48 protein-coding genes and 2 tRNA genes (2 of these 50 only partly in view) are annotated in these 57,671 nt (G+C 59.5%); 33 read left to right on the forward strand and 17 right to left on the reverse strand.

All coding sequences use genetic code 11. The annotated features are described in order from the left end of the window. Positions 1–1,054: the 5' portion of an MFS transporter gene (locus VGL38_10475; protein ID HEY3295854.1), read on the reverse strand. 158 nt of this gene lie to the left of the window's left edge; the window shows 1,054 of its 1,212 coding nt (coding positions 1–1,054); the start codon lies at positions 1,052–1,054; its stop codon lies off the left edge, out of view. A 328-nt stretch (positions 1,055–1,382) separates the two neighbouring features. Here VGL38_10475 and VGL38_10480 point away from each other — a divergent pair. The 6 genes from VGL38_10480 (at position 1,383) to VGL38_10505 (ending at position 7,509) form a co-directional block, all read left to right on the forward strand. Next, positions 1,383–1,466 (forward strand) — tRNA-Leu (locus VGL38_10480). A gap of 23 nt (positions 1,467–1,489) precedes the next feature. Further along, positions 1,490–2,827 (forward strand): trigger factor, encoded by a 1,338-nt coding sequence (tig, locus tag VGL38_10485; GenBank protein HEY3295855.1) that lies wholly within the window; start codon positions 1,490–1,492, stop codon positions 2,825–2,827. A gap of 30 nt (positions 2,828–2,857) precedes the next feature. Then, positions 2,858–3,457, forward strand: a complete 600-nt coding sequence (clpP, locus tag VGL38_10490) for an ATP-dependent Clp endopeptidase proteolytic subunit ClpP (GenBank protein ID HEY3295856.1) — start codon at positions 2,858–2,860, stop codon at positions 3,455–3,457. 11 nt (positions 3,458–3,468) lie between these two features. Continuing rightward, the gene (clpX, locus tag VGL38_10495) at positions 3,469–4,707 is read left to right on the forward strand and encodes an ATP-dependent Clp protease ATP-binding subunit ClpX (GenBank protein ID HEY3295857.1); all 1,239 of its coding nucleotides are present in this window, start codon (positions 3,469–3,471) and stop codon (positions 4,705–4,707) included. A 64-nt stretch (positions 4,708–4,771) separates the two neighbouring features. Further along, entirely contained in the window at positions 4,772–6,778 is a 2,007-nt protein-coding gene (locus VGL38_10500) for a hypothetical protein (GenBank protein ID HEY3295858.1), read from the forward strand. Next, positions 6,772–7,509 (forward strand): RsmE family RNA methyltransferase, encoded by a 738-nt coding sequence (locus VGL38_10505; GenBank protein HEY3295859.1) that lies wholly within the window; start codon positions 6,772–6,774, stop codon positions 7,507–7,509. Before VGL38_10500 ends, VGL38_10505 begins: the two co-directional genes overlap by 7 nt. 78 nt (positions 7,510–7,587) lie before the next feature. Here the strand turns inward: VGL38_10505 and VGL38_10510 are convergent, their stop codons facing one another. From VGL38_10510 to VGL38_10585, 16 genes are all read right to left on the reverse strand, one after another. Continuing rightward, positions 7,588–7,779 (reverse strand): hypothetical protein, encoded by a 192-nt coding sequence (locus VGL38_10510; GenBank protein HEY3295860.1) that lies wholly within the window; start codon positions 7,777–7,779, stop codon positions 7,588–7,590. 86 nt (positions 7,780–7,865) lie between these two features. Beyond that, positions 7,866–8,876, reverse strand: a complete 1,011-nt coding sequence (locus tag VGL38_10515; GenBank protein ID HEY3295861.1) for an HD domain-containing phosphohydrolase — start codon at positions 8,874–8,876, stop codon at positions 7,866–7,868. A gap of 85 nt (positions 8,877–8,961) precedes the next feature. Beyond that, positions 8,962–9,034: transfer RNA gene (locus VGL38_10520), tRNA-Lys, on the reverse strand. A gap of 54 nt (positions 9,035–9,088) precedes the next feature. Beyond that, the gene (locus VGL38_10525) at positions 9,089–10,363 is read right to left on the reverse strand and encodes an adenylosuccinate synthase (protein HEY3295862.1); all 1,275 of its coding nucleotides are present in this window, start codon (positions 10,361–10,363) and stop codon (positions 9,089–9,091) included. A gap of 66 nt (positions 10,364–10,429) precedes the next feature. Continuing rightward, positions 10,430–11,338 (reverse strand): protein translocase subunit SecF, encoded by a 909-nt coding sequence (gene secF / locus VGL38_10530; GenBank protein ID HEY3295863.1) that lies wholly within the window; start codon positions 11,336–11,338, stop codon positions 10,430–10,432. Continuing rightward, positions 11,338–13,413 (reverse strand): protein translocase subunit SecD, encoded by a 2,076-nt coding sequence (gene secD / locus VGL38_10535; protein ID HEY3295864.1) that lies wholly within the window; start codon positions 13,411–13,413, stop codon positions 11,338–11,340. Before secD ends, secF begins: the two co-directional genes overlap by 1 nt. 62 nt (positions 13,414–13,475) lie before the next feature. Then, positions 13,476–14,480 (reverse strand): RluA family pseudouridine synthase, encoded by a 1,005-nt coding sequence (locus VGL38_10540; GenBank protein HEY3295865.1) that lies wholly within the window; start codon positions 14,478–14,480, stop codon positions 13,476–13,478. Further along, the gene (lspA, locus tag VGL38_10545) at positions 14,407–15,114 is read right to left on the reverse strand and encodes a signal peptidase II (GenBank protein HEY3295866.1); all 708 of its coding nucleotides are present in this window, start codon (positions 15,112–15,114) and stop codon (positions 14,407–14,409) included. Before lspA ends, VGL38_10540 begins: the two co-directional genes overlap by 74 nt. Beyond that, positions 15,111–15,593, reverse strand: a complete 483-nt coding sequence (locus VGL38_10550; protein ID HEY3295867.1) for a TraR/DksA family transcriptional regulator — start codon at positions 15,591–15,593, stop codon at positions 15,111–15,113. The genes lspA and VGL38_10550 overlap by 4 nt, the downstream gene beginning before the upstream one ends. A gap of 36 nt (positions 15,594–15,629) precedes the next feature. Beyond that, positions 15,630–18,920, reverse strand: a complete 3,291-nt coding sequence (locus VGL38_10555) for a class I tRNA ligase family protein (GenBank protein ID HEY3295868.1) — start codon at positions 18,918–18,920, stop codon at positions 15,630–15,632. 11 nt (positions 18,921–18,931) lie between these two features. Then, a complete protein-coding gene (locus VGL38_10560) occupies positions 18,932–20,134 on the reverse strand; it encodes an SAM-dependent methyltransferase (GenBank protein HEY3295869.1) in 1,203 nt (400 codons plus the stop codon). A 6-nt stretch (positions 20,135–20,140) separates the two neighbouring features. Further along, positions 20,141–20,794, reverse strand: a complete 654-nt coding sequence (locus VGL38_10565; GenBank protein HEY3295870.1) for a nucleotidyltransferase domain-containing protein — start codon at positions 20,792–20,794, stop codon at positions 20,141–20,143. Next, positions 20,749–21,525: a hypothetical protein gene (locus VGL38_10570; protein ID HEY3295871.1), complete on the reverse strand. Its 777-nt coding sequence runs from the start codon at positions 21,523–21,525 to the stop codon at positions 20,749–20,751. The genes VGL38_10565 and VGL38_10570 overlap by 46 nt, the downstream gene beginning before the upstream one ends. Before the next feature lie 57 nt (positions 21,526–21,582). Continuing rightward, positions 21,583–22,404, reverse strand: a complete 822-nt coding sequence (locus VGL38_10575; protein HEY3295872.1) for a purine-nucleoside phosphorylase — start codon at positions 22,402–22,404, stop codon at positions 21,583–21,585. Then, positions 22,376–22,867, reverse strand: coding sequence for a DivIVA domain-containing protein (locus VGL38_10580; protein ID HEY3295873.1), 492 nt, complete (start codon positions 22,865–22,867; stop codon positions 22,376–22,378). The genes VGL38_10575 and VGL38_10580 overlap by 29 nt, the downstream gene beginning before the upstream one ends. Then, positions 22,864–23,592: a YggS family pyridoxal phosphate-dependent enzyme gene (locus VGL38_10585; protein HEY3295874.1), complete on the reverse strand. Its 729-nt coding sequence runs from the start codon at positions 23,590–23,592 to the stop codon at positions 22,864–22,866. Before VGL38_10585 ends, VGL38_10580 begins: the two co-directional genes overlap by 4 nt. 386 nt (positions 23,593–23,978) lie before the next feature. Between VGL38_10585 and VGL38_10590 the strand changes: the two genes are divergently transcribed. The 27 genes from VGL38_10590 to VGL38_10720 all read left to right on the forward strand — a co-directional run. Further along, complete coding sequence (locus VGL38_10590; GenBank protein HEY3295875.1) at positions 23,979–25,958, forward strand: LysM peptidoglycan-binding domain-containing protein; 1,980 nt, start codon at positions 23,979–23,981, stop codon at positions 25,956–25,958. A 107-nt stretch (positions 25,959–26,065) separates the two neighbouring features. Beyond that, a complete protein-coding gene (locus VGL38_10595; protein HEY3295876.1) occupies positions 26,066–26,368 on the forward strand; it encodes an HU family DNA-binding protein in 303 nt (100 codons plus the stop codon). 350 nt (positions 26,369–26,718) lie between these two features. Next, positions 26,719–27,945, forward strand: a complete 1,227-nt coding sequence (gene xseA / locus VGL38_10600) for an exodeoxyribonuclease VII large subunit (GenBank protein HEY3295877.1) — start codon at positions 26,719–26,721, stop codon at positions 27,943–27,945. Next, positions 27,932–28,195, forward strand: coding sequence for an exodeoxyribonuclease VII small subunit (gene xseB, locus VGL38_10605; GenBank protein HEY3295878.1), 264 nt, complete (start codon positions 27,932–27,934; stop codon positions 28,193–28,195). Before xseA ends, xseB begins: the two co-directional genes overlap by 14 nt. Before the next feature lie 21 nt (positions 28,196–28,216). Further along, complete coding sequence (locus tag VGL38_10610) at positions 28,217–29,074, forward strand: NAD(+)/NADH kinase (GenBank protein HEY3295879.1); 858 nt, start codon at positions 28,217–28,219, stop codon at positions 29,072–29,074. A 115-nt stretch (positions 29,075–29,189) separates the two neighbouring features. Beyond that, complete coding sequence (ftsY, locus tag VGL38_10615) at positions 29,190–30,119, forward strand: signal recognition particle-docking protein FtsY (protein ID HEY3295880.1); 930 nt, start codon at positions 29,190–29,192, stop codon at positions 30,117–30,119. Further along, entirely contained in the window at positions 30,116–30,607 is a 492-nt protein-coding gene (gene ribH / locus VGL38_10620) for a 6,7-dimethyl-8-ribityllumazine synthase (GenBank protein ID HEY3295881.1), read from the forward strand. Before ftsY ends, ribH begins: the two co-directional genes overlap by 4 nt. Before the next feature lie 49 nt (positions 30,608–30,656). Then, entirely contained in the window at positions 30,657–33,080 is a 2,424-nt protein-coding gene (locus VGL38_10625) for a hypothetical protein (protein HEY3295882.1), read from the forward strand. Between the two features lie 4 nt (positions 33,081–33,084). After that, on the forward strand, positions 33,085–34,785 hold the full coding sequence (recN, locus tag VGL38_10630; protein HEY3295883.1) for a DNA repair protein RecN: 1,701 nt from the start codon (positions 33,085–33,087) through the stop codon (positions 34,783–34,785). Position 34,786: 1 nt separating this feature from the next. Next, positions 34,787–36,049 carry a UDP-N-acetylglucosamine 1-carboxyvinyltransferase gene (gene murA / locus VGL38_10635; protein ID HEY3295884.1) on the forward strand — a complete coding sequence of 421 codons (1,263 nt, stop codon included), beginning with the start codon at positions 34,787–34,789 and terminating at the stop codon, positions 36,047–36,049. Beyond that, positions 36,046–39,501 (forward strand): DNA polymerase III subunit alpha, encoded by a 3,456-nt coding sequence (locus VGL38_10640; protein ID HEY3295885.1) that lies wholly within the window; start codon positions 36,046–36,048, stop codon positions 39,499–39,501. The genes murA and VGL38_10640 overlap by 4 nt, the downstream gene beginning before the upstream one ends. After that, positions 39,498–40,889: a 30S ribosomal protein S12 methylthiotransferase RimO gene (rimO, locus tag VGL38_10645; protein HEY3295886.1), complete on the forward strand. Its 1,392-nt coding sequence runs from the start codon at positions 39,498–39,500 to the stop codon at positions 40,887–40,889. Before VGL38_10640 ends, rimO begins: the two co-directional genes overlap by 4 nt. Beyond that, positions 40,850–42,115 carry a GWxTD domain-containing protein gene (locus tag VGL38_10650; GenBank protein ID HEY3295887.1) on the forward strand — a complete coding sequence of 422 codons (1,266 nt, stop codon included), beginning with the start codon at positions 40,850–40,852 and terminating at the stop codon, positions 42,113–42,115. The genes rimO and VGL38_10650 overlap by 40 nt, the downstream gene beginning before the upstream one ends. 2 nt (positions 42,116–42,117) lie before the next feature. Beyond that, positions 42,118–43,053, forward strand: coding sequence for an LD-carboxypeptidase (locus tag VGL38_10655; protein HEY3295888.1), 936 nt, complete (start codon positions 42,118–42,120; stop codon positions 43,051–43,053). Continuing rightward, positions 43,050–43,688 (forward strand): phosphoribosylglycinamide formyltransferase, encoded by a 639-nt coding sequence (purN, locus tag VGL38_10660; protein ID HEY3295889.1) that lies wholly within the window; start codon positions 43,050–43,052, stop codon positions 43,686–43,688. The genes VGL38_10655 and purN overlap by 4 nt, the downstream gene beginning before the upstream one ends. Continuing rightward, positions 43,685–45,223, forward strand: coding sequence for a bifunctional phosphoribosylaminoimidazolecarboxamide formyltransferase/IMP cyclohydrolase (purH, locus tag VGL38_10665; GenBank protein ID HEY3295890.1), 1,539 nt, complete (start codon positions 43,685–43,687; stop codon positions 45,221–45,223). Before purN ends, purH begins: the two co-directional genes overlap by 4 nt. Before the next feature lie 18 nt (positions 45,224–45,241). Then, on the forward strand, positions 45,242–45,580 hold the full coding sequence (locus VGL38_10670; GenBank protein HEY3295891.1) for a hypothetical protein: 339 nt from the start codon (positions 45,242–45,244) through the stop codon (positions 45,578–45,580). A gap of 75 nt (positions 45,581–45,655) precedes the next feature. Further along, a complete protein-coding gene (locus tag VGL38_10675; protein HEY3295892.1) occupies positions 45,656–46,675 on the forward strand; it encodes a rod shape-determining protein in 1,020 nt (339 codons plus the stop codon). Position 46,676: 1 nt separating this feature from the next. After that, the gene (gene mreC, locus VGL38_10680) at positions 46,677–47,516 is read left to right on the forward strand and encodes a rod shape-determining protein MreC (protein ID HEY3295893.1); all 840 of its coding nucleotides are present in this window, start codon (positions 46,677–46,679) and stop codon (positions 47,514–47,516) included. Then, on the forward strand, positions 47,513–47,992 hold the full coding sequence (locus tag VGL38_10685; GenBank protein HEY3295894.1) for a hypothetical protein: 480 nt from the start codon (positions 47,513–47,515) through the stop codon (positions 47,990–47,992). Before mreC ends, VGL38_10685 begins: the two co-directional genes overlap by 4 nt. Next, positions 47,989–49,902 (forward strand): penicillin-binding protein 2, encoded by a 1,914-nt coding sequence (gene mrdA, locus VGL38_10690; GenBank protein HEY3295895.1) that lies wholly within the window; start codon positions 47,989–47,991, stop codon positions 49,900–49,902. The genes VGL38_10685 and mrdA overlap by 4 nt, the downstream gene beginning before the upstream one ends. Next, a complete protein-coding gene (gene rodA, locus VGL38_10695; GenBank protein ID HEY3295896.1) occupies positions 49,902–51,116 on the forward strand; it encodes a rod shape-determining protein RodA in 1,215 nt (404 codons plus the stop codon). The genes mrdA and rodA overlap by 1 nt, the downstream gene beginning before the upstream one ends. Further along, a complete protein-coding gene (locus VGL38_10700) occupies positions 51,059–52,702 on the forward strand; it encodes a M23 family metallopeptidase (protein ID HEY3295897.1) in 1,644 nt (547 codons plus the stop codon). Before rodA ends, VGL38_10700 begins: the two co-directional genes overlap by 58 nt. A gap of 13 nt (positions 52,703–52,715) precedes the next feature. Continuing rightward, entirely contained in the window at positions 52,716–53,402 is a 687-nt protein-coding gene (locus VGL38_10705; GenBank protein ID HEY3295898.1) for a rhomboid family intramembrane serine protease, read from the forward strand. An 18-nt stretch (positions 53,403–53,420) separates the two neighbouring features. Then, the gene (locus VGL38_10710) at positions 53,421–56,120 is read left to right on the forward strand and encodes a valine--tRNA ligase (GenBank protein ID HEY3295899.1); all 2,700 of its coding nucleotides are present in this window, start codon (positions 53,421–53,423) and stop codon (positions 56,118–56,120) included. A 2-nt stretch (positions 56,121–56,122) separates the two neighbouring features. Further along, the gene (locus tag VGL38_10715; protein HEY3295900.1) at positions 56,123–57,472 is read left to right on the forward strand and encodes a hypothetical protein; all 1,350 of its coding nucleotides are present in this window, start codon (positions 56,123–56,125) and stop codon (positions 57,470–57,472) included. A gap of 53 nt (positions 57,473–57,525) precedes the next feature. Further along, positions 57,526–57,671: the 5' end (the start) of a DUF4139 domain-containing protein gene (locus VGL38_10720; GenBank protein ID HEY3295901.1), read on the forward strand. The gene runs 1,219 nt beyond the window's last position; 146 of the gene's 1,365 nt are visible here — the first part of the coding sequence; the start codon lies at positions 57,526–57,528; its stop codon lies off the right edge, out of view.

Raw genomic sequence — 57,671 nt, forward strand, 5'->3', positions numbered from 1 at the left:
CCGGTCCGAGGACGCGGCCCAGTGCACCGATTCCCTGACCAACACCGAGCGTGTCCCCTTGCCGGTCTTCGGGAGCAGCGCGGGAAAGCAGGGAACTGATGGAGGGATTGAGCAGGGCAGAGCCGATGGCATAGAGCGGCAGGACCATCAGCATGGTGGCTACGGAATGTACGAGCACCGTGAGCAGAAAGCCGATGGCTTCGATGATCAGACCCCAGATGGTGAGGTTAATTTCTCCGAAACGTTTGGTGAGCTTGCCGATCATAAATCCCTGCACAATGACCGAGATGACTCCTACTTCCGCCAGCAGTCCTCCGACACCGAACGGGTGCAGGCCGATCTGGTGCTCACCGAAGAGGGCGAAGGTGGATTCCATATTGGAAAAGGCAAACACGCCGAAGAAAAAGATGATCAGCAGGAAGGCAATGCGGGGGTCACCGAAACTCTCCTTGAGATGTGTCGGCGACATGTAGGACGGCCGCACGCGTTCAGGACGATGGTGCAGGGACTCGGGAAGGGCAAACCACGCCCAGATCAGGTTACCTCCGGCGAGCACAGCGGCTACATAGGAGGGCGCGCTGTAGCCGTAGTGAGTCAGCAGGCCGCCCAGCGCCGGGCCGAAGATGAAACCCAGGCCGAAGGCGGCGCCGATGAGGCCCATGCCTTTGGCGCGATTTTCGGGGGTGGTACTGTCGGCAATAAATGCCTGAGCCGTGGGAAGAGAGGCACTGGAAAGCAGTCCGGCCAGCGAGCGGGCGACAAAAAGCAAGGCCAGGCTGCGGGCGAGGCCGAACAACAGAAAGGCGGCACAGGATCCGGCCAGACTGAGCAGAATAATGGGCCGGCGGCCCACCCGGTCGGAAAGCCGGCCCCACATCGGCGCAAAAATGAACTGCATCAGGCTGTAGGACATGGAAAGCAGGCCAACCGTCAGCGGGGTTGCACCGTAGCTTTCCGCATAGAAGGGCAGAGAAGGCAGGATCAGCCCGAACCCGAGCAGATCAATAAAAATGGTGATAAATATGATGCTTAAGGGCGAGCGAGGCTTAGACATAAGTAGAAATGGGTCTTGAATATGTCAGGTTTCACATCAGAATGGGAGTAAAATACGAAAGTTTGCCGACGTCCGCAACAAGGGCTGAGCCCTTGACCCGGGGCCGCCTTTGGCGGGGGGACAGCGCGGGAATACCGCGCGGTCCCTCTCTTGCCCGTGCTGCTCCCTCTCCAAGACTAGGCGCCACGCTCCGGCGTGGCGCGAACCGGGAACCAAGGAATCCGGCACGACGGAGCGTGTCGGCTAGTTTTCGTGGGAGGGGGACGGAGAAACGCGGGGCCTGACGTAGTTGAAAATTGTGTTATAGATACCTATATTAACAATTTCCGCGAGAGTGGCGGAACTGGCAGACGCGCCAGATTTAGGATCTGGTGCCCGAGAGGGCTTGGGGGTTCGAGTCCCCCCTTTCGCACCGGTCAAAAACATGGAGTTTCTTTGGAAGTACAGGTTCAGACTGAACAAAAGAGCCCCACGGAATACGAACTGAAAGTGACTATTCCGGCGGAGGTGATGGAGCAGAAGGTCAAAGCCGCCCTCGATGAGATGGCCGGCAAGATTGTATTGCCCGGCTTCCGGCAGGGGCATATCCCGCGCAAGGTGCTGGATCAGCGCTTTGGCACTGCCGTGGCTCAGGAAGCACTGCAGGAAGTCCTGCAGGAAGGCTATCGGGATGCTTTGACCGAATCCAAGCTGGAGCCGGTATCCCCCGGCGACATGAAGGATGTACAGTACACGCCGGGCGAGCCGCTGACGTTCACGGTGGACGTGGAAGTAGCCCCGGATTTTGAACTGCCCGTCCTCTCGGAGATCACGGTGGAAGCCCTCCAGCCGGTGGTCGAAGAGGAAGATGTGTTGAAGATGTTGGACGAGTTGCGCGAATCGCACGCGGTGGTTGCGCCGAGTGACGATCCGGTGGATCGTGACTCGATCATCACATTTGATTTGCAGGAACTCGACGAGACCGGACTGCCGATCCTGGGCCGGGAACAGAAGGACGCGGAACTTGATATGTCACGTTCACGTCTTGGCGAGGAATTTGCAATAAAAGTTATAGGCTTGATTCCCGGCGAAACGGCGGTGGTGGAATTCCCGGCGCACAGCCACGAGCACGAAGGGCAGACCCACGAGCACAAGGCGCAGCGCTACCAGATCACGATCCGCACGATCCGCCGCAAGGAATTGCCGGCGCTGGACGACGACATGGCCAAGCTGCTGAATCCGCAGATCGAGTCCCTGGATGCTCTGAAGGCCGATCTGAAGCGTTATCTGGAAGCCCGGGCCAATCATCAGGCCCACGAGCGGATGTTCCGCGCCGTGGCCGATGAGTTGTTGCGCAAGACGGACTTCACGGTGCCGCCGCGGATGCTCGACGATTATCTCGACCATATGGCCAAGGACGCCGTGAAGGGCCGCAAGGGCCGGGCGGTGGATCCCAAGGAAATCGAGCGCTTCAAAGACGAGTACCGGACGTCGGCAATCTGGAATCTGCGCTGGCACATGCTGCGCAAGAAGATCATCAGCGACCGGCAGATCGAGGTCACGGACGACGATTACAAGGGCGAAGTCGAGCGGCTGGCGAAGGTGGACGAGATGAAGAAGTCCGACTTCGAGAAGAAGCTGAACGACGAGCAGAAGGACCGGATCCGCGAAGATATCCTTGAGCGCAAGGTGCTGGCGGTGATCGAATCGGAAGTACAGACGGTGCCGCGACAGGTGACTCTGGCCGAATTCGAAGGCCGCGCGACGCCGGAGAGCGATATAGTTACGGCGTAATTGAAACCCAATAGAGGAGTATATTCGCACATGACACTGGTACCGATGGTCATTGAGACAACGGGCCGCGGCGAACGGGCGTACGACATTTATTCGCGTTTGCTCCGCGAGCGGATCGTGTTTATCGGGACTCCCATCGAAGATCACATGGCGAGCCTGATCATCGCCCAACTCATCTTCCTCGCCGCCGAAGATCCGGAGAAGGACATTTCCCTGTATATCAACAGCCCGGGCGGAGTCGTCTCCGCGGGACTGGCGATTTACGATACGATGCAGCACATCAAGCCGGACGTGGCCACGATCTGTATCGGCCAGGCGGCGTCGATGGGCGCGTTTCTGCTGGCGGCGGGAGCGGCGGGCAAGCGCAGTTCGCTTCCCAATGCACGGATTATGATCCACCAGCCGTCGGGCGGCGCGCAGGGCCAGGCATCGGACATCGATATTCAGGCCAAGGAGATCCTCAAGATCCGCAGCCGTTTGAACGACCTGCTGGCGATGCATACCGGCCAGCCGATCGAGCAGATCGAGAAGGACACGGACCGCAATAACTTCATGTCCGCGGAAGAGGCCAAAGCATTCGGCATCGTTGACGAGATCATCTACCCCCGTGACCGCAAGAAGAAAGCGTAGCGCCGGATCCTTTGACTGAAAACGAACACGTCGAACAGTTCTGTTCGTTCTGCGGACGCACGGAGCGCCAGGTCAACACGCTGATCAAGCACCACGACGGCATCGCTATCTGTGACGTGTGCGTCGAGCACGCGCACCAGATCGTGGCGCTGTCGCGGGGCAGCCGGCGGGTGCTGCCGCTGGAGAAATTTCCGATCCCGATCGAGATCAAGCGCAAGCTCGACGAGTATGTGATCGGGCAGGACGACGCCAAGCGCAAGATCGCGGTGGCCGTGCACAATCACTATAAGCGGATCAGCGCCGAGGATTTCGGCTCGGACGTCGAGCTGGAAAAGTCGAACATCATGCTGATCGGACCGACGGGCACGGGCAAGACGCTGCTGGCGCAGACGCTGGCGCGCTTCCTTCAAGTGCCGTTCGCCATTGCCGACGCGACCACGCTGACCGAAGCGGGGTACGTCGGCGAGGACGTGGAAAACGTGCTGGTGCGGCTGCTGCAGGCGGCGGACTATGATCTGGCGCGAGCCGAGATGGGCATCGTCTATATCGACGAGATCGACAAGATCGCGCGCAAGGAATCCAACGTCTCGATTACCCGCGACGTGTCGGGTGAAGGCGTGCAGCAGGCCCTGCTGAAGATTCTCGAAGGCAGCGTGGCGTCACTGCCGCCGCAGGGCGGACGCAAGCATCCCGAGCAGAAGCTGATCCAGATGAACACGAAGAATATTCTGTTCCTCTGCGGCGGCGCGTTCGAAGGTCTGGATAAAGTTGTGGCGCGGCGCGTGAACAAGCGACGCATGGGCTTCGGTGCGGACGTGCAGACAGGCGAGGCGGCGGACCAGGTGCTGCATCAGGTGAGTTTCGAAGACCTGCACCAGTTCGGTCTCATTCCCGAGTTGATCGGACGCCTGCCGGTGGTGTCGGTGCTGGATCCGCTGTCGGATGAAGCCTTGCTGCGAATCCTGACCGAGCCGAAGAATGCCCTGGTCAAGCAGTATGCGCGGCTGTTCGAAATGGAAGGCGTAAAGCTGACCTTCGACGATCCATCGCTGAAGGCGATTGTCGCCCGGGCACAACAGCGCAAGACCGGCGCACGTTCCCTGCGGTCGATCACGGAAGAAGCGTTGACGGACATTTTGTTCGAGATCCCCAGCGCCAAGGATATCGGCGAGGTGATTATTACCGCCGGAACCATTGAGCGCCGGGAACAGCCGAAGCTTATCCCGCTCAAGAAACGCAAGAGCGCCTGAGCAGGGCTAAGCCCTGCACCTATGTCGCCTGCTCGGCGGCAAAGGGGTTCTGCGTGGAGACTGCGTGGTTCCACGCGTGCGGAATCCGTTGTCTGTTTATGCCGCGATGACATTTCGGGTGACGGCTGCCACACAGCCGTCACTTTCTCTATTCAGCCCACTCTACTCCTCACACCGCGTGTTTCGAAGCATCCTCCAGATCATCCTGTTGCCGTATTGCGCCGTTATGCTTTGTCTGCCGGCGATGGCGGCGTTGACTCCGCCGCGGGCGATAGGCATGCCGGACAGCAGCGGAGTGCAGGTAGAAAAGGGGATTGAGTTTCTGCGGATCACGGAGCGGCTGAATTCACAGGTGAAACTACCGATGCGGTTTATGGTGGATGCCAACGCGCAGTGGAAGACGGAATGGCAGACGCCGGAAGGGCAGACGGACCGCGTGCGGCAGGATGGCCGGTGGTATGCGGGGATGAGCCAGCCTGTGGTAAGCTGGGCGAGCGCGTGGCTGGCGGCATCGGGAGAACACTTAGATGACCGGCCGTACAATTTGCCGGCGCGCATTCCGACCCGCGTCGATCTGTTTCCGAGAGCCCACGACTACGCGGAGGCCGCGGTGTTTGCTCCCACGCAAAGCGCGGCTGCGGTGCGGATTCTGCGGGGCGGAATGGGTCTGTCGGCCAATCCGTGGAAACCGTTGCGGGCGGATGCCGGCATCGGCCCTGTGCAGGACCGGCGCATCGGTCAGATGAGCAGCGGTGTGGGGGTGTGGACGCATCTGGGGCTGGATCACTGGAACCTTGCGGGCTACGACCAGTCATTGTCTCTGGACTATGACCGGGAGACGCCCCGGCACCACAACAGCGAGGATGTCAAGGGCCGCTACGAAGTTTACCGCGAGTTCTTCGAAGGCAACAGCAACCGCGCGGAGTTGTCGTTTACGTCTCTGAATCAGGACGTGTATCTGGATGCCAGCGGACGCACCGGGCGGCGGGTGGAAAAGGGCTATACTCTCAAAGACGTGCTGCGTTACAGCATCTCGCGCGGGATGAGAGTCGAAATGGGCGGGGATATCGTCCGCGAAAAGACGGACCAGAGCCAGCCCGACGCGGCAACCTCATCGCTGGAGGAGAATCAGGCGGGATTCACGTCGGCCTTGCAGGCGGAGAGCGGCATTGCATCGGGCGAATTGCAACTGGGAATGCGCACGATCACGCAGAACATCCGCGGCGACATCTTGCAGGGACACAAGAGCGATCTGGCGCTGCAGGGACAGCTTGCTCTGGCGGGACACACGACGCTGAACGCGAGAGCATCGGTATCGAAGTACTCCCTGGACACGCGCAGCACCTCCAACTACGATGACCGCGACGAGTTGCGATACAATTTGGAAGCAATGGTGTCCAGGCCGTTTCTGAAGACCTTCGTCTATGAACTGCACGGCCTGACGCAGCTCGATCATCTGGTGTACATTTTCCGGCAGAGCAGCGCCAACAATCGCTGGACGCGTCTGTTTCTGCTGGGCTCCTCCATCCGGCACAGGCCGACGCAGACGTTTGAGCAGACGGTGACGGCAAGCGTATCGGCGAACTACCAGGCCTATGACTATGATCTCGACCCGCGCACGTCGCGTTCCACGGTGCACCGCCGCGTGCTGCTGGGCGACAGCGTGGGGTTTGATCTGATGTCGCGGTTCGGTCTGAGCGGGAAGGTCCTGTGGCAGCAGGAGGAATTCGGCAGGCTCTTCTGGTCGTCCTTCACCGAAGAGCGCAGCGACCAGACACGCTCGGTGACCGCATCGCTGGAGATGATCATGAACGTCACGCGTTCGCTGCAGGCAGGCACGGGCGTGCTGTGGGACAGCCGGCGTGGCGAGCGGTTTCCGGGCACGTCTACGCGGACGGCGCAACTTGTCTTCCAGGACGTGCGAACCTATGGGCCAATGGTCACGCTGCGCAAGACCGGCTACCGGGGACTGTTTCTGGATATGAATGCCCGCGTGCTGCGCCAGTTTCAACTCGAACACAAGACCCGCTGGGTGACCCTCGGCGAAATGGTGGGAGGCTTTCGATGGTGACGATGGAATGGGGCGAGTTTGTGTATGCACCGCCGGCGGCCCGAGTGGATGATCTGATTGTGCCTCCGGAGGATGAAGCGCACCACCTGTTCCGCGTGCGCCGGATCGCCGCCGGGGACGAAGTCTATGTCACGGACGGCGAGGGCATGGTCTATGGCTGTCTGGTGTTGCCGGATCACAGTCTGAAGATCCTCCATGAGTTGCCGTTCTTCGGCGAGCCGGTGCGGCCCATCCTTCTGTGCGCCGCGGTATTGAAAGGCGACAGCAACCGCGAAATCATCGACGCCGCGACGCAACTGGGCGCGTCCACGATCATTCTGTTTCACGGGCAGCGCAGCGAAGGGCGGCTGCGGGAGGACAAACTGGTCAAGCTGCGGAGGATCACGGTTACCGCGATCAAGCAGTGCGGGCGGGCGCGCTTGCCGCAGATTGTGCTGAAAAACAGCCTTGAGGCGGCCTTGGCATCCATTCCGGCGGGCTGCATGAAATTTCTTGCGCATCCTTTCGAAGATATGCGGGAGATAGGAACGATGCCCGCTGCGACCGCCGCAGACAGCTCGATGGTGATCGTGGGGCCGGAAGGAGGCTTTACCGACGCCGAAGTGGACGTCGCGCTGAAGGCGGGGTGCCGGCCCTTGATTCTGGCACGGAGACGGCTGCGCGCCGAAACCGCCGTTGCCGCGGGATTGACGTTTCTGTTGACACGGCGCGGCGAGTTTCAGGCGCCGTAGCCCAACGTACTGTGGATTCCAAACAAAGCAAGCCACCGTTAACCGGTGGCTTGTTGTACTCAGGTGCGTGGGTATGCTTCAGGATTTGACGCGGCGGCTAAGTTGCTCCGCGACTTCCGTAAGAATATCCGGGCGATTGTAATACCCTTCCCGTATCCGCTTGCGGATTCCGGACATAAGTTCGATCTGCCGCATGACCTCACTGACATGCACCACGGTTCTCGCGGTGGTGGGTCCGGTGTCATAATGTAGATCGCGCTTGAGACTCATGGTTCGCCCGTTGTCCGTTCCACAGAAAATAATGTTCTCAGTTACATTATCGGCGGATACGGGGAACACTTAATGGGTTTCCGGATCTAAACGATGCGGGTTGCGTTTGGCCCGAGGCGATGGATCAAGAGATGCACAATCTCATCATCCAGCTCGTGCGCCATCTTGCCGAGGATTGTTTTCAGGGCCTCGTAGCCGCTCATGGCGGGTTTGTAGACGCGATGCGACGTAAAGGCGTCGAACACGTCGGCCACGCTGCAGATGCGTGATTCGAGGGGGATCGCATGGGAGGGCAGATGGCGCGGGTAGCCGCTGCCGTCGAGGCGCTCATGGTGGTTGCGGATAATCTCAATCACTTCCGGGCGCATATTGGGGTGGCCGGCCATCAGGCTTACACCCAGCTCCGGATGCTTCTCCATCTGGCGGATTTCCCATGGCGAGAGCATGCCGGGCTTGCGCAGAATGTCGGCGGAAACCTGGCATTTGCCGATGTCGTGAAGCAGAAACCCCATGGCGATGTCGCGGATCTCCGACTCCGTCCACGTGCCTGTTTCCAAAGCCAAACCTGTCCCCAGCACCGAAACGTGCACCGAATGGGAATAGAGGGAATAGTCGAAGGAAAAGAGCGACACCATCGTGCGCAGCATGGCGGGATCCGCCGTGATGGAGGCCACCGTATGGGCGACGACCTTCTTGTTGGCGGACATGATGAGCGGCGATTGCGGGCGCTCGAAGGTGGATTTGATCAGGGACTGCGACGTCTCGTAGAGCACCGCGGACTTTTCGGCGGGCGACATCTGATCGGAGGCCAGCACCTGGCCGACGGTGCGGTCTACATAGGTATAATAGTCGCTGGCGTCTTCATCCCGCACATAGAGAGTCTTAACGCCGTTCTCGATGAGTTCGCGCCGCTTTTTGTCGGTAAACTCGAACTCGGCGGCTTTGTAGAGGAGGTAACGGATCCCGCCGCGTCCCGGCATGCCGAGATAGAGTTCGAAACTCGCGCCCATTCCGGGGCGCAATGTCGCCAGCGGAGCCGGATGAAAAATATTCTTCCGGTTCTCAATGGCGGTGGTCAGTGGGAAGTTGGCATGCATCACCGGAGAAAACTGGCAAAGCGCGTGCCCGCTGATGTCGTAAAAAAGCGACCCGTGGTAAGGGGTACCACGGGTCGCTTGTGTGTGAGAGCGGCGGGGCTCGAACCCGCGACACCCGCCTTAAAAGGGCGATGCTCTACCTACTGAGCTACGCTCTCACGGAAAACAAAAAGCGAAAAACGAAAAGCGAAAAGCGAAAAAAAAGTCTGAGTTTACTTTGTAATGGTCTGGTTGCGGGACGGGCCGACGGAAATCATGGCGACGGGGACTTCGGTGAATTCCTGAATGAATTCGAGGTAGTCCTTGGCGGCCTTGGGGAGGTCGGCAAAGGTGTGAATATCGCCAAGTGGTTCATCCCAACCAGGTAGCTCTTCGTAAACGGGCTTGACTTTGGACAGGATGCGCGAATCGGACGGGAAGTGGCGATAGGTGCGGGTCTCTTCGGCGTAAGCCACACATACTTTGATGGGGTTGATACCCGTCAACACGTCGAGCTTGGTGATGGCCCACGAATCCACGCTGTTGACACGGGCGGAAAAACGGGCCACCACGCCGTCAAACCAGCCGCAGCGGCGGGGGCGTCCAGTGGTCGCGCCGTATTCATCACCGCGTTCGCGGAGATTGACGCCTTCCTCGTTGTCTGCCAACTCGGTGGGGAAGGGGCCTTCACCGACACGGGTCGTGTAGGCTTTGATGATGCCCATAACACGATCAATGTGGCGCGGACCGATTCCGAGCCCTGTGCACGCGCCTCCCGCCGTGGGATTGGACGATGTGACGAAGGGATAGGTTCCCATGTCGACGTCCAGCAACGTGCCCTGCGCGCCTTCAAGGATAATGCGCTTGCCGGCATGCCGGGCATCGGCGAGAAGGACGGACACATCCTTGACGAATGGATCGATCCGCTTGTCAAAGGCGAGGTATTCGTCGACAATGGCCTCGACATTCAGTTCCGGTTTGTCGAAGATCTTGGCCAGCAGGCGGTTCTTTTCCTGCACATTGGACTGGATCTTGTCGCGGAGGCACTGGGGATCGAGCAGATCGACGATGCGGATGCCGACGCGAGCGTGCTTGTCCACGTAAGCGGGGCCGATGCCGCGACCGGTGGTGCCGATCTTGGTGCGGCCATTCTCGGCTTCATAAAGCTGATCGAGCAGCTTGTGGTAAGGCATAATCAGGTGGGCCTGATGGCTGACGAACAGCCGACCTGCCAGCGAGATGCCTGCCGCTTCCACCTGCGCAATTTCCGTGAGCAGCGCGACGGGGTCCACAACCACGCCGGCACCGATCAGATTGACCGTATTGGGCCACAGTACTCCGGCGGGGAGCAGGTGCAGCACGATCTTCTTTCCTTCGTGAACGACCGTGTGGCCGGCATTCGCGCCACCTTGATAGCGGGCCACCACATCGGCGTCCGCACTGAGGTAGTCTACGATCTTGCCTTTGCCTTCATCTCCCCATTGAGCGCCGAGGGCTATGGTGACCATAGGTGAGAGTCCTTAGAACAAAACAGCCTCGCTCTCGCGAGGCTGCGAGGGGTTTTCAGAGCGAACTTACCGTTTTTTGCCTTTAATGGCGGTTTTCTCCGCCCATTCCAGCACGATAGGCGCCGATACATAGATCGAGGAATAGGTTCCCGTGATCACACCGATAAGCATGGTGAAGCTGAAGCCGCGCAGCACCGGGCCGCCCCAGATGAACAGCACCAGCACGGTGAGGAACACGGTAAAGGAGGTGATGACGGTACGGGACAGTGTTTCGTTGATGCTGAGATCCATAATGGAGGCAAGGTTCACGCTGCGAAGCTTCTTCAGGTTCTCACGAATACGGTCATAGACCACGATGGTGTCGTTGAGCGAGTAGCCGATGAGGGTGAGAATCGCCGCGAGTACAGAGAGCGAGAACTCATACCCGAAGAAAGAGAGGAAAGCCAAGGTCAGCATGGTGTCATGGAACAGACCCACGACGCCGCCAACGGCAAACTTGAACTCGAATCGCCACGAGATATAGACGAGCAGCAGAACCATGGCTACGATTGCAGAGAGGAGGGCCTGTCCGCGCAGTTCGCGTCCGACCTTGGGGCCGACAACCTGAACATTACGCACCTCGACCGGATTGCCGGGGAACGCCGCCTCGAGTTTCGAACGGATCTGCTGCACGACCTGATTGCTGTTCTCCGAGGATTTCATACGGATGGACATTTCCTCGCGCGCGCCCAGTCCGGAGATCGTCTTGACTTCGTCCACGCCCGCACCGGTCAGAGCGTCACGGACCTGACCATCGGACACGGGTTTGTCGAACCGTACTTGAACGTCCAGACCGCCCGTGAAGTCAATGGACCAGTTCATCCCGCGAATTGCCATGGAGACGATGCCTGCCACGATGATAATGATCGAGATCGTGATGCAGACCCAGCGGGCCTCGATGAACTTGATATTGGTTTTGGGAAACAGGTGAGGCATTAGATACTCAGGGTCTTGAGTTGACGTTTCTCGGTGTAGATGTCATACACCACGCGTGTGATCACGATGGCTGCGAACAGGTTGACCGTGATCCCGACGGTGAGGGTCAAGGCGAATCCCTTGATGGAACCGGATCCGTAAATCAGCAGGACGATGCCCGCGATAGCGGTCGACACGTGCGAGTCGATAATCGTCGTCCAGGCGCGGGCGAAACCGGTGTCAATCGCGGCGCGAATGGTCTTGCCCAGCCGCAACTCTTCCCGGATACGTTCGAAGATCAGTACGTTGGTATCTACGGCCATACCGATGGTCAAAATGATACCCGCAATACCCGGCATGGTGAGCGTGAACTGGAACATGGCGAGAATCGCAAGCTGCAGGAACACGTTGATCACCATCGCCAGGTCGGCAAGACCGCCGGACAGGCGATAGTACCAGCCCATAAACAGTGCGACGGAGATAAACGCGAGGAACAGACACAACTGGCCCGCCGCGATGGAGTCACGTCCGAGAGACGGACCCACCGTGCGTTCTTCGACGACGTGGACCGGGGCAGGCAGGGCGCCGGAACGCAGCACGATGCCGATTTCCTGCGCTTCCGACATGTCCGCCAGACCGGTAATAATGGCGCTACCGCCGGAGATCTTATCCTTGATATTGGGAGCCATGTAAACCTTGTCATCAAGGTCAATGGCCATGCGCTTGCCGACATTAGCGCCGGTGACGCGGGCGAAGATGCGGCCACCGTCACGGTTGAACTTCAGCGTGACGACGGGCTTGCCGGCCTGCTCGGGATCGTAGCCCGAACCGATGCTGGCCTGCGCGTCTTCCAGCGTCGAGCCGTTCATTTCGGCCTGCTTCTTCACCAGATACAGCACCCATTCTTCCTTACCGGACTGCCGTTCGGGCACGGCCTTGGCGGACCAGATGAACTGTACGTCGCTGGGAATCAGCTTCTGATATTCACGGCTACTGAGCAGACGCACGACGCGGCTCTTGTTTTCCGGGGGGACCACGATGTTGTTGGAGCCGCCGACGAACAGCGACAGCAGCGGATGTGCGCGGCTGGTCGTGTCGTTGGAAACTGCCGTATCGCCGGCCGTCTCACTGAAGAGCTTGCTGGCCTCGGTGGCGCCGGAATCCTTCTTGGCGGCATCGGAAGACGCAAGCTTGGATGTGTCGCCTGCGGTCTTAACGGCGGCCAGAGCGGAGGAATCTTTTTTCGCGGCAACGGTGTCCAGCGGAGCGCCGGCCTGACGGGCGGCGATCCCCTGATCAAGCTTGGTGAGGATGTCACGCGCGCGGTCGGGATCGAGAACAATCTTGAACTCCAACAATGCCGTTCGGCCGACGAGGTCGAGCGCGCGTTGCGGGTCTTTGACACCGGGGAGCTCAAGAATGATGCGGCGGTTGCCGGACTTGGCAATGGAGGGTTCGGAAACACCGAACTGGTCAATGCGATTGCGAAGGATCTGCAGCGAGCGGTCTACGGCATCTTCCGCGGCCTTGGACAAGGCGGTGATCACAGCCGCATCACTCTGACCGGGGTCGCCCCAATAGCGGTTCAGTGACGTGTGGTCGCGCGAGGCAATCTGCTTCAACACGTCGAACACGTCCACATCAGTGCCCTGGGTGCGGGACCGCAACTCCGTGAGGAGCCGGTCGTAGGCATCATCCTTACCCTTGGCGATATTGTCCAGCATCTTGACAATATCCACCTCAAGCACGAGATACATGCCGCCCTGAAGATCCAGACCGAGCTTAATGGCTCTGGGGCGGTAATCCTTGATATCCTGAGCGAATTCTCCGCGCATGAAGTCAAGCTTCTGCAGAGCCTCCGATTTCTGCTCCGGAGGAAGGCTCGAGGACTCGATCTGGGAGCGGTAGTCCACATCATCTCGATAAATGTTCGCCGCGAGGCTATCGAGAGGTATCCCAGAGAGGTTAGAAAGTTGGACTAAGGTCTTTTGTTCCTGTTGGGACAGTTGGTGGTATTTTACCGTCGGATAGAGGTAATAGACCCCAAGTCCAATCAGGATTAGAACAAGAATCAGGCGACCGCGAATAGATTTCATGGGAAACTTTTCGAAATATGGGCCTTACACCGCATCAAGAAACCGCTAATATAGTCCTTTTGTCAATCATTGTCAAGGTTTTTGTACGCATCTTCACGTAGTAAGTCCACGATCTTCGTGAGATTGGCGGGAGGCGGCACTGAGAATTCCAGATCCTCACCTGTAACCGGGTGAAGAAAGCCGAGGGTCTGGGCATGGAGTGCGGCTTCGTCGATATTCTCCAGCAATTCCGTGTAGAACTTCCGGCGTGCTCCGGCCATGGTGGTCAGCCGTTTATGCCGCCCGCCGTAGGTGACATCCCCGAACAGAGGATGGCCTTCGAACTCCATATGAGCACGGATTTGATGGGTACGTCCCGTTTTCAACCGGAGAGAAAGAAGCGTGGTGTCCCTGAATGTTTCGACAACGTGGAAGGTCGTGATGGCAGTCTTGCCTCCATGCCGGGCAACCGCGATGCGTTTACGGTCGCCGGGATGCCTCGCGAGCGGGGCATCGACAATGCCGTCGGAGACTTGAAACCGCCCCCATACGAGGGCCATGTACATTCTGCGCACCGTGCGTGCCGAAAACTGTTCGGTCAGTTTGCGATGTACATTGTCGTTCTTTGCCACAACGAGAAGGCCGGACGTGCCCTTGTCAAGACGATGGACGATTCCGGGGCGGATGGTGGGTCCGGCATCATCCATGCCGAGATGATGCATCAGGCCGTTGACTAAGGTCCCGCTGAAGTGGCCATGAGCGGGATGGGTGACCATTCCTTGCGGCTTATTCACCACCAGCAAATAGTCATCTTCGTACACAAATTCGAGCGGGAGGTCTTCAGGTCGGACGTCGGAGGGGGGCTGATCGCGGAAAAAAATCTCGATACGTTCGTCGGGGCCAACCTTATAGGACTTCTTGGGCACTTTGCCCTGCACGAACACAAGGCCGGCGTCAATCAGTTCATGGACCTTATGCCGGGAGATCGACGGGAGTGCCTGCTGAAGGAAGCGGTCAATCCGCACCCGTTGTTGTGCCGGGGCGGTCGTCAGAAGGAAGGGAGCCGGGTTGGCTGGAGGATTGGGCATTACGTTGGGAATTACTTGTAGATTCTCCGTTACTGGAGTTGTCTGCCCAGGATGATGGCTCTTCAGCGCCGGAAAGTCCGGCGGCAGGGGTGAGGGCTGGCCGTTCCTCAACTTTGCGCTGTCCGAAAAGGACAATAATGGCCAGAATGACAATGCCAACGGTGACGCAGGAATCGGCCACGTTAAACACGGCAAACCGTTCCATGATGAAATCCGGCATGTCGACGTCCACGAAGTCTGTGACCTGACTGAACAGAAGCCGGTCGATGGAGTTGCCAATGGCTCCGGCCAGAAACAGCATGACCGGCCAGCGCAAGGCATCTTTGTGACGCGCGAGCCGGTACAGATAGACGGTCAGGATCACCGCGGCCAGCCAGCCGAAAATCAGCAGCGAGCGAATGCCGAAGATCTCGAGACCAAAGGCTATTCCGGGGTTCAGGACATACGTGAGCCGGACGAGGCTCTCACCGATAAGTGGGACCGGGTGCCCAAGCTGCAGGTATTCCCGAACGAGAATCTTGGTTACCTGATCAAGGGTCACCAGAGCCACGACTCCGGCGAACCACGGCCAGACTTTGGCGCGTGCGGATGTTTCCCCGGGGGTTAACAACGAATCCGAAGAGGGAGTGATCATTCGGGCGGGGTATTGTCTTCTTCGTGCTTCTTCTTGGCCGCGATGGAGAGCCGGGCGTGGGGAATCGCCTCAAGGCGCTTGAATTCGATGGGGTCGCCGGTTTCCTGACAGTACCCGTAGGTTCCAGCCTCAATCCGTTCGATGGCCTGATCCAGAAGCCGCAGCATTTTGCCCTCACGGCTGGCGAACAGGAACGCTTTTTCCCGCTCCTGAGCGTCCGTCCCCTGGTCCGCCATGTGATAACTATAGGTGGAATTGTCGCCGGAATACTGATCAATAGTGGAGTCCATTGATGTTTCACGGAGATAATTCAGCTCGCGGAGAATATCCTTGCGCCTGCGCATGATAATATCGCGGAAGTACTCTTTCCATTCGGGAGAGTAGAACTGCGGCTTTTCTCCGGAGGGCCAGTTACCCTGCGGGGTCGGAGGCGGGCTGTTTTTTGCCGATTTGGCTTTGTTCGCGGGTTTTGCCGACATGGCGCTTCCGTTATGGTTCGGTACCGTTTTCTGTCTTTAACACTCTGAACTGCGATGGATGGAAACGGTCAAGGAATGTCCGTTCGAATCCAGTTTCACACCGTCTACAACATCTTTAAACTCAAACCGGCGGGCCAAAGTTTCGCGACACACGTAGTCGCGATAGGCCTTCAAGGCGTCATTCAGCCGCGGAGATTCGGTCGACAGTTCCACCGTGATGCGGTCGGTGATGTCGAAGCCCGACTGCTTGCGGAGGTTCTGAATGTGGTGAACCACTTCCCGAGCCAGGCCTTCGGCTTCCAGCTCCTCGGTGACTTCCGTGTCGAGCGCGACGGTCATGTAGCCATCGGATTTGAGGGCCAGACCGGGACGCTCGGTGCGGCGAATGAGCATGTCATCGCGCGTCAGGTCGAACTCTTCGAACTGGAACGTTCCACCCATTTCAATCGCCTGAATCTGTTCATCAGACAGGGCAGCAATTGCCTTTGCGACGTACTGCATACGACCTCCGACCCGTTTGCCGAGCACCTTGAAGTTGGCGGTGACGCTGCGAGTCACAAGGTCCCTGTCATCGTGCCGCAGTTTCACCGATTTTACATTTAATTCATCGGCGATAATCTGCAAGAACGGTGCCAGTTCTTCTTCGGTGGAGGCATCCGGGACCACCCAGACCATGCTGGCAAGTGGCTGTCGGACTTTGAGGTTACGCTCCTGGCGTAGGGCGCGGGCAAGGGTCAAGGCTTCCATCACGCGGTCCATCTGTGTTTCGAGCGTGGTGTCCCGTTTGGTGGTATCGGAGACCGGGAAGGATGCAAGATGCACGCTCTGAGGTGCAGCGGGGTTCAGGCCGCGCACGAGATTCTGATAGATGTGCTCGCTCAGGAAGGGCAGGAAGGGGGCCAGCACATGGGTCAGCCCGGACAGGATCTCGTAGAGCGTGGCGTAGGCCGTGGCCTTGTCGGTGTCACTTTCGGACTTCCAGAAGCGGCGGCGCGAGCGGCGGATGTACCAGTTGGTCAGCAAGTCGAGGAAATGCGAAATCGCCGTGGCCGCCGTGGCGACGTCGTAGATCTCCAGCGCCGCGGTGACATCGGCCACCATGCGGTGATATTCGGAGACGATCCAGCGGTCCATCAGCGTGGGCCTGGTGCTGCCCGTGGCTCCCGGCTGATAGTTGTCGATCAGCGCATAGGTCACGAAGAACGAATAGGAATTCCAGTAGGGCAGAATGACGGCGCGGATCGCGTCGCCGATCTCCTCCTCGCCGAAGCGCTTGGCGTTCCACGGATTGCTCGAATAGAAGATCCAGCGCACGGGATCGGCGCCGAATTTATCGAACAGACCCAAGGGATCCACGACATTGCCGACGGACTTGGACATCTTACGGCCTTCGTGGTCGAGCACCAGTTCGGTGCAGATCACGTTCTTGTAGGAGGACCAGTTGCGGGGATCGGACCAGTAGCGTTCATCGGCGGCATTGCCGGATCTCTTTGCCTTTTCGAGCTGCGCCTTGGATATCAGGCAGGACGTGGCGAGCAGGGTGTAGAACCAGCCACGGGTCTGGTCGAGGCCTTCACAGATGAAGTCCGCCGGATATTGCGCGCGGAACTGTTCACTGCTGCCGGGCTCGGCGGGAAAACCGAACTGTCCCCAGGGCATGAGGCCGGCATTGAACCAACTGTCGAGCACGAAGTTCTCGCGGAACATGTCGCGGCCAGCGGAACTTTTCAGCACGATCTGGTCAATCTGCGGCTTGTGGGCATCGAAGTCAGGGGGCAGCGTGCCGCCGGACTTCTTGACCAGAGCTTCAAGCTCGGCCATGCTCTCGATACAGACGGATTCGCTGCCATCCTCGGTCTGCCAGACGGGAAGCGGGCTTCCCCAGTAGCGCTCGCGGGTGACGTTCCAATCGGAAATATTTTCCAGCCAGTTGCCGAAGCGGCCATCGCGGATATGCTCCGGTTTCCAGCCGATGAGGCTGTTGGCTTCGAGCATCATGTCGCGCAGCGCGGTCATGCGGATGAACCAGGCGGGGCGGGGGAAATACATCAGCGGCATGCCCGTGCGGTAGTCGAACGGGTAGCTGTGAGTGTACTTCTCTTTGCCGATCAGCAGATTCTTTGCTTTGAGGGCCTTGAGGATGTCGACATCAAGACCTTCCTCGCGGAACCAGCGCCCGGCGAAGGGCGTCACGAAGTCGGCGACGCGGCCATCGCTGTTGACGGCCAGCACCAGCGGCACGCCGTTCTTGCGCAGGATGCGGAAGTCATCTTCGCCATAATAGGCCAGATGGACAAGTCCCGTACCGTCTTCGGTGGTCACATACTCATCGGCGATAACGCGCATGGCGGTTTCATGATCGGCGGGCAGCCACTCCCACATGGGCTCGTAGGGCATTCCCGCAAGCTCTCGGCCCAGATGATGTCCGACCAGATGGTGCTTGCCGAGCATCGGCGCGATGGCGTGATGCCTTGCCTGAGCGAGAATCAGTTTGTCGCCGGACCTGCCTGCTTCGCAATCTTCCAGCAGTTCTACCGTCACATACTCAATGTCGGGGCCGACGGCGACTGCGAGATTGGATAGCAGCGTCCACGGAGTCGTGGTCCATGCGGTGAGATAGGTATTGGCTTCGCCCTTGACGCGGAATTTCACATAGAGCGTGAGGTCGGTGACATCCTGATAGCCCTGCGCGACTTCGAAATTGGAAAGGGTTGTTCCTGTGCGCGGGGAGTAGGCCATCACGCGGTAATCGCGATACAGGTAACGAGGAGACTGCTCCAGTTTGAGGGCGCGCTCCCGGGCTTCGCCCTGCAGCTCGAGATCCCATGCCTGCTTGAGTGTCCACCAATCGGACTGAATGTAGTACGGCTGATAGGTGGCGTAGGCGTGCTCGAGATCCACGAAGCGGCCCAGTTTGCTGATGGCCGTTTCCCAGAGTTCCTTGTAGCGGAAGACGGTTTTGCGGCACTCGTCGATGAAGCGCTGCTCGCCGATCTTTTCCGCAATTTCAGCCTTGGAAGAAATGCCCAATGCCTTTTCGGCGGTCATCTCCACGGGCAGGCCGTGGGTATCCCACCCGGCTTTGCGCAGCACGCGGAAGCCCTGCATGGTCTTGAAGCGCGGCCACAGATCCTTGAGGGCTGACTGCATCATATGCCCGACGTGGGGCACGCCGTTGGTTCCGGGAGGGCCGTCGTAAAATACGAAATCTCCGAGGGGCGCGGGCTTGGCGACCGACTGCTCGAAAATGTGTTCCTGCTTCCAGAAGGCCAGCAGTTCACGGTCAATGGCCGGCAGATCTAATTTATTGGGAATCGGTTTCAGCATGTATCTTCGGATCAGGAAACGTTATGGGCGTGTTCGGCCACGACGAAATTCGTGTCCGGCAGCGTCGGTCCGGTGCTGCGGCCATCGGGAAGCAAGCTGTAGCGGCGCGCGATGTCATCGCCGGCGCTGTGCTCGAGAAGAGTGAAGCCGTGTTCACGCAGGAACGGCTCGACGCGGTCCTCGGCGAGAAAGAAGAGAAACGGTTCGCCGGTATAGTGGGTTTTACGTTCTTTGGACATATAGTCGAAGCAGAGCAGACTGCCGGACGCCGAATGAGTGCCCACGAAATCGAGCGTGGCGCGGGCGGTGGCTTCGGGGAGATAATAGGTGACGCCTTCCCAGATGAAGAGCGTGCGGGCGCGAGAGTTGAAGCCTGCGCGGCGCAGCACGTCATCGAGCGCGCCTTCTTTGAAATCGGTTTCGGCGAAGGTGACCCGCTCTGGCACCGGGATGCCGGCGAGTTCGAGTTGGCGGCGCTTGCGCTGTTGCGTGGCGGGCGCATCGAGTTCAAAGACCCGGGTTCCCCCAAGTCGGTCGCGGAAACGGTAGGCGCGGCTGTCGTAACCGGCGCCGAGGAAAACAATCTGTGAAAAGCCGTCGGTCAGTGCGCGGGTGAAGACTCCATCCAGCCACACGGTGCGGGCATGGAGAAAGTGGTAGAGCGGCGGCGTGACCATGGTTTTGATGTGCTCGCGCGAGGCGCGGTCGATCACCGCCTTGCGCGAGTCTTCATTCAGGAAGATCTCTGCAAGGGTGTCCGGACCCCTCACATCGTCGCCGTCCTCGTGCGCGGCCATGGCGCGGCAAATGGCAACATTAAACGCGCTCTCCGAAGGCTGATTCTGCACCGACAGCTTCTGCGCATCGGCCGGGCGGGACATGAGGCCCAGCACATTGCCGAAGGGGTCGGCGACCCGGGCATGCTGCACGTCGTTGCGGGTGATAATCTCCGCGCGTGTGGTCGCGCCGAGCGCAAGGAGTCGCTGATACGCTGCTTCAATATCGTCCACTTCCCAGGAGACCACGGCCCAATCATCCGGCTGCGGCGCGGGGCCGGCGGACGGTACAAGCATAAGCCCGCATTCGCCCACGGTAAAGATCACCGCAAACGGCGCATTGAACACCGGTTCTCTGCCGAGCACTTGGGTATACCACTCCCGGGCCTTATTCAGGTCGGTGACATGATAGGTGACGTGCTTGAGGGAGAGGAACATTTACGGTTAGTCTTCCGGTGGGACGAGCGGCTCGATGAGATGAATCAAATTTGGGACATCGGTGGTCGAGAACACCCATGCGAAGGGCTTGTCCAAATTGAAATGCTCATCCTGCATTCGCTCATGCAGCCCCGCAAGCTTTGTCCAGTCTATTCTTGGCTCACGCGATCGAGTTGCATCGGTCAGCGTGGCGGCCCGTCTGGAAATCTGTGACATACAGAAGGCGATGGCATCGGGCGATGGTGAATCTTCGGACTCAAAGGACTCAACGGTTGCACCCTCCGCGAATCTCCTGATGTCACGGGCGTAGAAAAGAATGTCGAGCAATCGCGCATCATCCTTCGTAAACCGCTTGTCACCTTCGAGGATAAGCTTCCGTCGGATGTAATTTGGGCTTTCTTCGACCGCCTTGCGCTCAACAATGTCTACTTTGCGACCGAATATGGCCGCAAGTTCCTCGTCCATCTGCATCAGATCGGAAAGCGTACGATGACTGTCCGGCGCATATGTCACCAGAATATCCACATCGCTGTCCGGTCGGAAGTCCTCGCGGATCACAGAGCCGAAGAACTCGTAGCTCGTGATCTTCCACTTGGCGAGGAAGGCAGAGAGGTCTATGGCGAGGACTGCGTTTGCTTGGCTTGCAACTGTGTTTGCCATAACTCGTTGAACTCTGGAATGAAGAACGGGCCGAGGGCAAAGTTGGTCAACGTACTGTGCTCAGTTCGATCGAAGTACGCCTTAAGATTCGCGAGTCCGCTGCGGCATAAACCTTGTACGAAGAGTTCCGGATATGAAAGCTCCCAAGGTCCATCCGAGCGGAGGTACCAATAGGCGGGCGAGTCGTCCTTCCAATCCACGCCCTGAAACTCGGGGCCGCGCGATCTCAGCTCATGGACTAGGTTGCAGCGCAACTCATATAGCAGGCTAACGTGCCGCATGTCGTCCAACGTTCTGCGATTGACGGTTTCTTGAAAACCGGAACAACTTATCGGCCACAATGGTGCAAGTTCGCTGCAAAGCGGATCGGCATCGAGATCCAGAGCACCTCCCGAAGGTAACCACTTTCCCAGACGTGATCTTACTTCGGAAAGCAATTTGTCAAAATTGGGAGACGGATTCGCCTCCAAGACCACCAAGAGGTGCGGCAGACTGACTCGTTCACAATCTCCCCACGCGCAATAGGTGGATACAAACCGCGTGAACCGTTTTCGGACCGACTTCTCACCAGAGAACGCAACAGCCGACAGCGTATCCAACATGCTCATCCAAATCAGCTTCTTTAGCACCGCATCGCGTCTTCCGAAGACACAATTCGGGTCACCAACATCGATGATAAGTCCATCGAAGATGTCAAAGAACCTACTGGCCGGTATAGTTGAATTCGTCATTTCGTTTGCTCAAAGCACCTGCGTCGCTTGAAGGCCGCTACTGATCTGGGTTCTTATCTACATCCTCTCTATCACACCCTTCATGATGGCGGTCATCTTGGGTTCGGCTTCGGCGGCGGTTTTCAGGATGTGGTCGATATTGGCGACCTTCAGGCAGTCGGCGAAGCCTTCATCGGTGACGATGGACATGCCGAAGACTTCCATGTCCGCATGGCGGGCGACGATGCACTCGGGGACGCTGGACATGCCCACCACGTCCGCGCCGAGTGCGCGAATCATGCGGTATTCCGCGCGGGTCTCCAGATTGGGGCCGCTGACGGCCAGATAGGTTCCGCGGCGCAGCCAGACCTTCAGATCCATCGCCACCTGCTCGGCGATGGCAATCAGCCGGCGGCTGTAGGGCTCGCTCATGTCGGGGAAACGTGGGCCCAGATCGTCATGATTGGGGCCGATGAGCGGATTGTCACCCAGCAGATTGATGTGATCGTCCATGATCATCAGATCGCCGGCGCGGTAGAGCGGATTGACGCAGCCGCAGGCATTGGAGATCAGCAGCACCTTGACGCCGAGGGCCTTCATCACGCGCACGGGATAGGTGATCTGCTGCATGGTGTAGCCTTCATAATAATGAAAGCGGCCCTGCATGGCCATCACCGATTTGCCCGCCAGTTTGCCGAAGTGCAATTTACCCGCGTGGGTCTCGACGGTGGAATGCACGAAGTTCGGGATCTGCTCGTAGGGAATGACCGCGTCGCTATTGATTTCTTTGGCCAGACCTCCCAGCCCGGTGCCGAGAATAATTCCGATTTCGGGGGGAGTCTTGATGTGCGGGGTCAGGGCGGCGACGGTTTCAGCGAGTTGCGTTTTCAATTGAGTCATGGGGCATTTCGGGCGATTGTTCCTCGAGCAGGTCGAGCAGTTCAGTCTGAGCTTTGAGCAGGAAGCGCAGGCGCTTCACGTAGGCATCGTGATGGATCTTGAGCGCGCGCAGTTCTTCGCGCATGTGAGTAATCTCATTCTGCGTGGCAAGCTTCATCTGGTCGGAGTCGAGCTTGGCTTCGCGCAGAATCTGCTGCCGTTCGATTTCCACCTGATCGCGCGTGGACTTGAGACTTTTCTCCGTGGCGACGATGGAATCGCGCAGTCCCTGCTCCATGTCCTGATAGGCCCCGAGCTTGGCCGCGAGTACGCGGTTCTGCTCCGAAAGCGAATTGACCTGAGTCTGCAGGGCGGCGACTTCATCGGCGACGCGCTCGAGAAAGGCCTGCACGTCGTTGGGATCGTACCCTCGAAAAGAGCGTTCAAACTCGTGTTTGGACACGTCGAGCGGGGTCAAACTCATAAGTTCCTCCGTGGGCCGAACAAGGCGGTTCCCAAGCGGATCTCCGTGGCGCCTTCTTCAATGGCTATTTCATAGTCGCCGGACATGCCCATCGAGAGGGCGGTCCAGTTCGGCGGGTTCAGTTTTGCGCGCACGTCCTCGAAGGTGGCGCGCAGCAAGCGGAAACTGCGGCGGATGGCCTCTCCTTCGGTAAGATTGGGTCCGATGGTCATGAGGCCAGCGATATCCAAGTGATCGAAGGGGAGCATCCGTTCAACCCGTTCGATGGCCTTTTCTGGGGAGATGCCGTACTTTTGAGGCTCGCCGCTGGTGTTGACTTCAATCAAAATCCGCAGCTTTTTGCCCATTTGTGCGGCGTCGCGCTCGATGAGTTCTGCCAGCTCCAGACTGTCCACACTGTCGATGGTTGCGGCAATCTGCACCGCTTTGCGTACCTTATTGGACTGAAGATGACCGATGAGATGAACAACCAGTGGAGGGGACTCCCGGAGGAGTTCACCATCTCCAAATTTATCAACAAGTTCCTGAACGCGATTTTCGCCAATATGTGCAAGACCTAAGGCACATGCTTTGCGTATTGTCTCGGCAGGGAAGAACTTTGTGACGGCGATGAGAGTAATCGCAGAAGGCTCCCGGTCGGATCGATGGCACGCCGCGTCGATACGCGATTGCGCATCGGCCAGATGGCGGGCAAGAATAGGATCGTGAATCTCCGGTGCGGTCATAATGGGTTCCTGAACGAAGCAAGAAATATAAGACTATCCTCCCACAACTGCAAGGTTTTGCAGTTTGGGAAGAGGTTCACAAACTTTCAATCCGGGGAAAGAATCCACAAAAATTTGCACCTCAGATAGATCAAGGACTTGACAAATAATATATTAAGTGTATCTTGATCTCTGTATCCTTCAAGCGGAGAGTTATTGTGCAGGAATATATAACTTTCTCTGAGCAAACTGAGTTGATTTGAGACGAAAAAATAAGTACATTCAACTGAAATGGGGCTCTGGGGGAGACCGCTTGTCCCGTTTCGTTGGTAAGTAACTGATTCCGTGACGGTTGGGTGGTTCTGCGGCCCCCGGCCCGAAGACCTTAACTAAGCCTTCGGAGCTCCATGAGACCAACACTCATTCTCCTCGTGGCACTCGTGCCAACCCTGCTTCTGACTGCGCGCGTTGATGCGGCACATTCTGCCACGACGACGGCATCGTCCGAGACCAAGCAACTCCTGTCTTCTCGCCCGATTGGTGATAACAGCCAACTTACCGAGCGCCAGAAATGGAGCCTTGCGCGTGATGCCTTCGACAAAGCGCAAGCGGAAGAGAAGCGGAAGGACAACGAAGCTGCGGCCTACTACTATGAGGTTGCTCTCGAACTGTTAGGCAGTTTGGACATGGCCTCGATTGAAGTGCCGACCCGGCGTGTCCTGGATTTGCAAAGCAAGGTTCTCAAGAAGTACAACTCGTTCCTTGCGTCCATCGACAATCTGCCTTCTACCGCCGGCCCGGTGGCGATTCTGGAATCGTCCGCACCGTCCGATGAGGCCGATACCGAGAGTCTGCCCGAAAAGCCTGCTCCGGATCTGATTGCCCCGCAGGCGACCCTTCGTCCGGACCGGACTCAGCTTCCGAACGTCCCCATGACGATGAATGCCGCGGTAGCCGGGCAAATCACGTTCTTCATGAATCGTGGCCGTAAGGTTATGATGAAGTGGATGGAACGTGCTGCCTATATGTTCCCGCGTCTGCGGCCAATCATGGCCGAAGAGGGCATCCCGCAGGAAGTTCTGTTTTTGGCGATGATCGAATCGGGATTGAATCCCCGAGCGTATTCGTATGCGCACGCGGCCGGTGTCTGGCAGTTCATTCCGTCCAGTGGCCGGATTTATGGTCTCGACGTGGGCCGTCTGTATGATGAGCGCATGCACGTGGAAGAGTCCACTCGCGCGGCCTGCCAGTATCTGCGCAAGCTCTACGATGAGTTCGGCGATTGGTATCTGGCATTTGCGGCTTACAATTGCGGCGAATTGCGCGTGGAGCGTGAGATCGCCCACAGTCGGACGCGCGACTATTTTGGTTTGAAGAAGCTGCCGGCTCAGACCCGCAGCTATGTTCCGGCTTATCTAGCCACGCGAGCCATTTGCGAGAATCCCGGCCAGTACGGGTTTCCTCCCTTAAGTCCTGAGACTCCGTATGGCGGTGTGGACGTGTGGGTGAATGGAAGCTATCGGCTGGATCATGTCGCTCAGGCCGCCGGAGTGGATCCGGAAACTGTGGCGGATCTCAACCCGGAGTTTGTGCAGGGTGTGACGCCGTCAGGCTCTCCGGTGCGCGTCCGTCTGCCCCGTAAGGCGGACAAAGATTTTGAAAGTCGCCTGGCTGCGCTGCCCCGCACCGTGATTCCGGAGACCGGAGTTCACAAGGTGCGTCGCGGCGAAACGCTGGCGGAAATTGCGCAACTCTACGACACGACGCCGAACGCGATTCGTACGCTGTCGGAAAATCGCAAGGTGAATTTCAAGAAGTTGCGCGGCGGTATGCAACTGGCCGTTCCGCTGGGACAGAAGGTCGAACCGAAGGTGGAGCCTTCGCAGATCGCGGCGGCAGACGTATCGAAGAGCGCGGCAGCACCGAAGACGGCAGCGCCGGCACCGGTCTCCAAGACGGATACGGGCGAAGCCAGGACCGTTGCGGCGGTGAACACGAACGCACCGGCGAACCACGAGATTATCTATACGGTTCATAAGGGCGAGAGCATCGGCCAGATCAGCCGCCAATTGGGCGTGTCGGTCGATGAAATCGTGAGCCAGAACCATATTTCGAATCCGAATAAGGTGCTGCCGGGCAGCAAACTGAAGATCATGATTCAGGGTGCGCCGGAAGTGGCTCAGACGCCGGAGCCGGCTCCGAAGGCCGAGGCCAGCGCGGCGAAGAAAGTTGACTCGAAGCGATTCACGCACACCGTCCAGCCGGGGGACACCGTTTGGTCCATCGCGCGGACGTACGGACAGGATCCGCACAAAATCTTACATTGGAATGGCCTGACCCGCGAAAGTACCCTATATCCCGGTCAGGAACTTATTATTAACCAATAAACCTGAATACCCCGCGGTAATGGTGCGGGGTGGTGCGGGCCGCCACGATCGGACATACAGTGAGCAGACAACAGGGTTCCCGCTGCGGCAGGATGGAGGGCATATCCATGACCAAGCAGGATCTGGTTGATCGCCTGTCCAATGAGATCGGCATGCCGAAGCTCGAAGTCCAGACGGTAGTCGACGGGCTACTCAGTCTGGTAATGGATTCGGTTGCCAGTGGACAGCGGGTGGAATTGCGCAGGTTCGGCGTGTGGAAACCGGTGAACCGCAAAGGCAGGAAAGTACGGACGCCGGGTGGCATACACGAAATTGACGTTCCGGACAGACCCTCCGTTGTCTTCGTCCCATCCACAGAGTTTCGCGCGCGGGTGAGCGACCTCAAGTTTGAGGAAGCAGGGACTGTATAGCGCGTCCGAGTTTCAGACTCATTTCGATCCTATTTCGATAAATAACAATCAACCCAGGCCGCTTCGTTATGTGATGGAGCGTTGCCGGAAGGAGAACGCCTTTTGCCCTGTGGAAAGAAGCGCAAGCGCCACAAGATGTCCACTCACAAGCGCAAGAAGCGCCTGCGCAAGAATCGTCACAAGAAGAAAATTCGTTAGTTCTGCGGCACGGTGGTTCGTACCACAGACTGAAAGCTGCCGCTGTGGTTGCCGGACGGGCCTTGTTTCGATGAGGCCCTTCCGTTTTTGTACACGTCACGTTTTGCACGGATCTTAACCGCCCGGTTGCCGGGCGGTTCCCACCCAAAGCTATGTCCCAGCAGGAAAAGATCTATACCGTCACTCAAATTACCCGGGAAATCAAACGGGTAATTCACGAAGGCTTTGGAGCCTTGTGGGTGGAAGGCGAGATCTCCGGCTATAAACGCCACACGTCAGGACACCATTATTTCACCTTGAAGGATGGCGCCTCACAGATGTCCTGTGCGATGTGGAAGATGAGTGCGGGGTGGCTGACCTTTCAGCCACAAGACGGGATGAAAGTGCAGGTGTGGGGCAACCTTGAGGTCTATGAGCCTGCGGGACGCTATCAGCTCATTGCGCTGCAGATGCGGCCATCCGGTGTGGGTGAACTGCAGAGAGCCTTTGAGGTGCTTGTGCAGAAGCTTCGCGCCGAGGGGCTGTTCGAATTGGAACGCAAACGGCCTTTGCCTCCGTATCCGGAGACCATAGGCCTGATCACCTCGGCAGATGGCGCGGCCCTCCACGATATGCGCACCGTGGCGGCCCGCCGTTGGCCTGGCGTCCAGCTTGTGCTGGCGCCGGTCAAAGTGCAGGGGACAGGAGCCGCGCAGGAAATTGCCTCCGCTATTCGCGCCTTCAACCGTGAAGGTCTGGCCGATGTGCTGGTGGTGGGGCGGGGAGGCGGTTCCCTTGAAGACTTGTGGGCCTTCAATGAAGAAATCGTCGCCCGGGCGATTTTCGAATCCCGAATTCCCGTGGTTTCCGCTGTGGGACATGAAGTGGACTTCACGGTAGCCGACTTAGTGGCGGATGTCCGCGCGCCCACGCCTTCGGCAGCCATGGAACTGGTGCTCCCGGACTGTCAGGATGTGGCGGACTATGTCGCCGAGTTGAAGCGACGGCTGGCATCGCGGCGGGTGGAGCAATTGCGCAGTCTCCGCCAGAGGCTTGACGCCCTTTCACGGCACTGGGCCTTGCGTCAGCCGGTGAATCTGGTGCATGCGAATACCCAGCGGCTGGATGATTTGCACTCCCGGCTGGAGGCTGCCTCGTCACGGTTGCTGAAAGACAAACAACATTCGCTGGAACGCGTCCGCGAACTCTTGACTCTTTTCCATCCGCAAGCTATACTGGAGAGAGGGTATGCGGTCGTACGGGACGGGGATGGACAGTATGTGCGGGACGTGCGGGCGCTGACTCCGGGCGCAGGAGTTTCGATCTTTTTTGCCCGTGGCCGGGCCGACGCGCAGATCCAGCACATTCACGATAACGGGAATCTTGATGAGCCCCACTGAGTCGCAAAAGAACGAGGCCGGACAGCCGCCGTCGTTTGAAGCCGCTTTAGAGCGGCTGGAGAAGCTGGTGTCTAATCTCGAATCCGGAGACGTGCCGCTCGAGCAGTCGCTCCAAGCCTTCGAGGAAGGACAGCGTTTGATCAAATTCTGTGAACAGAAACTCCAGACGGCAGAGCGGGCGCTCAAGCAGCTCGCCAAAGAGGCCGATGAGGCTTTGGGCCGCTCTGATGACCGTCCGGCAACGTCGTAACCTGGCACTGGAACGCCGCACATGATCCTCGGAATCATGGGCAACCTCCGCAAGCCCACCTTCCGCAAATCCCTGCCGACCGTTGTCGCCGAACTGCGCAAGCGCAAGGCCTCGTTTGTCATGGATGAAGCGGCCTCCAACGGTCTGAACCTCTCCTCCTCTGAAATCCTTCCTGCTTCGCAGCTTGCCGACAGGGCCACGCTGATATTGAGCTTTGGCGGCGACGGCACTCTGCTGCGCACCGCACGTACGGTCGGAGATCGCCGCATTCCGATTCTGGGGGTAAACCTCGGACCGGGACTGGGGTATTTGACCGAGCTGGGCCTCGACGAGTTCTACACCTCGATGGATCTGATTCTCGACGAGAAATTCCGGACGGAAGAGCGGATGATGCTGCAGGCAGAGATGAACGGCGGTGCGCCGCCGATCGTCACGGCGCTGAATGACATCACCGTCGGCCACTCGCAGATTTCGCGGACGACCCAGCTTCAGGTGATCATAGACGGCAAGCCCGTCACCACCTACCGCTGCGACGGATTGATCGTCGCCACGCCTACCGGGTCCACGGCGTACAGCCTTTCGGCGGGCGGACCGATTCTCGAGCCGACACTCAGCGTGATGATCGTCACTCCGATTAGCCCGCACACGCTGACGATGCGGCCGGTGGTGATTTCGGCGAACCGCACCCTGGAAATTCGCGCAGGCGAGAGTTCGGTGCTGGCGGCAGACGGCGAAAATGTGAAGTCGCTGAAGAGCGGAGACGTGATCCGCGTCAGCCGCGCGCCCTACACCACGGTGATTGCCAGTGTAACGGGACACGATTTCTATCACGTGCTGCGCGCCAAGCTGAAGTGGGGCACCGCCCAGCTTGAACCCTAAGAGATAATCACCCCCATCCCCCCGGCCCCCCGCCTTCGTCGAGGTCTAAGGACTTTCCCCATGAAATAGGGAAAGGGGGAGCTGATGAAGCAGATAGCGTTGACCAAGAGAAATTATGGGCCTTTTCGATAAAGTAAAGCAAGCTTTCAAGAAAACCCGGGAAGTGCTGGGCGATAAGATCGCCGCGGTCTTCAGTTCGGGGCGGAAGCTTGATGCGCAGTTGCTGGCGGAACTTGAGGATGTGCTGCTGGCCTCGGATGTCGGCGTGGAAACGACCGGCGAACTGCTGGCCGGGCTGAAAGAGGCGGGGCGCGAAGATGGCGGCAAGACGGCCCCGGACGTGCTGCTTCGGCAGCAAATTGTCCGCCTGCTGGAGCAGGCGGAAGGCAGCGCTCCTCCCATGCAGTCTCCGCATGTCATGCTGGTGGTGGGCGTCAACGGCACCGGCAAGACCACGACAATCGGTAAGTTGGCCCATTTCTACAAGAATCAGGGCAAATCCGTAGTGCTGGCGGCGGCGGATACCTTCCGCGCCGCGGCGATTGAACAGCTTCAGATCTGGGGAGAGCGGTCCGGGGTTAAGGTGATCGCAGGTTCGATGAATGCCGACTCGGCGGCGGTGGCTTTCGATGCGCTGGACGCGGCTTTGAGCCGCAGCGCGGATGTGTTGCTGATCGATACCGCTGGACGCCTGCATAACAAAGTTAACCTCATGAAGGAACTGGAAAAGGTTTCCCGCGTCTTAAAGAAGAAAGTACCGACAGCACCGCACGAAGTACTTCTTGTTTTGGATGCCACAACGGGACAGAATGGCTTGAATCAAGCTCTGGAATTCACGCGTGTGGCTCCAGTGACCGGGTTAGTGCTTACTAAGATCGATGGCACCGCCAAGGGAGGTGTCATTCTCTCTATTTCCAAACGGCTGGGAATTCCGATCCGCTATGTGGGATTTGGTGAAGGGATGGAAGATCTGGCGCCGTTCAGTGCAGAGAAATTCGCCGAAGGCCTACTGGGTGATTTTGCGCAAACTGCGGCGGGCCAGTGAAACTCAGCGAACCGACACCACTTGCCCTCGATGCATCGGGATTGCGCTTTGCGATTGTCGTGGCGCGGTTCAATGAAACCGTCACGCGGGCGCTACTGGACGGCGCGGTGAGCGCGCTGAAGGAGCGGGGAGCTAAAGAAGATCAAATTGAAGTCGCATGGGTGCCGGGAGCCTTCGAACTGCCGCTGGTAGCGCAGGTTCAGGCCAACCGGTTCGATATTTCAGCGGTGATTTGCCTCGGGGCGGTGATCCGTGGGGAGACGCCGCACTTTGAGTATGTCAGTCACGCGGCAGCGACAGGAATTTTGCGCGTAAGCCTGGAATCCGGCAAGCCAGTGGCCTTCGGAGTGCTGACGACGGATACTCCGGAACAGGCGTATGAACGTGCCGGTGGCAAGGTAGGGAATAAGGGAGCGGATGCGGCGCTGACCGCGCTGGAAATGGTTCACCTGCTCACGCGGCTGGAGGACACGGCAACACCTTTGTGAGTGCTTTCAGAGTCCCTTCCTTCTGCCGAGTGATGAGGAGCACATTGTTATGAAGTACACAGTTCTGGCGCTTCTGTGCCTGCTGCCGGCCTTACTGTTCGCGCAGGCTTTTCAGTGGACAACGTTCACCTCCACGTCCAACGTGGTGGATATGGTGGTGTCGCAGGGCAAAGTCTGGACGGCGACCTCGGGTGGCCTGGCCGGTTATGATCCGGTTTCAGGAACATTCGATCTCTATACCAATACGCGCGGCCTGGCGATGAACGAATGCGTGGCTGTGGGGACGGATGCGCGCGGCTTTGTCTGGGCGGGCTTGGGCGATGCGCGGATCACGCGCATTAATCCGACGACCCATGACGTGCGGCAGGTGGTAGATCTGGCCAATGACGTCTTCGAAATCAACGCGATTCTTCCCGTCGGCGATGAGGTTTTTGTCGCGGCCAACAACGGCATCTACCGCTTTGCCTATTACCGGGTGGTGGATGATTACCGCGTGCTTGAGGCCATAAAGGTTTTGGGGACGTTTCCGGGAGAGACGCGCGTCACGTCACTCGCGGTGTCGGGCGGCTATCTCTATGCGGGAACCGCTTCCGGGCTGGCGCGTGTGTCCCTCAGCCTGCCGCAACTGAATGCGCCGGCGGCCTGGACCACCTTCACCCACGAGAACAGTTCGCTGCCGGAGAACAATGTTGTGGCGCTGCAAGGGTACGCCGATCCGGCGAATCTGCTAAATATTGCTACGCCGAACTATGTGTCAAGCCTGGTAGACACGGTGTGGACGACGCAGCTCCTGCCGGGCGTGGTGGATTTTGCCGACGAGGATTTTCACTGGGCCGTCAGCGATACCAACGGAACCAGCCACGTGTGGCACGTGGATGCGCCGCAGGGGCAATGGCAGGCGACCGGCGACGGTCTTCCCAGCGCGATCCGGGTGGCCGTGGTGCGCTTGAGCGGCGTGAGCATGCTTGTGCTGGGGATGAGCGACAGCGGACAGGGAAGCGGCGGATTAATACTTTCGGCTTCGCCGGGAAACACGCCGTGGGGAGCACCGGTCAGCGCGCCGGGCATCGGCGGCAATTTCATTACGGCGCTGGGAGTGGATCCGCAGGGCAAACTGTGGGCGGGCGGCTCCGGATCGACATCGGGCGTCTATGTGCGGCACGGCGACACGTGGACGAACTTCGACCGCAGCACAGGCTATCAGCATCCGTTTTTCTATGCTCATCCCACCAGCTTTGCCTTTGATGATTTCGGCGGCACGTGGGCGGGATCGACGGGCAATGGCGTTGCGTGGTTTCACTCGGACAGCATCACTTACTTCAACAATTTCGACTGGGACACGGCGGGATTTGCGAATGTGGGCGGCACACTGGTTCCGCGGCTGAACGGCCTCAACGACAGTCCCACGCAGGGCAAGTATTACGTCGAGACCTACGTGGCGCGGGACGCCGGCGGCAATGTATTTATCTCCAACCTCGAGACAAAGACCGGTTACTCGGTGATGGCGGCGTCCAGAGGCTGGATGGCGCACGGCAATAATCCTGCGCCGTGGCCTTACTTCCTGCCTCACGGGGTATCGCTGCAGGCGACCACGTATTACTACGCCGTCGGCAGAATGCTCGCGGATCCTTACGACAGGTTGTGGATCGGCTCGGGCCGTAATGGCGGATACACGTTTGTGCTGGACACGCGCGGCACGCTAGCGGATACGACCGATGACCAGTGGAGCGCCTTCACGCCCAACGAACGGCGGGACAACGTCACCTGCTTCGATCCGATCGACAAGGAAGTTCTCGACTGGACCGTGGACCACCAGGGGTATATGTGGGCAGGCAGCATCTCGGGCGCGTATTACACGCAGGGCGGCGTGCCCGGCGACCCGACGCTGACGCATTTTATTTGCGTGGCGGATCTGCCGGTGGGACACCGTGTCAATGCCATCCACGTGGACGCGCAGGACAATAAGTGGTTCGGCACGGATAACGGCGTGGCGGTGCTGGATAAGAATTTCAACTGGATCTACGTCTTCCAGACGGCGAACAGCGTCGATCATCCGTCAGGCCTGGTCTCGAACAATGTGCTGGCGATCACATCCAATCCGGAGACGGGGGAGATCTGGATCGGAACGGCAGATGGATTGTCGCGGTTTACATCGGCGTTTGTCTCGTCGGGCAGCGGTGATCTCGGATCGCTCTGGCCATATCCGAATCCGTTCCACGCCGACGGTTCGCAACATATGCGGGTGGATCCCGTACGGCTGGGTGGGCGCTTTGACGAGTTTCGCGTTCTGACCATGTCGGGACGGCTGGTACGCAAACTGGATTGGGCCGCTATGACCGATCCGGGCAGCACCGGCGGCTGGGACGGACGGAACGACGGCGGTGAGTTTGTGGCCGGTGGAATCTACCTGCTGGTGGCCTCCTCCAACGATGGAAAGTCCGCCGTGGGCAAAATTGCTGTTCTGGGAAGATAGGGAGATGCTTCGCCAACTTGTCATTCGGGACTACCTTCTCGTGCGGCGCGCCACGCTGGACTTCTCCGACGGTCTGACGGTGCTGACCGGCGAGACCGGCGCGGGTAAGAGCATGGTGCTGGGCGCGCTGGATGTGCTGCTGGGTGAACGGGTGCCGAAAGACGCCGTAGCGGCCGGAGCCGAGCGCGCCGTCATTGAAGGCACGTTCGTGCTCGAACGGCCCGAACTGCTCAGCGGCGTGATCTCGAAGGATGATTACGATCTGGACGGCGAATTGCTGCTGCGGCGCGAGATTCCCCGGCAGGGCAGAGTGCGTTCGTGGCTGAATGATCACCCGCTTCCGCAGGATGCGCTGGCAAGATTGCGCGACGCGCTGTGCGACTTCCACGGACAGCGGGAACACCAGTCACTGTTCAAGCCCGCATTGCAGCTCGAGTTTCTCGATGATTTCGGCGACAACAAGGCCCATGTTCAAAACATGGCGCGATTGTTTGCGTTGCGGTCCCAGCAGAAGCGTGAACTGGTGGCCGCGCAGGCGGCGCTCAGCGCGCACCGCAAGGACCGGGCGCTGCTGGAATATCAGCTTGAAGAGATCGAGCGGCTGGGGCTAAAGGCCGGCGAAGAGGAGCAGGTGGAAGCGCGGCTGGCCAAACTTGAAGGCGCGGAGAAGTTGTCCGCGGAAGCTTCGCGGCTGCTTGGTATACTTTCCGAATCCGAACCGTCGGTGGTCGGGTTGGCGGGAATGGCAAAGATGGTTGCAGCGGGGATTGTCAAGACGGATCGCGATCTGGCACAAGTGGCGGACGAACTCTCCGAGATTACTTCGCGTTTGAAAGACATCGCCGGGGACGTGCGGCACTATCTCGACACTCTCAATTTCGATGACGCCGAACTGACGCGGCTGCGCGAGCGGCGCTCGGTCTTGTGGGAACTGCGACGCAAGCACGGCATGAATCTGGAACAGATTCTGGCGCGGGCCGGAGAATTGAAAACTCTGCTGGAAGAAGGCGAGACCCTTGAACAGCAGTGTGACGATCTCGGGGCGGCGCTAAAAAAGCTGGACACGGAGCTGGTGGCCTCGGCGCAGGAACTGTCGAGGCGGCGGCACGCAGCGGCGGGAGAATTTGCGCAGCGCGTGGTAACGGCCCTGAGGCCGCTGGGATTTCCCGAGCCGCAATTCCTCGTTCCGGTGCAGACGCTGCCCGAGCCGTTTGATCCCGAGCAGATCGGTTCGAGCGGCGCGGACAAGGTGGAGTATCAGTTTTCCGCCAATCCGGGCAGCAAGCCTTCTCCCATCGGCGCGGTGGCCTCGGGCGGAGAATCGTCCCGCGTCACGCTGGCGATCAAGACCGTGCTTTCGGAGAAGGCCGAGTATCCGATGATGGTCTACGACGAAATCGACCTTGGTATTTCGGGTCGCGTCGCCGATCAGGTTGGTAAGGCACTGGCGCATCTGTCGCGCCGCCATCAGGTGCTGGTGATCACGCACCTCCCGCAAATTGCATCACGCGCGGACCAGCATCTGGCGATCCGCAAATCATCTCACGGTGACACAACAGAGACGACGGCCCGCTTCCTGTCGGATGACGAGCGGATTCAGGCCATCGCCGCGCTCATCGCCGGGGCAAAGATCACCGATCAATCCCTCGCTTCGGCCAGCGAACTGCTGCGCCAGAGCGGCAAACTCAAAAGCCTTTCCTCTTAATTTGGATAAATTGGTAATTCAGGGCGGCCAACCGCTCGAAGGCGAAATCCGCATTTCCGGCTCGAAGAATGCCACGCTGCCGCTTCTTGCCGCGACGCTGCTTGCCCCGGGCAAGTACCGCTTTACAAATGTGCCGCGTCTGGCGGACGTGCGTACCATGTCCCATCTGTTGCGCATTCTGGGCGCGCAAGTGGATGAAAAAGAGCATGAGCTGGTGATTGACACCGCGTACGCTCGCTACAACGAAGCTCCCTACGAGCTGGTGAAGACCATGCGTGCGAGCTTTTATGTGCTCGGCCCATTGGTGGCGCGGCACAAGGAAGCCCGGGTATCGATGCCCGGCGGCTGCGCGTGGGGGCCGCGCCCGGTGGATCTGCACATCAAAGGGCTTGAGGCGCTCGGCGCAATCACAGACCTTGAGGAAGGCTTTGTGGTGGCGCGCGCGGAAAAGCTGCGCGGCGCAACCTTTGAGTTTCCGATTTCCAGCGTCGGCGCAACGGGGAATGTGCTGATGGCGTCCGTGCTGGCTTCAGGCCGGACCGTGCTGAAGAACTGTGCCGTGGAACCGGAGATCTCGCAGCTTGCCAAGTTTCTGACGCGGATGGGCGCGGACATCGACGGCATCGGCACGCGGGAGATGGTGATCAAGGGCGTCACGGAACTGCATCCGGTGGATGCGGAGATGATTCCCGACCGCATCGAGACCGGAACCTATCTGTGCGCCGTGGGCATGGCCGGTGGCCGGGTGAAACTCGATCACTGCGAGCCGCGCCACGTGGAGTGTCCGCTCGAGCGCGCAAAGGATATGGGGCTGCATATCGAATCCGACGGGGATTCGGTGACGGTGGAACGGCGCTCTTCCAAACTGATTCCGATTGATCTAACCACGGAGCCTTATCCGGGATTTCCGACGGATTTGCAGGCGCCGTTCATGGCGATGGCCAGCCTGGCCGACGGCACGAGCCGTATCACCGATACGGTGTATCGCGACCGTTTTACCCATGTGGCCGAGCTTGCCCGGCTCGGCGCGAAGATCTCCATGCAGGAAAACACGGCCGAGATCAGCGGCATCGCGGAACTGAAAGGCGCTCCGGTGATGTCGACGGATCTGCGCGCGTCGGTGTGCCTTGTGCTGGCCGGTCTTGCGGCGCGCGGCACCACCGAAGTCAAACGCATCTACCACCTCGACCGCGGCTATGAGAAGATCGAAGAGAAGCTGTCAAAGGTCGGCGCGCGAATTTCGCGCGAGGAAGGCGAGTTGTGAGCGCGGGCTTTGTCCATCTTCATAATCATTCCGAATACAGTCTGTTAGATGGCGCGTGCAAGGTGGGTGAGCTGATTCAGCGCACCAAGGAACTTGGCATGAACGCGCTGGCCCTGACGGACCACGGCGCGCTGTTCGGCGCGATGGAATTCTATTTTGCCGCGAAGAAGGCCGACGTCAAGCCGATCATCGGCTGCGAAACGTACATCTGCTCCAACCGCAAGGACCGGGGATCGCCCGGCGGACGATGGGGCGATTATGCCAACCATCTGCTGCTGCTGGCGAAGAACGAGACCGGTTACCGCAATCTCGTCAAGCTTTCGTCCATCGGTTACACCGAAGGGTTTTATTACCGTCCGCGGATCGACCACGAGATGCTGGCGAAATATTCCGAGGGATTGATCGCCACGTCGGGCTGCCTGGCGGCGGAGATTCCCACACTGCTGCTGAACGAGGACGAAGAGGGGGCGTGGAAGAAGGCCGGATGGTACCGCGAGGTTTTCGGCGACGATTTTTATATCGAGTTGCAGTGGCACAATCTGGAGGAGGACCGCAAGGTCTTCTCCAAGTTGCAATCGCTGTCGAAGAAGCTGGGCTCGCGGCTGGTCGGCACCAACGACACGCATTACCTGAAGCGCGAACACGCCGAAGCGCACGACATGCTGCTATGCATCGGCACCGGCGCCAACGTTGCGGATCAGAACCGGTTGCGGTTCGACACGCAGGAGTTTTATCTCAAGACTCCCGACGAGATGCGCGAGCTGTTCCGCGACTGCGACGAGGCCGTGGCAAGCACGGTGGAGATCGCCGACAAGTGCGACATCAAGCTGGACTTTTCCAAGCGCCATTTGCCGCGTTTTCCGCTGCCGGACGGCGAGACGGATGAGGTGTCGTTTCTGACCAAGCTGGCGCGTGCGGGAGTGGCGCGGCGCTATCCCAATGCGGGCCGGGACATTGAAGAGCGCTTGACCTTCGAACTGAACATGATTGAGCGCATGGGCTTTCCGGGCTACTTTCTCATCGTCTCCGACTTCATTCATTACGCGCGCAAAATCGGCGTGGCGGTGGGGCCGGGGCGCGGCTCGGCGGCGGGTTCGCTGGTGTGTTACGCGCTGGGGATTACGGACATCGATCCGCTGCGCTTCGAATTGTATTTTGAGCGCTTCCTGAATCCCGAGCGCATTTCGATGCCCGATATCGATATCGACTTTCAGGATGAGAGCCGCGCACAGATCATCGACTACGTCAAGGCCAAGTACGGCGCGGAATCGGTCACGCAGATCATCACGTTCGGAAGGCTGAAGGCGCGCGCCGTGATTCGCGACATTGGCCGCGTGATGGGCGTCAGCTACGGCGACGTGGACAAGCTCGCCAAAAAGATTCCCGAAGGCCCCAACGTCAAACTGAATGCTCCCGACGGGGGAAGCGCACGCAGCGCGCGCAAGGACAATCCGGAACTGGATGCGCTGCTGCAGGAACGGTCGGATTACCGCAAGATCTTTGAGGTCGGCGAGGTGCTGGAAGGCACGTGCCGCCACGCGTCGACGCACGCGGCCGGTGTGGTGATTACGCCGGGGCCGCTCACCGATTACGTGCCGCTCTACAAGCAGTCCGACGGCAGCATCACCACCCAGTTCGACATGAGCATCGTCGAGAAGATCGGCCTGCTCAAGATGGACTTCCTCGGGCTGCGCACGCTGAGCGTTCTTTCCCGCGCTCTCGACATGATCAAGGCGCGCGGCATCGAGGTGAACCTGCAGACGATTCTTGAAGAAAGCGATCCGAAGACGTACGAGCTTTTGTCCCGCGGTGATACCATCGGCGTGTTCCAGCTTGAAAGTCGCGGCATGCGGGACTGGCTGTCCAAACTGAAGCCCACGTGCCTGGACGACATCGTGGCCATGGTGGCGCTCTACCGCCCGGGTCCGATGGACATGATCGGCGACTTTGTCAAGCGCAAACACGGGCAGGAGAAGATTTCTTATCTGCATCCGAAGCTGGAGCCGATCCTCAAGACCACCTACGGCATTGCGGTCTATCAGGAGCAGGTGCTGGCGATTGCGCGCGACATGGCCGGCTTCTCCCTCGGACGCGCCGACATCCTGCGCCGCGCGATGGGAAAGAAAGATCCCAAAGAGCTGGCGCGGATGAAGGAAGAGTTTATTACGGGCTGCAAGGCGACTCACAAGATAAGCCAGGCGAACGCCCAGCAGCTTTACGATCAAGTAGAGAAATTTGCGGGCTACGGCTTCAACAAGGCGCACGCCGCCTGTTACGGAGTGCTGGCCTATCAGACGGCTTATCTGAAGGCGCATTTCACCGCTGAATTCATGGCGGCGGAAATGACGTCGTGGCACGGTGAGACGCGGGTGATGCCCAAGCTCATCAATGAGTGCCGCCGGTTTGGCGTCTCCATGCTGCCGCCGGACGTGAATGTGTCGGAGCGATTCTTCACGGTAGAAGAAGGCAAAATTCGCTGCGGCCTTGAAGCCGTCAAGAATGTCGGCGGCGGACCGATTGTCGCGATCCTGGATGCGCGGACAGAAGGCGGACCCTTTAAGACCTTTTATGATTTCGCGGCGCGGGTGGACACCAAGCAGGTGAACCGCAAGGCGATGGAAAGTCTGATCGGCTCGGGTGCGCTGGACAGCCTTGGCGGACACCGCGCGCAATACATGGCCGCGCTGGATCAGTTCTTTGCCTATGCCGTGCAGTCGGGCCGGGAACGCGATCTGGGACAGTCGTCCCTCTTCGGCGGGGGAAGCCCGGGCAATTCGCACGTGCGGGAACCGATGCTGCCGGACATTCCGCAGTATTCTGCCGATCAGAAGCTGAGCCTCGAGAAAGACCTTGTGGGCTTCTATGTGTCCGGCCATCCGCTGGACGACGTGCGCGACGAGATCGAGCACTTGTCCACGGCCACGCTCGGAGACACGTCTGAACTTGGCGATCAGCAAATGGTGCGCCTGGCCGGTGTGGTGACCGACGTGCGCCGTTCGCAGACGCGCAAAGGCAAGGCGATGGCTTCGGTGACGCTCGAAGACTTTACCGGCTCCGGCGAACTGCTGGTGTTCGGCGACGTCCTGGAGCAGTACGCGCCGCTGCTGCGCAAGGAAGCGAAGTTGGTTTTCAATACGCGGGTGAGCTGCCGGGAAGATGAAGACCCCAAGTTCATTACGCAGGATATTCTGACAATTGACCAGGCCAAAGCGGCCTTCGCCCGCAGCTTGTGGCTCACGCTGAACGAGACGAGTCTTCCCGAGTCCACACTTGACGCGCTCGAGGAACTATTTTTGAGGCACTCCGGAAACGTGCCGGTCTACTTTAAGGTCCAGCAGAACGGCCAGACGCGCGTGGTGGAATCGCGCCGCTACCGTTTGAAAACGTCCGTAGAAGTGCTCAAACAGGTTCAGGATATGCTCGGGATTTCCGAAGTCAAGGTGGGGAAGTGACCAAAAAGCACTGCGCGTCCACTCTCCGTCCGCAGCGCGTGGCTTTTCAGACTCTGGGGTGCGCCAAGAATACGGTGGATTCGGACTCCTTCGCGGCGGTACTACGCGCCGCGGGATTCGAAACGGTTTCTCAGCCCTCGCGGGCCGATGTGTTGATCGTCAATACCTGCGGCTTCCTCGACGACGCCAAAGTCGAATCGGTGGAAGTGCTGCTCGAAGCCGTGCGCTGGAAGCTGGCCAAGGATGGCCGCCGCGTGTATGCTATGGGTTGCCTCACACAGCGCGACGGCGGCGAAGTGCGGGACAACATTCCCGAACTGGATGGCGTGTTCGGCATCGGTCAGTGGACGCAGATGCTCGAAGCGATGGGCACCAATCCCCTCGCGCTCGACACCGAAAGCGCAGCGTTGACCTCGTTCACCGGAGCCGCGGGGCCGGGCTCAGCTTATCTGCGGATTTCCGACGGATGCTCCCATGCCTGCGCGTTCTGTTCTATTCCGCAGATGCGCGGCCTGTACCGCAGTGAACCGATGGAAAGCCTGCTGGCTGAGGCCAAGCTGCTGGCGGCAAACGGCGTGAAAGAGATCCTGCTCATCGGGCAGGAGACCACCAGCTACGGTGTGGACCTGTACCGCGAGCGCCGGATCGTCGAATTGTGCCAGCGCCTTTCGGATCTGGAAGGGCTTCACTGGATTCGGATTCTCTACGCGCATCCGCCGTCCACGCCGCCTAAGCTGCTCGAAGAACTGGCGCGAGTGCCGAAGCTGGCGCCGTACATTGATTTTCCCATCGAGCACGCGTCCGACCGGATGTTGAAGCTCATGAACCGCCGCACCACGGCAGCGCACATGAAAGAGACCATCGCCGCCTTCCGCGCCGTACTGCCGGAGTCGTGCGTGCGGACCACAGTGCTGGTCGGCTTTCCGGGCGAGACAACGGAGGATTTCGAAGTCCTCTACCGCTTCATGGAAGATGTGAAGTTCGAGCGCGCCGGTGTGTTTGCCTATTCCCCGCAGGACGGAACCCGGGGCGCCACGCTGCCCGATCCGGTCGAGGAGGGCATTGCGCTGGACCGGCTGGATCAGATCATGCGGCTGCAGAAGAAGATCTGTCTCGAGCGGCATCAGGCCCTCATCGGCAAGCAGATCGATGTGCTGGTCGAACGCAACAGTAAGAATCAATCCTGGGGACGCAGTGCCTGGGATGCTCCCGATATTGACGGCCGGGTACGAATCAACGAGGTCCTGACTCCGGGTCAGATGGCCACGGCCACCGTCACCAAGGCGTACGCGTATCAATTGGACGCGGCTTCGCTGACGGCGGGCAGGGAAAATTCGCAGAGGGATATATGTGGAAACTATGGCTTGCCTGTGCTCTCGCCGCGATAACTCTGGTTGCCTGCCGTGCCCCGCATCGGGCCATGCAACCGGATGGTTCGAACAACATCTATTCGGCGGGTGACGGCGCCCAATTTCGCTGCCAGCTCAGCCAGCGGCTGGGCGTGGAACCGGACTCGCTCCATCTGGTGGTGGCGATCAGCATCCCTTATGACAACCTGATTTTTTTGCGCACCGATTCGGGCTATGTCGCCACCTTTGAACTGGTGACGTCGCTGTTCCATGACAGCAGCGGATTGTACAGCGAACGGATTGCGGATTCCTACGCCAAAGTGGCGACCTTCAACGAGACCAACAGCCGCAGCCGCAACGTCGCGCGCGTCGAAGAGTTTCTCGTTCCGCCGGGCACCTACAAGGTGCGGGAGACGCTGACCACGGAGCGCGAAGCCCACAAGAAGTCGCGCTGGGAAGGTAGCATTAAGCTGCCCCGCACCGATCCGCGCTTGCGGGTATCGGACCTCTACTGGGCATCGGAAGACCGCGACCTGAGTGAACTGGGTGTGCCCAAGCTGGTGGACAGTTTCAACAGTACGGACAGCACCACACGCGCAATGGCGCAAGTCTACAGTTCGGCTAAAGACTCGATTTACTTGCACTGGTTTGTGGTTAATGCCAAGGCGGACACGGTTCGCCGCGCTGATGCCGCCGTCATGCCGGACAGCACGGTGCAGGAAGTCTGGTACGCGATGGACCTGAAGGGTCTCACGCCGCAGCGCTACACCCTGAAATTGGCGGCGGATGCCGATGGCCGTCATGAAGCGCGCGAACGGGGATTCGGAGTCCGGATTTCGGGCATTCCCATCGCCATTACCGATCTCGATCTGGCGGTTCGCCAACTGAAGTACATCGCCAATTCGGAATGGATGTCCAAGCTGAAGGCCGCGCCGGCCGCCGACAAGGAAAAGGTCTTCAAGGACTTCTGGCAGGATCAGGCCAAGTCGGCCCATGCCGAGGCCGATGACCTGATGGATGAGTATTACCGGCGCGTGCAGTATGCCAACGAGCATTTTGCCACCAACCGCTCCGGGTGGGAGTCGGATCGGGGCCGGATCTATGTCACCTATGGCGAGCCGACCGACATCGAGCGCCATCCCTTCGAAGCCGGCTCGCGGCCCTACGAGATCTGGTACTACAACAATCTCGCCCGCCGCTTCATATTCGTGGACTACACCGGATTCGGCGATTACACACTGGTCGGCCCGGAGTGGGGCTACTGAACGTGATTGTTCCCGCTCCGCTGCGCGCAGGCGGCACGATTGGGATCTGCGCACCATCCGGCCCGGTGGACCCCGCCCGTTTGAATGCGGCGATTGCCGCGTTGCGCGCGTCGGGATTTGACGTTCAGACGTCCGCTTCCGCCTTCTCCCGCTCAGGCTACCTTTCCGCCACGGACGACGTGCGCGCCCGCGAACTCGAAGAGATGTTTGTGCGTGACGACATTGATGCCGTCATTTGCGCGCGGGGTGGGGTGGGGGCAAGCCGCCTGCTGGAGATTCTGGATACCGCGCGGATTGCCGGACATCCCAAACCCTTTCTCGGATTCTCCGACAACACGGCGCTGCAATGGCTGCTGTGGGGGCGGCACCGCTTGGTTTCCTTCTCCGGCCCGATGGCGGTGGACTGGAGCGGCCTGGTCAGTGAGCACACCCTGCGCCTCGCGCTCGATGTGCTGATGGGCGATGCACCGACCGACCTGCTGAACGGTTTTTCGCGGGACGGCATCCACGTCCTGCGCGGCACCGGATCGTTTGCCGGCACGCTGCTGCCCGGCAACCTCACCATGATCAACACCCTGCTTGGCACCCCGTATCTTCCCGCTTTGGATGGCACGCTGCTCCTGATCGAAGACGTGAATGAACCGCCCTATCGCATCGACCGCATGCTGTTCCATCTGCGCAACGCGGGAGTCTTAAGCCGCATTGGCGGCCTGTTGTGCGGTGACCTGGATGCCAGTGCTGATGAGGCGGAACGCGCCCTGGTGCGGCAAGCCGTGCTGGATGCGATGCGCGGGACATCTTGCCCGATTGTCACGGGATTGCCCTTTGGTCATGGCCGTGACCGTATGACCTTGCCGGTCGGCGGGACCGTGCACGTGAATCTTGACACTTTGACCCTTGCCTTGCGCGCAGCGGTCACACCGGAACCTTCTGCATGAGCCGTCTGCGTCTTGCCTTCTTCGTGTCCGGCAACGGCACGTTATTCGAATCCATCGCCGCCCGCTGCCGCAGCGGAGAATTGAACGCCGAGCCTGCGCTGCTGATCTCTTCTTCCGCCAAGGCTCCCGCTCTCGAACGGGCACGGTGGCTGGATGTTCCAACCGCCGTCATGCGCCGCGCGGATTTTTCCTCCGACGAAGCGTTTTCCGATGCCATGCTTGCGGCGCTGTCTGAACATCACGTCAATTTTGTCTGCCTGGCGGGCTATTTGAAACTGGTCCCCGCCGCGGTGGTCGCCGCGTTCCGCCACCGGATGCTGAATATCCATCCCGCGCTGCTGCCCGCCTTCGGCGGACAGGGCATGTACGGTCACCGGGTGCACGAGGCGGTGATCGAGTATGGGGCGCGCATCAGCGGCGCTACGGTGCATATGGTGGATGACCAGTATGATCACGGTCCGATAGTTTTGCAGCGCGCGGTGTTCGTACGCCCCGACGATACCGCCGATACGCTGGCCGAGCGGGTGCATGAAATCGAACACGATCTCTATGTCGAAGCTGTCCGCCTGTTCGCGGACAATCGTATCGAGATGAAAGAACGTCATATACGAATCTTGCCGGGAACACGCGAATGATAGAAATTCGTCGAGCAATTATCAGTCTGAGCGACAAAACGGGATTGCCGGAACTGGCCCGCGCGCTGGCCGGACGCGGAGTGCAGGTGATCGCCTCGGGCGGCACGGCCACAGCCATTAAGGCCGCCGGCTGCGCGGTAACGCCGGTGGAAGAATGGACCGGGCATCCCGAAGCGCTGGAGGGCCGCGTCAAAACGGTTCATCCGCGCATTCACGGCGGCATTCTCGCCCGCCGTCATCATGCGTCCGATCTCGAAGATATGGCACGCCTGAAACTGGAACCGATTGACCTTGTGGTCGTTAACTTCTATCCGTTTGAAGCGGTGCTGGCTTCGGGCAAACCGGAAGCGGATATTATCGAATCCATCGACGTCGGCGGCCCTTCCATGGTACGCGCCGCGTGCAAGAACAGCCAGGATGTCGTGGTGCTGACCGACCCTGCCCAGTATCAGGATTTCCTCGAACTGCTGGACCAGAATGCAGGCCGGGTGCCCGAAGAATATGCCCGCCGCTGCGCCGCCCGTGCCTTTGCGCGGATGGTAGCCTATGACAGCGTGATCGCGGGCTGGTTCAACGAAGGTCAGATGGAGCCGCTGGTGCTGAACCGCGTTCGCGGTCTGCGCTACGGAGAGAACCCGCATCAAAAGGGCTGGCTGCTGGCGCCGTGGGGTCAACCGGCCACCGGACTGGTCGCCGCCGATCAGATCTCGGGCAAAGAACTTTCCTACAACAACCTGCTCGACGCCGAAGGCGCGTTGCGTCTGCTGGCCGAGTTCGATGAGACCGCCGCAGTGATCATCAAGCATGTGACGCCCTGCGGCGTCGGCGTGGCGGAGACTCCCGCCAAGGCTCTCGAACTGGCCCTCGAAACGGATCGCGTGTCCGCCTTCGGCGGCATCGTCGCCCTGAATCGCGAGATGGACGAAGCCGCGGCCACTGTGGTGGCCGATATGTTCCTTGAGGTCATTCTTGCGCCGTCCTTTACGGCCGAAGCCCGCGCGGTCTTTGCCAAGAAGAAGGCGCTGCGGCTGATCTCCTTTGACTGGAATGAACTCAAGAGCCGCACGTCCACGGAAGAATTGCGAGTGATCTGGGGCGGCTATCTGGCGCAGGAGGCCGATTTCGGTTTTCCCGAATTCGCGAATCTTAAGACCGTCACCAAGCGCGCCCCCACTGAGCAGGAATCGGCGGCGATGAAGCTCGCGTGGAAGGTCTGCAAGCACGTTCGCTCCAATGCCATCGTGTTCGCCGATGCGAAGCACACGCTGGGCATCGGTGCCGGGCAGATGTCCCGCGTGGACTCGGCGCACATCGCCGTGCAGAAAGCCGGCGCTTCCAACCTTGATCTTCACGGCAGCGCCTGCGCTTCCGACGCTTTCTTTCCGTTCCGCGATGGTTTGGACGTTGCCGCGCAAGCAGGCGCTACGGCGGTCATCCAGCCCGGCGGCTCGGTGCGTGATGAGGACGTCATTGCCGCCGCCGACGAGCAGAATGTCGCCATGGTGTTTACCGGCCGGCGGCACTTTAAGCACTAACTTTTCCGGAGTCTTTCTATGCAGTGGCCTCGCAACCTTGATCCCCCGCTCTATGTCCGGCCTGCCTCGCGTGTTCGCTACGCCGGCAAAGACTACATCGTTCGCCGTGATGTCACCGGAGCCATCTTCGCGCTGATCGGCCGCATGACGCGCAAACTTCCCAACATCGAGGCCGCCATCATTGCGGCCCGCAATCAGAAACTCATTGCCCAGTGGGGCGGCTATTATGCCGTTTATGTGCGCGTGGATGACGAAGAAAAGCCGATGATCCTGAACTTCCTTTGGGAATTCGAGAAGAAACGCGGCGTCCAACCTCCGAAGCCGGGCGACGAAATCCGGCTGTCCGACGATAGCTGACCGCCAGCCTAACCAATCTGTCTGACCTGCGTAGCGGCAATCGATCCGTTGCGCACATTTACCGAGGTATACCTAATGTTCTCTCTGAGCGGGCTCTTCGCCAATGAAGTGGCAATTGACCTGGGAACCTGCAATACGTTAGTCTACGTGGAGGGCAAGGGCATCGTAGTGCGCGAGCCCTCCATGGTCGCCGTGCGCAAACGCGACAACAAGGTTGTTGCCATCGGCACCGAAGCCCGCGAAATGCTCGGCAAAACCCACCGCGATCTCGAAGTGGTGCGCCCGATGCGGGACGGCGTAATTGATGACGACGAACTGGCCGAAGTGATGATCCGGGCCTTCATCCGCAAGGCGCAGAAGAACCGGCTGATGAGGCCGCGCGTCATCGTCTGCGTGCCTTCCGGCGTCACCAAATCGGAAAAGCGCATCATCCGGGATTCGGCGGAACACGCCGGCGCCCGCGAAGTATACCTCATTGCCGAACCGATGGCCGCCGCACTGGGTGTGGGACTGCCGGTTAATGATCCCATCGGCAGCATGGTGATCGACATCGGCGGCGGCACCACGGAAATCGCCGTGATTTCGCTCTCCGGCATCATCACCGATACCTCGATCCGCATTGCCGGCGATGAACTCGACGAGTGCATCGTGCAGTTCATGCGCCGCAATTACAATCTGCTGATCGGCGACCGTACGGCCGAAGAGATCAAGGTCCGCATCGGCTCGGCGGTCAAGCTCGAACAGGAACTGTCCATCGTGGCCAAGGGCCGTGACCTTGTCGAAGGTGTGCCCAAGGCCATCGAGATCAATTCGATTGAAATCCGCGAAGCTCTGGCCGAACCCATTTCCCAGATCGTCGACGCCGTGCGTACCGCACTCGAAAAGACTCCGCCCGAACTGGCCGCGGACATCCGCGACCGTGGCATTGTCATGACCGGCGGCGGCGCCCTGATCAAGGGACTGGATGTGCGCCTGCGCGAAGAAACTTCATTGCCCGTCATTCTTGCCGATGATCCGCTGACCTGTGTGGTGCGCGGTACAGGCAAGGTGCTTGATGATTTCGAAACATATAGCAAGGTTCTGCTCCCCTCCTGATATGCCCCGGAGTTCATCGCCTCTTTTTGCACCGCGACTGGATTGGGTCATCTTCCTCGCTACGGTCGGCTTCTCGCTGACCCTTCTCTTTTTCGGTAAGGGTAAAGCGGCAGCCGCCGCCAAGCAGGAGATCGGAGGAGCCGTCGCGTACCTTGCCAAGCCCGTCCTCTTCGTACGCCGCACCTTCGGCCTCTGGCAGGAGAACTCGGTTCTGCGCGAGCAGGCCGTTTCCCTCAGCCAGGAGAATGGCGACTTGCGGGATCAAGCCCTCGAAAATGCCCGCTTGCGTGCCATGCTCGGGTTCAAGGGCCGCTTCGCCATGCCTTTGGCTACCGCCAGCGTGATCGGCTATCCCGGCTCGGAAGTCGGTGGCCGCATTCTGCTCGACGTGGGCCGTCATGACGGCATCCGCACCAACTCCGCCGTGCTGACCCCCATGGGACTCGTCGGCAAAATTGTCGAAGTCTCCGAGTTTGCATCTCTGGTGCAGACTCTCGAAGGCAATGCCTACGGCGTTTCGGTGATGATCGAACGCTCGCGGGTTGCCGGAATTTTGCGCTGGATCGGCCCGCATGAATGGACCATTGTCGGATTATCCACCGGCGAAGATGTGCGCGTGGGCGATCTGGTGGTGACTGCGGGCGCCGGTATGGTCTTTCCCAAGAATATTCGCGTGGGCGTGGTCACCAAAGTTACCGGACAGGGGACTCCCAACTCCGGGTGGTGCCGCGTCCGGCCTTTTGTGCGTTTTGAATCGCTCGAAGAGGTCTTTGTGGCGGCTCCGCCCTCCACCGCGGACCGCGGCGCCGATTCGCTGATGGCGCGGGAGGCCCGCCCGTGAGCTTTATCGGTTTTGCCGTGGTGGCTGTGGTGTTGCTGGTACTGGATGTAGGTCTGGGAGGATTGCTGTCGCTCGGCCCCATCCGCCCGTCGCTCACGCTGCCGTTTGTTGTCTACATCGGCCTGCAGCGCGGACCCATTGCCGGGACATTGTTCGGCGCGGGCATTGGGCTCGGCCTGGATGTCCTCGGCGCTCTGCCGCTTGGCGCCACATCGTTCTCATTCTGTATCGTGGGCTTTGCCTGCGGGAAGCTGTGGAAGAATGATAATGCGTTCCGCCTGCTCTGGCCGTGGAGCGCGTTCCTGATCCTTGGCGGAGTCTTCGCGGAAGCGGTCTCCCATTACCTCGTGGCGCGTGGCGGCGGTCTGGAATTTCTGCCGCTCTTTGTACGCAGCGGCCTTCCCACCGCCCTGTACACCGCCATGCTCGGTGTTCTCTGGTTTCTGTCTCCCTTGCACCGCGTTCGGTCCTCATGATCATAAAGAAGGCAAGCGCCGAGACCCTGCGTCTCGGATCGTTTCTTGCGGTGGGCGTGCTGCTCTTCGGCTTAATGGCTGTGCGCCTCGTCAAAGTCCAGGTAATGGATTGGGCGGAATACCGCGACAAGTCGGATCATAACAGGTTTCGCCTGATCGAAATCGTCCCGCCGCGCGGCGTGCTGCGCGACCACAACGGGCGATTACTGGTGACCAACCGCCCGACGTACACCTGCTACGGTGTTCCGCGCGAACTTTGGCGCGACAAGAAAAGCATGGCGCTGCTGAACGAAGTGCTGAAGATGCCTGAAGGGTATCTGGAAAATGAAGTGATCCAGCCGTTCAAGCACACCTTTGCGCCGATGCGTATCAAGCGCGACCTGTCGTTCGAAGATCTGTCCGCCTACGAAGAGGTGCGCGACCAGATTCCCGGCGCGTTTCTTGAAGTGGAACAGAAACGCTCCTATGAGGGTAAGCTCGGCGCGCAGGCCTTTGGTTACGTCGCCGAAGTCTCTAAAGAGGAAATGGACCACTTCCCCGAGGTCTCCTCCGGTGACCTTGTCGGCAAACGCGGCCTGGAGAGAATTTACGATGCCGATTTGCGCGGCGTGAAAGGCAAGCGCTTTTCCGTGGTCAATGCCTTCGGGCAGGAAGTGGGAGAAGGTGACAGCCTTGCTCACGTAGATCCCATCCCCGGCAAGGAATTGTGGCTGGCGATGGACCTTGATGTGCAGGCTGAGGCGGAATCGCTGCTTACAGATAAGATCGGTTCCGTCGTCTGCATCGATGTGCGCACCGGCGGCGTCGTTTGTATGGCCAGCGCTCCCACCTATGACCCCGAGATTTTTGCCGGGCGCGTGGAAGCCTCGCAGTGGAACGCGCTGATGGAAGATCCGAAGAAGCCAATGCTCAACCGCTCGGTGCAAACCATGTATCCGCCCGGTTCGACCATCAAGCCCGCCATGCTGACCGAGGCCTTGCAGAGCGGCGCGATCACGCCCACGTGGTCCATCAGTTGTCCGGGATATTACACCGTCGGCAACCGTACCTTCAAATGCTGGAAGAAGGGCGGGCACGGTCATGTCGTACCGATTCAGGCTGTCGAGGCGAGTTGTGACGTGTTCTTTTACAGAGTCGGTATGGAAATCGGTCCGGACGGCATTCACAGCGCCATGACGCGCTTCCATCTGGGTAAGCCGACCGGCGTGGATCAGACGTCGGAGGCCGGTGGCCTTGCACCGTCTGTGGCCTACTATAATAAGCGTTACGGTCCCACGGGCTGGACGCGCGGTTTTATTCCGTCGATCTCCATCGGACAGGGTGAAGTGCTCGTCACCCCGGTGCAGATGGCGGCCTACGCCGCGGCGGTTGCGGACGGACACGTCTGGCGCACGCCGCACCTCGTGAACGGGGTTTTTGACCCGCAGACTCAGACGTTGGAGAAAGTCAAGCCTTCGCAAGACACCATACAGGCGGACCAGGAAGTTCTGGCCATGGTGCGTGAAGGCATGCGCCGCGTGGTGTGGGGCGATCAGGGTACGGCCAGAGCCCAGCGCGATGATCAGGTGGCCATTGCCGGAAAGACCGGCACCGCCCAGAACTCCCACGGCGATGATCACGCATGGTTCATCGGCTATGCTCCGGTGGACAACCCCATTGTCGCCTGCTGCGTGCTGGTGGAATTCGGTATGCACGGCTCGTCCGCTGCGGCCCCGATTGCTAAAGATGTGATGAAGAGATATGTGCTCGAAGAGCGGGCGCGCGAGGGGCAGTCGCCTCAGGCGTCTCCTCCGGAACCTGCGCAGAAGCCGGATTCGCTGTCCAACGCTCCGAAGGAACCCAAGGAACCGAAACCCGCTCCGGCGCAACCGGCTCCGGGACAGGTGGTCTCGACGGAAGGGAGCCACTGATGGGCGAGCAACGCGGTCTGGATGTCTGGCTCCTGCTTTCGGTGATGGGCCTGGTTACCGTCGGCCTGCTGGCCAACTACTCGACCAGCTATGCCGAAGGCGAACTTGCCTTCGGGCATTTTTACCGCCAACTCATTTTTGCGGCCATCGGTTTTGTCTGCATGATGGGCGCGGCATCCATTCCTACCAAGTACTTTCAGCAGTTCGCGTACGTTGCGTACGTGCTTGGCTTCCTCGGTTTGATTGCAATTCTCGTCGTCGGTTCGTCGAAGATGGGCGCAAAGCGCTGGATTGATCTCGGTCCGTTTCAACTCCAGTTGTCCGAGATCGGAAAATTTACCGTGCTGCTTGGCGTGGCGCGGTTTCTGACCGACTTCCCGCGCGATACGAAGAAGAACTGGATCACCCTGACCGCCATAGCCCTTGCGGTCATGCCCATGGGACTGGTGCTGGTTGAGCCGGACATGGGCACGTCGCTGGTGTATCCGATGCTCTTGCTCTGTCTGCTCGCATGGGGAGGGACGCCCGGCTGGCATCTGCTGCTGTTGATTACCCCCGTTGCGGCGGTTATGACCTCCTGGCACCGGACGCTGCATATGAGTGTGCTGGCAGGCTTGCTCGCTCTCGTTGGCCTGACGTCCCGCAAGATCGTTCCGGTGCTATTGGCAGCGGTGGTCTTCCTGTTCGTCGGATCGGCGACTCCGCACCTCTGGGGCAAGCTGCGCCCCTATCAGCAAAAGCGGCTGCTCACATTCATCAATCCGGAAGCCGATCCGCTGGGCTCGGCCTACCAGCTCATTCAGTCGAAAATTGCGTTGGGTTCCGGTGCACTGACCGGCAAAGGGTTCCTGAACGGCACCCAGACGCAGCTCAAGTTTTTGCCCGAAGGCCACACCGATTTTATTTTTTCGGCTTGGGGCGAGGAATTCGGTTTTGTGGGCACGATTGCCGTCACCGCACTTTTCTTCATTATTTTCTATCGCGGGCTGCGTCTTGCATCGCGATGCCATAACCCCTTTTACTCGCTTGTGGCCGCTGGAATTGTTGGAATGATGGCGGCGCAGGCCCTGACCAACCTGTTGATGACGGTGGGGCTGCTGCCCGTAACGGGTGTGCCGCTGCCGTTCATCAGTTATGGTGGAAGTTCTCTTCTTACATGGATGACTCTCTCCGGTCTCCTGCTCGGTATCAGTTTCCGCTGGCGCGAACACTGAGCTGGGGATGTCTGCTGCTGTTCGCATTGCTGTCCGCTGCCCACGCTGAAGATCTGCTCTGGCCCCTTGGCGGCGAAAAATCGATCACGGGCGGTTTCGCCGATACCCGGCCCGATCATTTTCACGGCGGCCTCGATATTCATACCGGCCCCGAACATCTCCCCGTCATGGCTCCCGCCGACGGTTGGATCGAGCGTATACAAATTGTCCCGCCCGGCTACGGGCATGTGCTCTACTTCCGTTTGCCCGATGGCCGCACGGCCGTATTCGGCCACCTGGACCATTTCAATCCCGTGCTCGAAAAGATGATGCGGGATTCGCAACTGGTAACGGGCAGTTGCAGTGTGGATCTTCTGTTCGACAAGCCCGCTCCGGAGCGGCAGTTCCAGCGAGGCGACGTGCTGGCCTACACCGGGCACAGCGGCGCCGGCCCCGCGCATTTCCATTATGAGATCCGCGAGGGCGCGGTGCAGACCGATCCGTTGCTCTATTACGGTCCGCACGATAACCAGCCTCCGAAAATTCTCTCCGTGCGCTGGACGACGCTCTCTGACTTCAGCCCTTCCGACATCGGACAGCCCATTCTCGGAGGTGGGGGAAAGAAGGGAAGACGCGCGCCGGGCGGTAATGCGATTTCGGCAAGCGCCCCCGTCGCGTTCTTTGTTCAGGCATATGATCCGGGGCCGTGGGGACGCAATGCCACACCTTATGTCATGCGCGTCAAAGTGGATGGTCTGCCGGTCTACGAAGACACCACCGGCCGCATCAACCTTGCCGGACCGCGAAACATTTACGAGAAGACGGTCTGGCCGTTCAAGAGCGGCAAGCATAATGACCTATGGCGGCTGTTCGATGAGCCTGCGCCCCCCGAATATCAGGATTCCGCGCGCGATGGACGCGGCTGGCTCAGCCATTTGAACCACGCCGATGTGACCATTGAGATCGGGGACCGCGGCGGAAATGTGACTGCGGCGCACTTCACCGTCACCAGCGGTGCCTGGCCCCGCGTGACTCCCAAACCGCTGCCCAGAGAAATCCGCATCGGCGAATTCTGTCTCGACACCAAGAGCGATCCGGTGGCTGCGTGGGCCCGAATCACGGAACTCGGCTCCGATGAGATTTCCATCGGCCCGGCGGGATTTGCATTCAGCGGCAAAACAAAACTTTGCCACTGTCTGCGCGACTTGGAGCGCAAACAGGGAGCCTTTGTTTACGAGCGCGGCGGAAAATCCATCCGTGCCCAGTGGCCCAGCCTTTCCGAAGCGGGCGACACCCTGTCCTGTCAGATTCTGCGCGGCGGCATCTATGGCGTGGGCTTCGATCATGAACCTCCGTTGTTGACCCTGAGCGCCAAGGGCGACCGCCTTGGGTTTCATCTGACCGACGATCTGTCCGGAGTAGATTACACCGCTCTCCGCTGCACCGTGGACGGACTGACCGCGATTGCCGACTTCGAGTTTGAGGAACGCGGCGGAGATATTTGGACCCGGCAGCCGCTGAATCGCGGTGCACACGAGATTTCTTTTACCGCGGCTGACCGCGCAGGCAACAGCCGCACCTGGCACGAGACGGTTATGCTGCGTTAAAGAGGACTCGACTATGATTCCGATTCGTGATGAACTCCCTACCACGCGTAAGCCTTTTGTCACCGTCGGCCTCATCGTCATCAACTGCGTTGTCTTTCTTTGGCAGATTGTGCAGCCCGCGCCGGTTCAGGAAAATATCGTCTTCACATTCGGAGCGGTGCCGGCGCAGCTCATGGCGGACTTCCAGCAACTGCCGCAGTTCCCCGCGCACTGGTTCACGCTGATCTCTTCGATGTTCCTGCACGGCGGCTTCTTGCACCTTGCGGGAAATATGCTGTACCTGTGGATCTTCGGCAATAATGTCGAAGACTACCTCGGACACTTCCGCTTCACGCTTTTTTATTTTGCCTGCGGCATTGTGGCGGCGCTCACCCACGCGGTATCCGATGTGCTGTCCACGGTGCCGATGATCGGCGCGTCAGGTGCCATCAGCGGTGTGCTCGGAGCCTATTTGCTCCTGTACCCCAAAGCGCGCGTGGTGCTGCTCATCTGGTTCTTCTTCTTCCTGCGGTTCGTCCGCGTTCCGGCGTTCGTTGTGCTCGGCTTCTGGTTTGTGATGCAGCTTAGCGGCATCCTGTCATCGCCCATCAATCAGGCGGGCGGAGTGGCGCTCTGGGCGCACGTCGGAGGATTCATTTTCGGTTTTGCCGTGGTCCGTCTGCTCGGAGGTCCCCGCCGCCCGAAGCCGTACTTTGCCTGAATTTAACCTGTTATCCTGATGCCAACCGTTCAACTCGATAAAGCTTACAATCCTTCCGCGGTCGAAAGCGCGCTCTATGAGTCGTGGGAATCCCGCGGCTACTTCACCGCGCCGGTTCGCAAGGACCGCAAACCCTTCGTCATCATGATCCCGCCGCCCAATGTGACGGGCGTGCTGACTATGGGCCACGTGCTCAACAACTCCCTGCAGGATGTTCTCATCCGCTGGCACCGCATGAGCGGCGAGGACGCGCTCTGGCTGCCGGGCATGGACCATGCGGGCATTGCCACGCAGATCAAAGTCGAGGCCGAACTCTCCAAGCAGGGATTGACCCGCTACGATCTGGGCCGGGAGAAGATGATTGAGCGGATCTGGGAGTGGAAGGAACACCACGGCGGCATCATTCTCAAGCAGCTCCGCAAACTCGGCGCCTCCTGCGACTGGACCCGCGAGCGCTTTACCCTCGATCCCAGTCTGTCGCGTGCCGTTTCGACGATCTTCGTTCGCCTCTACAACAAGGGCCTCATCTATCGCGGCAAACGGATTGTCAACTGGGACCCGGTCTCCCGCACAGCGCTCTCCGATGAGCAGGTGGACTACCGCACGGTGTCCTCGCATCTGTGGCATATTCGCTATCCGCTGAGCGACGGTTCCGGCCATCTGGTGGTGGCGACAACCCGCCCCGAGACCATGCTCGGTGACACCGCCGTCGCCGTCCACCCCGAAGACGAGCGCTATCAGAGCATCATCGGCAAGACGGTGGATCTGCCTCTGGTGGGGCGCAAGATTCCGGTTATCGCCGACGAGTATGTGGACCGCTCCTTCGGCACCGGCTGCGTCAAAGTCACGCCGGCGCACGACCCCAACGATTTCGAAATGGGCATGCGCCACGATCTCGAGTTCATTACCGTTATCGGCCCCGATGGCAAGATGACCGACTCCGCTTCCGAAGCCTATCGCGGCCTGTCCCGCGAGGAATGCCGCAAACTGGTGATTCGCGACCTTGAAGAGCAGGGCGCGATGGAGAAAATCGAGCCCTATACGCATCAGGTCGGCCACAATGAGCGCAGCGGCACGGTCATCGAGCCTTTGCTCTCAGAGCAGTGGTTTGTGCGTATGAAGAGTCTTGCCGAGCCGGCCATCGCCGCCGTGCGCGAAGGCAAGGTCAAATTCTATCCCAAGCATTGGGAGAAGACCTATTTCCACTGGCTGGAAAACGTGCGCGACTGGTGCATCTCCCGCCAGATCTGGTGGGGCCACCGCATTCCGCTCTGGACCGTCAAGGAGACCGGGGAGATCATCTGCTCGGCGGACGATCCCACCAAGGATGCCAAATACGCCGGCCTGACTCTCGAACAGGATCCCGACGTGCTCGACACATGGTTCTCTTCCTGGCTCTGGCCATTTTCCACGCTCGGTTGGCCCGAAGAGACGGCGGACCTCAAGCATTTCTTTCCCACCAGTGCGCTCGTCACGGCTCCGGACATCATTTTCCTGTGGGTCGCGCGCATGATCATGGCTTCCGAGGAAGTCTTCGAGGTCGAGCCGTTCAAGGATGTCTACTTCACCGGCATCGTGCGCGACATGCGTGGCCGCAAAATGTCCAAGTCGCTGGGCAATTCGCCCGATCCGCTGGCGGTAATTGACCAATTCGGCGCGGACGCTCTGCGCTTCACCATGATTCTGCAGACGCCCCTCGGCGGCGACATTCGCTTCGGCACCGAACTCTGTGAGATGGGCCGCAACTTCGCCAACAAGATCTGGAATGCTTCGCGTCTGCTGCTCATGAATCTCCCCGAGGAGGGCGAAGAATTCCCCTTCCTGCCCGTGGACTGCATGAGCACACCGCCCGCCAATCTGATTGACCGCTGGATTACCTCGCGCTTCTTTACCACCACTCAGGAAGTCACCCGCGCGCTCGAAGAGATGCGCTTTGCCGATGCCGCGAAGATCCTCTATGCGTTTGTGTGGAATGACTTCTGCGACTGGTACCTCGAACTGATCAAGACACGCCTGCAAGCCGGTGGCGATCAACGCAATGAAGCTCTGGCGCACGCGCTCGGAATCCTGCACGGTTTCCTGCGCCTGCTGCATCCGTTCATGCCGTTCATTACGGAAGAAATCTTCCAGACGCTGCGCAAGCTGTCGGAAAATCACTGGCCCGAGGCCCAGCGCACCGAAACCATTATGTTTGCGCCGTTCCCCACGGTCCGCACGGAGTTCATGGACGCGGCGGTGGAAGAAGAATTCTCGCTGTTGCAGGATGTTATCAATTCGCTGCGCAATATTCGGGGTGAACTGCGTATTGCCCGCTCGGTGAACATGACCGCCGGCGTTATCGGCGCAGCGGGACCGCAAGCGGACTTCCTGCGCGACTTTGCTCCCGTTATCCAGCGTCTTGCCGGAATCGAAGAACTGCATTTCGACAGCGCCAAGCCGCGTGGCAGCGCATCTGCCGTCGTGCAGAATCTGGAAATCTACGTGCCGCTGGGTGGTCTGATTGACCTTGCCGTCGAACAGGCGCGGCTCTCCAAAGAGCAGGATCGTCTGGTCAAGCTCGTGCAATCCACCCGGGCCCGGCTAAGCAATGAGCAGTTCGTGAAGAATGCCGATCCGGAAGTGGTGGAGGCGGAGCGCGTCAAGCTTGCCAGTCTCGAAGCTGCATTGGACAAAGTTGTTCGCTATGTCGAAGAGATCAACGCTATCACTGAGGCCTGATCATGAAACTTCTCGCCGCATCCTTAATACTGCTTTCCCTGAGCCTGTGCGCGCTGGCCGAAACCGGCGTGTCGCTCACGGTGTATAATCAGAATCTGGCCCTCGTGCGCGACACGCGCAAGATGACCTTCCCGAAGGGGAAGGGCGAGGTGCAGTTCCGCGACGTCTCCGCCCAGATCGACGCCACCTCTGTGCATTTCAAGGCCGGCGGTGTACAGATGCTCGAGCAGAATTTCGATTATGATCTGGTCTCGCCTGATAAACTGCTGCAGAAATATGTCGACCAGAAAATCGAAATCGTCTCCAAAACCGGCGCCGTCACGCGCGGCACACTGCTCACGGCGCAGGCGCAGCCTTCAAACCAGATTGTGGTGCGGCAGGATGACGGCACGCTGAAGAGCATTCTGATGTCCGATAACGTCGCCGAGATCCGCTACCCCACGCTGCCCGAAGGCCTGATCACCAAGCCCACCTTGCGCTGGCTGGTCAACAGCGATGGCAGCGGCGACAAGGAAGCGGAAGTCTCCTATCTGACCACCGGCCTCGAATGGAAAGCCGACTACGTGATGTTGCTGAATGAGCCCAACACCCGCGCCGACCTTGACGCCTGGGTGACCCTCGACAACACCAGCGGCGCCAGTTACCAGAACGCCAAATTGAAACTCATCGCAGGCTCGGTGCATCGCGTGCAGCCGCCGCAAATGCCCATGCCGATGATGGATCGCATGGTCAAATCGGCCGCTCCCGAGCGGCAGTTCGAAGAACAATCGTTTTTCGAATATCATCTTTACACCTTGCAGCGCCCGACGGACATCCTGAACAACCAGACCAAGCAGGTGAGCCTCTTCCCGAGCACCACGGCGGGAATCAAGAAGGTCTACACCTATGATTGGCAGGCGAACAAGGATCGCGTCGGCGTCTCTGCCGAGTTCGAAAATACCGAGGCCAACGGTCTCGGCATGGCGCTTCCCGGGGGCCGCGTGCGCGTCTACCAGAAGAGCGCCGATGGCAGCCAGGAATTCGTCGGCGAAGACAGCATGGAGCACACGCCGAAGAATGAGAAGGTCACCGTCACCATCGGCAATGCTTTCGATATCGCCGCCGAGCACAACCAAACCAACTTCCGCCGCATTTCCGACCGCGTGATGGAGACCGATTTCGAGGTCAAGCTGCGCAACCATAAGAAGGAAGCGGTGCAAGTGGTCGTGGTGGATCACCTCTGGGGCGATTGGGAAATCACCCGCTCCAGCACTGAATACAAAAAAGTCTCCGCGAATAAAGTGGAATTTCGTGTCACCGTTGAACCCGAACACGAGTTCAGTCTCACCTACACCGTCCGAACCACGAGCTGACCGCGGCACTCTGTTTGCCGTCTCGCTTCGTCACTGCAACTGGGAGAACAACCATGCGAGTCCTGCTTGTCTTCGCCGCACTTTCACTGTCGCTCGCGTTGGCCGCTTGGGCACAACCCGGCGTTACGCTGACGATTTACAACAAAGACCTGATGGCTGTCCGGGAGACGCGGCCGATTGAGCTTTCCCGTGGCGTGTC

Source organism: bacterium, from assembly GCA_036504735.1.
Lineage (GTDB): Bacteria > Electryoneota > RPQS01 > RPQS01 > RPQS01 > DASXUQ01.

Bases quoted from the DNA above. Each gene is read 5' to 3' on its own strand.
- VGL38_10625 (HEY3295882.1), top strand. From the start codon at position 30,657: ATGAAGTACACAGTTCTGGCGCTTCTGTGCCTGCTGCCGGCCTTACTG.
- VGL38_10540 (HEY3295865.1), bottom strand. From the start codon at position 14,480: ATGCCCAATCCTCCAGCCAACCCGGCTCCCTTCCTTCTGACGACCGCC.
- VGL38_10580 (HEY3295873.1), bottom strand. From the start codon at position 22,867: ATGAGTTTGACCCCGCTCGACGTGTCCAAACACGAGTTTGAACGCTCT.
- VGL38_10575 (HEY3295872.1), bottom strand. From the start codon at position 22,404: ATGACTCAATTGAAAACGCAACTCGCTGAAACCGTCGCCGCCCTGACC.
- VGL38_10550 (HEY3295867.1), bottom strand. From the start codon at position 15,593: ATGTCGGCAAAACCCGCGAACAAAGCCAAATCGGCAAAAAACAGCCCG.
- VGL38_10570 (HEY3295871.1), bottom strand. From the start codon at position 21,525: ATGACGAATTCAACTATACCGGCCAGTAGGTTCTTTGACATCTTCGAT.
- mreC (HEY3295893.1), top strand. From the start codon at position 46,677: ATGCCCCGGAGTTCATCGCCTCTTTTTGCACCGCGACTGGATTGGGTC.
- xseB (HEY3295878.1), top strand. From the start codon at position 27,932: ATGAGCCCCACTGAGTCGCAAAAGAACGAGGCCGGACAGCCGCCGTCG.
- secD (HEY3295864.1), bottom strand. From the start codon at position 13,413: ATGAAATCTATTCGCGGTCGCCTGATTCTTGTTCTAATCCTGATTGGA.
- VGL38_10670 (HEY3295891.1), top strand. From the start codon at position 45,242: ATGCAGTGGCCTCGCAACCTTGATCCCCCGCTCTATGTCCGGCCTGCC.
- secF (HEY3295863.1), bottom strand. From the start codon at position 11,338: ATGCCTCACCTGTTTCCCAAAACCAATATCAAGTTCATCGAGGCCCGC.
- VGL38_10585 (HEY3295874.1), bottom strand. From the start codon at position 23,592: ATGACCGCACCGGAGATTCACGATCCTATTCTTGCCCGCCATCTGGCC.
- VGL38_10555 (HEY3295868.1), bottom strand. From the start codon at position 18,920: ATGCTGAAACCGATTCCCAATAAATTAGATCTGCCGGCCATTGACCGT.
- mrdA (HEY3295895.1), top strand. From the start codon at position 47,989: ATGATCATAAAGAAGGCAAGCGCCGAGACCCTGCGTCTCGGATCGTTT.
- recN (HEY3295883.1), top strand. From the start codon at position 33,085: ATGCTTCGCCAACTTGTCATTCGGGACTACCTTCTCGTGCGGCGCGCC.
- xseA (HEY3295877.1), top strand. From the start codon at position 26,719: ATGTCCCAGCAGGAAAAGATCTATACCGTCACTCAAATTACCCGGGAA.
- VGL38_10705 (HEY3295898.1), top strand. From the start codon at position 52,716: ATGATTCCGATTCGTGATGAACTCCCTACCACGCGTAAGCCTTTTGTC.
- VGL38_10715 (HEY3295900.1), top strand. From the start codon at position 56,123: ATGAAACTTCTCGCCGCATCCTTAATACTGCTTTCCCTGAGCCTGTGC.
- clpP (HEY3295856.1), top strand. From the start codon at position 2,858: ATGACACTGGTACCGATGGTCATTGAGACAACGGGCCGCGGCGAACGG.
- VGL38_10675 (HEY3295892.1), top strand. From the start codon at position 45,656: ATGTTCTCTCTGAGCGGGCTCTTCGCCAATGAAGTGGCAATTGACCTG.
- ftsY (HEY3295880.1), top strand. From the start codon at position 29,190: ATGGGCCTTTTCGATAAAGTAAAGCAAGCTTTCAAGAAAACCCGGGAA.
- purH (HEY3295890.1), top strand. From the start codon at position 43,685: ATGATAGAAATTCGTCGAGCAATTATCAGTCTGAGCGACAAAACGGGA.
- VGL38_10560 (HEY3295869.1), bottom strand. From the start codon at position 20,134: ATGTTCCTCTCCCTCAAGCACGTCACCTATCATGTCACCGACCTGAAT.
- lspA (HEY3295866.1), bottom strand. From the start codon at position 15,114: ATGATCACTCCCTCTTCGGATTCGTTGTTAACCCCCGGGGAAACATCC.
- VGL38_10525 (HEY3295862.1), bottom strand. From the start codon at position 10,363: ATGGTCACCATAGCCCTCGGCGCTCAATGGGGAGATGAAGGCAAAGGC.
- VGL38_10565 (HEY3295870.1), bottom strand. From the start codon at position 20,794: ATGGCAAACACAGTTGCAAGCCAAGCAAACGCAGTCCTCGCCATAGAC.
- VGL38_10590 (HEY3295875.1), top strand. From the start codon at position 23,979: ATGAGACCAACACTCATTCTCCTCGTGGCACTCGTGCCAACCCTGCTT.
- VGL38_10510 (HEY3295860.1), bottom strand. From the start codon at position 7,779: ATGAGTCTCAAGCGCGATCTACATTATGACACCGGACCCACCACCGCG.
- VGL38_10650 (HEY3295887.1), top strand. From the start codon at position 40,850: ATGTGGAAACTATGGCTTGCCTGTGCTCTCGCCGCGATAACTCTGGTT.
- VGL38_10700 (HEY3295897.1), top strand. From the start codon at position 51,059: ATGGATGACTCTCTCCGGTCTCCTGCTCGGTATCAGTTTCCGCTGGCG.
- VGL38_10710 (HEY3295899.1), top strand. From the start codon at position 53,421: ATGCCAACCGTTCAACTCGATAAAGCTTACAATCCTTCCGCGGTCGAA.
- rodA (HEY3295896.1), top strand. From the start codon at position 49,902: ATGGGCGAGCAACGCGGTCTGGATGTCTGGCTCCTGCTTTCGGTGATG.
- VGL38_10505 (HEY3295859.1), top strand. From the start codon at position 6,772: ATGGTGACGATGGAATGGGGCGAGTTTGTGTATGCACCGCCGGCGGCC.
- VGL38_10515 (HEY3295861.1), bottom strand. From the start codon at position 8,876: ATGCATGCCAACTTCCCACTGACCACCGCCATTGAGAACCGGAAGAAT.
- VGL38_10610 (HEY3295879.1), top strand. From the start codon at position 28,217: ATGATCCTCGGAATCATGGGCAACCTCCGCAAGCCCACCTTCCGCAAA.
- purN (HEY3295889.1), top strand. From the start codon at position 43,050: ATGAGCCGTCTGCGTCTTGCCTTCTTCGTGTCCGGCAACGGCACGTTA.
- VGL38_10595 (HEY3295876.1), top strand. From the start codon at position 26,066: ATGACCAAGCAGGATCTGGTTGATCGCCTGTCCAATGAGATCGGCATG.